Source organism: Pseudomonas sp. TWR3-1-1 (assembly GCF_049896545.1).
In the GTDB taxonomy this organism is placed as follows: Bacteria; Pseudomonadota; Gammaproteobacteria; order Pseudomonadales; family Pseudomonadaceae; genus Aquipseudomonas; species Aquipseudomonas weihenstephanensis.
The window spans coordinates 228,873-284,009 of record NZ_JAFCUO010000005.1; the positions used below are offsets into that span (position 1 = coordinate 228,873).

The 55,137-nt window shown below is 56.6% G+C and carries 56 protein-coding genes and 5 tRNA genes (2 of these 61 running past the window's edge); 27 read left to right on the plus strand and 34 right to left on the minus strand.

The window, feature by feature from the left end:
* On the minus strand, positions 1-1,469 hold the start of the coding sequence (treS, locus tag ACP7A4_RS13685) for a maltose alpha-D-glucosyltransferase (protein ID WP_426247395.1). It extends 1,882 nt beyond the left edge of the window; only the first 1,469 of its 3,351 coding nucleotides appear in the window; its start codon is at positions 1,467-1,469; its stop codon lies beyond the left edge, outside the window.
* A gap of 57 nt (positions 1,470-1,526) precedes the next feature.
* A complete protein-coding gene (locus ACP7A4_RS13690) occupies positions 1,527-3,521 on the minus strand; it encodes a maltotransferase domain-containing protein (RefSeq protein WP_426247397.1) in 1,995 nt (664 codons plus the stop codon).
* A gap of 228 nt (positions 3,522-3,749) precedes the next feature.
* Between ACP7A4_RS13690 and ACP7A4_RS13695 the strand changes: the two genes are divergently transcribed.
* Both ACP7A4_RS13695 and ACP7A4_RS13700 read left to right on the plus strand, forming a co-directional pair.
* A complete protein-coding gene (locus tag ACP7A4_RS13695; RefSeq protein ID WP_203302534.1) occupies positions 3,750-3,920 on the plus strand; it encodes a hypothetical protein in 171 nt (56 codons plus the stop codon).
* Between the two features lie 48 nt (positions 3,921-3,968).
* Entirely contained in the window at positions 3,969-4,208 is a 240-nt protein-coding gene (locus ACP7A4_RS13700) for a DUF3203 family protein (protein WP_059763342.1), read from the plus strand.
* Positions 4,209-4,263: 55 nt separating this feature from the next.
* Here ACP7A4_RS13700 and ACP7A4_RS13705 read toward each other — a convergent pair whose 3' ends face one another.
* The gene (locus tag ACP7A4_RS13705; RefSeq protein WP_426247536.1) at positions 4,264-4,806 is read right to left on the minus strand and encodes a maltotransferase domain-containing protein; all 543 of its coding nucleotides are present in this window, start codon (positions 4,804-4,806) and stop codon (positions 4,264-4,266) included.
* 366 nt (positions 4,807-5,172) lie between these two features.
* Here ACP7A4_RS13705 and ccoG point away from each other — a divergent pair, with 366 nt between their 5' ends.
* Together ccoG and mapR are read left to right on the plus strand one after the other, a co-directional pair.
* A complete protein-coding gene (gene ccoG, locus ACP7A4_RS13710) occupies positions 5,173-6,594 on the plus strand; it encodes a cytochrome c oxidase accessory protein CcoG (RefSeq protein ID WP_059763344.1) in 1,422 nt (473 codons plus the stop codon).
* 125 nt (positions 6,595-6,719) lie between these two features.
* Positions 6,720-8,129, plus strand: a complete 1,410-nt coding sequence (mapR, locus tag ACP7A4_RS13715; protein WP_059763345.1) for a GntR family transcriptional regulator MpaR — start codon at positions 6,720-6,722, stop codon at positions 8,127-8,129.
* A gap of 38 nt (positions 8,130-8,167) precedes the next feature.
* On the opposite strand, the gene ACP7A4_RS13720 is transcribed toward mapR, so the two are convergent.
* Positions 8,168-8,578, minus strand: a complete 411-nt coding sequence (locus ACP7A4_RS13720) for a hypothetical protein (RefSeq protein WP_203302533.1) — start codon at positions 8,576-8,578, stop codon at positions 8,168-8,170.
* Between the two features lie 225 nt (positions 8,579-8,803).
* On the opposite strand from ACP7A4_RS13720, the gene ACP7A4_RS13725 reads away from it, so the two are divergent.
* The 3 genes from ACP7A4_RS13725 to ACP7A4_RS13735 are packed head-to-tail and all read left to right on the plus strand — an operon-like array spanning position 8,804 to position 14,577.
* The gene (locus tag ACP7A4_RS13725; RefSeq protein WP_426247400.1) at positions 8,804-12,022 is read left to right on the plus strand and encodes an efflux RND transporter permease subunit; all 3,219 of its coding nucleotides are present in this window, start codon (positions 8,804-8,806) and stop codon (positions 12,020-12,022) included.
* A complete protein-coding gene (locus ACP7A4_RS13730; RefSeq protein ID WP_203302531.1) occupies positions 12,015-13,178 on the plus strand; it encodes an efflux RND transporter periplasmic adaptor subunit in 1,164 nt (387 codons plus the stop codon). Before ACP7A4_RS13725 ends, ACP7A4_RS13730 begins: the two co-directional genes overlap by 8 nt.
* Entirely contained in the window at positions 13,162-14,577 is a 1,416-nt protein-coding gene (locus ACP7A4_RS13735) for an efflux transporter outer membrane subunit (RefSeq protein WP_203302530.1), read from the plus strand. The genes ACP7A4_RS13730 and ACP7A4_RS13735 overlap by 17 nt, the downstream gene beginning before the upstream one ends.
* A 104-nt stretch (positions 14,578-14,681) precedes the next feature.
* Here ACP7A4_RS13735 and ACP7A4_RS13740 read toward each other — a convergent pair whose 3' ends face one another.
* On the minus strand, positions 14,682-15,041 hold the full coding sequence (locus ACP7A4_RS13740) for a hypothetical protein (protein WP_048365040.1): 360 nt from the start codon (positions 15,039-15,041) through the stop codon (positions 14,682-14,684).
* 252 nt (positions 15,042-15,293) lie between these two features.
* Here ACP7A4_RS13740 and csrA point away from each other — a divergent pair, with 252 nt between their 5' ends.
* Both csrA and ACP7A4_RS13750 read left to right on the plus strand, forming a co-directional pair.
* Positions 15,294-15,485, plus strand: coding sequence for a carbon storage regulator CsrA (csrA, locus tag ACP7A4_RS13745; protein ID WP_048365041.1), 192 nt, complete (start codon positions 15,294-15,296; stop codon positions 15,483-15,485).
* 300 nt (positions 15,486-15,785) lie between these two features.
* A complete protein-coding gene (locus tag ACP7A4_RS13750; protein WP_059763350.1) occupies positions 15,786-16,319 on the plus strand; it encodes a DUF1269 domain-containing protein in 534 nt (177 codons plus the stop codon).
* A gap of 74 nt (positions 16,320-16,393) precedes the next feature.
* Here the strand turns inward: ACP7A4_RS13750 and ACP7A4_RS13755 are convergent, their stop codons facing one another.
* Together ACP7A4_RS13755 and ACP7A4_RS13760 are read right to left on the minus strand one after the other, a co-directional pair.
* Entirely contained in the window at positions 16,394-16,810 is a 417-nt protein-coding gene (locus ACP7A4_RS13755; RefSeq protein ID WP_059763351.1) for an Ivy family c-type lysozyme inhibitor, read from the minus strand.
* A gap of 62 nt (positions 16,811-16,872) precedes the next feature.
* The gene (locus tag ACP7A4_RS13760) at positions 16,873-17,193 is read right to left on the minus strand and encodes a YbjQ family protein (protein WP_059763352.1); all 321 of its coding nucleotides are present in this window, start codon (positions 17,191-17,193) and stop codon (positions 16,873-16,875) included.
* Positions 17,194-17,479: 286 nt separating this feature from the next.
* Between ACP7A4_RS13760 and ppnN the strand changes: the two genes are divergently transcribed.
* Positions 17,480-18,853, plus strand: a complete 1,374-nt coding sequence (gene ppnN / locus ACP7A4_RS13765) for a nucleotide 5'-monophosphate nucleosidase PpnN (RefSeq protein ID WP_048365044.1) — start codon at positions 17,480-17,482, stop codon at positions 18,851-18,853.
* A gap of 73 nt (positions 18,854-18,926) precedes the next feature.
* Here the strand turns inward: ppnN and ACP7A4_RS13770 are convergent, their stop codons facing one another.
* Together ACP7A4_RS13770 and ACP7A4_RS13775 are read right to left on the minus strand one after the other, a co-directional pair.
* Positions 18,927-19,460, minus strand: coding sequence for a DUF3087 family protein (locus tag ACP7A4_RS13770; RefSeq protein ID WP_426247405.1), 534 nt, complete (start codon positions 19,458-19,460; stop codon positions 18,927-18,929).
* A gap of 133 nt (positions 19,461-19,593) precedes the next feature.
* Complete coding sequence (locus ACP7A4_RS13775; protein WP_426247407.1) at positions 19,594-20,277, minus strand: glycoside hydrolase family 19 protein; 684 nt, start codon at positions 20,275-20,277, stop codon at positions 19,594-19,596.
* 236 nt (positions 20,278-20,513) lie between these two features.
* On the opposite strand from ACP7A4_RS13775, the gene ACP7A4_RS13780 reads away from it, so the two are divergent.
* Entirely contained in the window at positions 20,514-20,966 is a 453-nt protein-coding gene (locus ACP7A4_RS13780) for a hypothetical protein (protein WP_059763355.1), read from the plus strand.
* A 12-nt stretch (positions 20,967-20,978) separates the two neighbouring features.
* Here the strand turns inward: ACP7A4_RS13780 and ACP7A4_RS13785 are convergent, their stop codons facing one another.
* A complete protein-coding gene (locus ACP7A4_RS13785) occupies positions 20,979-21,449 on the minus strand; it encodes an Lrp/AsnC family transcriptional regulator (protein ID WP_059763356.1) in 471 nt (156 codons plus the stop codon).
* Between the two features lie 124 nt (positions 21,450-21,573).
* Between ACP7A4_RS13785 and ACP7A4_RS13790 the strand changes: the two genes are divergently transcribed.
* Entirely contained in the window at positions 21,574-22,773 is a 1,200-nt protein-coding gene (locus ACP7A4_RS13790; RefSeq protein WP_426247409.1) for a methionine gamma-lyase, read from the plus strand.
* Positions 22,774-23,104: 331 nt separating this feature from the next.
* Here the strand turns inward: ACP7A4_RS13790 and ACP7A4_RS13795 are convergent, their stop codons facing one another.
* Entirely contained in the window at positions 23,105-24,031 is a 927-nt protein-coding gene (locus ACP7A4_RS13795) for a LysR family transcriptional regulator (protein ID WP_059763358.1), read from the minus strand.
* Between the two features lie 309 nt (positions 24,032-24,340).
* Here ACP7A4_RS13795 and ACP7A4_RS13800 point away from each other — a divergent pair, with 309 nt between their 5' ends.
* From ACP7A4_RS13800 to pcp, 3 genes are read left to right on the plus strand one after another with little or no spacing between them, the layout of a single operon-like run.
* The gene (locus ACP7A4_RS13800; protein ID WP_426247411.1) at positions 24,341-25,072 is read left to right on the plus strand and encodes a DUF969 domain-containing protein; all 732 of its coding nucleotides are present in this window, start codon (positions 24,341-24,343) and stop codon (positions 25,070-25,072) included.
* Positions 25,069-26,019 carry a DUF979 domain-containing protein gene (locus tag ACP7A4_RS13805; protein ID WP_059763359.1) on the plus strand — a complete coding sequence of 317 codons (951 nt, stop codon included), beginning with the start codon at positions 25,069-25,071 and terminating at the stop codon, positions 26,017-26,019. The genes ACP7A4_RS13800 and ACP7A4_RS13805 overlap by 4 nt, the downstream gene beginning before the upstream one ends.
* Before the next feature lie 7 nt (positions 26,020-26,026).
* The gene (pcp, locus tag ACP7A4_RS13810) at positions 26,027-26,674 is read left to right on the plus strand and encodes a pyroglutamyl-peptidase I (protein ID WP_059763360.1); all 648 of its coding nucleotides are present in this window, start codon (positions 26,027-26,029) and stop codon (positions 26,672-26,674) included.
* Positions 26,675-26,708: 34 nt separating this feature from the next.
* Here the strand turns inward: pcp and ACP7A4_RS13815 are convergent, their stop codons facing one another.
* Entirely contained in the window at positions 26,709-27,794 is a 1,086-nt protein-coding gene (locus ACP7A4_RS13815; RefSeq protein WP_059763361.1) for a linear amide C-N hydrolase, read from the minus strand.
* A gap of 450 nt (positions 27,795-28,244) precedes the next feature.
* Between ACP7A4_RS13815 and ACP7A4_RS13820 the strand changes: the two genes are divergently transcribed.
* On the plus strand, positions 28,245-29,171 hold the full coding sequence (locus tag ACP7A4_RS13820) for a hypothetical protein (RefSeq protein ID WP_426247414.1): 927 nt from the start codon (positions 28,245-28,247) through the stop codon (positions 29,169-29,171).
* Between the two features lie 128 nt (positions 29,172-29,299).
* Here the strand turns inward: ACP7A4_RS13820 and ACP7A4_RS13825 are convergent, their stop codons facing one another.
* Together ACP7A4_RS13825 and ACP7A4_RS13830 are read right to left on the minus strand one after the other, a co-directional pair.
* Positions 29,300-29,575 carry a hypothetical protein gene (locus tag ACP7A4_RS13825; protein ID WP_426247416.1) on the minus strand — a complete coding sequence of 92 codons (276 nt, stop codon included), beginning with the start codon at positions 29,573-29,575 and terminating at the stop codon, positions 29,300-29,302.
* 450 nt (positions 29,576-30,025) lie between these two features.
* Positions 30,026-30,102 (minus strand) — tRNA-Val (locus ACP7A4_RS13830).
* Positions 30,103-30,286: 184 nt separating this feature from the next.
* Here ACP7A4_RS13830 and ACP7A4_RS13835 point away from each other — a divergent pair.
* Positions 30,287-31,570 carry an NAD(P)/FAD-dependent oxidoreductase gene (locus ACP7A4_RS13835; protein ID WP_059763370.1) on the plus strand — a complete coding sequence of 428 codons (1,284 nt, stop codon included), beginning with the start codon at positions 30,287-30,289 and terminating at the stop codon, positions 31,568-31,570.
* Positions 31,571-31,620: 50 nt separating this feature from the next.
* On the opposite strand, the gene ACP7A4_RS13840 is transcribed toward ACP7A4_RS13835, so the two are convergent.
* Positions 31,621-32,298, minus strand: a complete 678-nt coding sequence (locus ACP7A4_RS13840) for a peptidase C39 family protein (protein ID WP_426247418.1) — start codon at positions 32,296-32,298, stop codon at positions 31,621-31,623.
* A 221-nt stretch (positions 32,299-32,519) separates the two neighbouring features.
* Here ACP7A4_RS13840 and ACP7A4_RS13845 point away from each other — a divergent pair, with 221 nt between their 5' ends.
* Complete coding sequence (locus tag ACP7A4_RS13845) at positions 32,520-32,687, plus strand: hypothetical protein (protein ID WP_165599932.1); 168 nt, start codon at positions 32,520-32,522, stop codon at positions 32,685-32,687.
* 56 nt (positions 32,688-32,743) lie between these two features.
* Here ACP7A4_RS13845 and ACP7A4_RS13850 read toward each other — a convergent pair whose 3' ends face one another.
* Positions 32,744-33,499 carry a TerC family protein gene (locus ACP7A4_RS13850; RefSeq protein WP_048401689.1) on the minus strand — a complete coding sequence of 252 codons (756 nt, stop codon included), beginning with the start codon at positions 33,497-33,499 and terminating at the stop codon, positions 32,744-32,746.
* Positions 33,500-33,529: 30 nt separating this feature from the next.
* The gene (locus tag ACP7A4_RS13855; protein ID WP_203302515.1) at positions 33,530-33,772 is read right to left on the minus strand and encodes a hypothetical protein; all 243 of its coding nucleotides are present in this window, start codon (positions 33,770-33,772) and stop codon (positions 33,530-33,532) included.
* Between the two features lie 133 nt (positions 33,773-33,905).
* Here ACP7A4_RS13855 and nhaR point away from each other — a divergent pair, with 133 nt between their 5' ends.
* Positions 33,906-34,811, plus strand: a complete 906-nt coding sequence (nhaR, locus tag ACP7A4_RS13860) for a transcriptional activator NhaR (protein ID WP_426247421.1) — start codon at positions 33,906-33,908, stop codon at positions 34,809-34,811.
* Here the strand turns inward: nhaR and ACP7A4_RS13865 are convergent.
* The gene (locus ACP7A4_RS13865; RefSeq protein ID WP_426247423.1) at positions 34,808-35,962 is read right to left on the minus strand and encodes an MFS transporter; all 1,155 of its coding nucleotides are present in this window, start codon (positions 35,960-35,962) and stop codon (positions 34,808-34,810) included. The two genes, nhaR and ACP7A4_RS13865, sit on opposite strands and share 4 nt — an antisense overlap.
* 344 nt (positions 35,963-36,306) lie before the next feature.
* On the opposite strand from ACP7A4_RS13865, the gene sstT reads away from it, so the two are divergent.
* A complete protein-coding gene (gene sstT, locus ACP7A4_RS13870) occupies positions 36,307-37,533 on the plus strand; it encodes a serine/threonine transporter SstT (protein WP_059763375.1) in 1,227 nt (408 codons plus the stop codon).
* Between the two features lie 79 nt (positions 37,534-37,612).
* Here the strand turns inward: sstT and ACP7A4_RS13875 are convergent, their stop codons facing one another.
* Positions 37,613-38,122 carry a DUF1993 domain-containing protein gene (locus ACP7A4_RS13875; RefSeq protein WP_059763376.1) on the minus strand — a complete coding sequence of 170 codons (510 nt, stop codon included), beginning with the start codon at positions 38,120-38,122 and terminating at the stop codon, positions 37,613-37,615.
* Between the two features lie 132 nt (positions 38,123-38,254).
* Here ACP7A4_RS13875 and ACP7A4_RS13880 point away from each other — a divergent pair, with 132 nt between their 5' ends.
* Positions 38,255-38,899: a YceH family protein gene (locus tag ACP7A4_RS13880; RefSeq protein WP_426247426.1), complete on the plus strand. Its 645-nt coding sequence runs from the start codon at positions 38,255-38,257 to the stop codon at positions 38,897-38,899.
* Between the two features lie 38 nt (positions 38,900-38,937).
* On the opposite strand, the gene ACP7A4_RS13885 is transcribed toward ACP7A4_RS13880, so the two are convergent.
* Positions 38,938-39,756, minus strand: a complete 819-nt coding sequence (locus ACP7A4_RS13885; protein WP_059763378.1) for a shikimate 5-dehydrogenase — start codon at positions 39,754-39,756, stop codon at positions 38,938-38,940.
* Positions 39,757-39,989: 233 nt separating this feature from the next.
* Between ACP7A4_RS13885 and ACP7A4_RS13890 the strand changes: the two genes are divergently transcribed.
* The 3 genes from ACP7A4_RS13890 (at position 39,990) to ACP7A4_RS13900 (ending at position 40,999) form a co-directional block, all read left to right on the plus strand.
* Positions 39,990-40,340, plus strand: coding sequence for a hypothetical protein (locus ACP7A4_RS13890; RefSeq protein WP_426247428.1), 351 nt, complete (start codon positions 39,990-39,992; stop codon positions 40,338-40,340).
* Between the two features lie 159 nt (positions 40,341-40,499).
* On the plus strand, positions 40,500-40,694 hold the full coding sequence (locus ACP7A4_RS13895) for a hypothetical protein (RefSeq protein WP_048366083.1): 195 nt from the start codon (positions 40,500-40,502) through the stop codon (positions 40,692-40,694).
* Positions 40,695-40,804: 110 nt separating this feature from the next.
* Positions 40,805-40,999 carry a hypothetical protein gene (locus tag ACP7A4_RS13900; protein ID WP_426247430.1) on the plus strand — a complete coding sequence of 65 codons (195 nt, stop codon included), beginning with the start codon at positions 40,805-40,807 and terminating at the stop codon, positions 40,997-40,999.
* Here ACP7A4_RS13900 and ACP7A4_RS13905 read toward each other — a convergent pair.
* Positions 40,947-41,258 (minus strand): AzlD domain-containing protein, encoded by a 312-nt coding sequence (locus ACP7A4_RS13905; protein ID WP_426247432.1) that lies wholly within the window; start codon positions 41,256-41,258, stop codon positions 40,947-40,949. The two genes, ACP7A4_RS13900 and ACP7A4_RS13905, sit on opposite strands and share 53 nt — an antisense overlap.
* Positions 41,255-41,950, minus strand: a complete 696-nt coding sequence (locus ACP7A4_RS13910; protein ID WP_059763381.1) for an AzlC family ABC transporter permease — start codon at positions 41,948-41,950, stop codon at positions 41,255-41,257. The genes ACP7A4_RS13905 and ACP7A4_RS13910 overlap by 4 nt, the downstream gene beginning before the upstream one ends.
* A 205-nt stretch (positions 41,951-42,155) precedes the next feature.
* Here ACP7A4_RS13910 and ACP7A4_RS13915 point away from each other — a divergent pair, with 205 nt between their 5' ends.
* A complete protein-coding gene (locus tag ACP7A4_RS13915; RefSeq protein ID WP_426247435.1) occupies positions 42,156-42,674 on the plus strand; it encodes a Dps family protein in 519 nt (172 codons plus the stop codon).
* Between the two features lie 146 nt (positions 42,675-42,820).
* Here the strand turns inward: ACP7A4_RS13915 and ACP7A4_RS13920 are convergent, their stop codons facing one another.
* Positions 42,821-43,762 (minus strand): class I SAM-dependent methyltransferase, encoded by a 942-nt coding sequence (locus tag ACP7A4_RS13920; protein ID WP_059763383.1) that lies wholly within the window; start codon positions 43,760-43,762, stop codon positions 42,821-42,823.
* Positions 43,763-44,080: 318 nt separating this feature from the next.
* Between ACP7A4_RS13920 and pbpG the strand changes: the two genes are divergently transcribed.
* Entirely contained in the window at positions 44,081-45,019 is a 939-nt protein-coding gene (gene pbpG / locus ACP7A4_RS13925; protein WP_203302512.1) for a D-alanyl-D-alanine endopeptidase, read from the plus strand.
* A gap of 275 nt (positions 45,020-45,294) precedes the next feature.
* On the opposite strand, the gene ACP7A4_RS13930 is transcribed toward pbpG, so the two are convergent.
* From ACP7A4_RS13930 to gltX, 9 genes are all read right to left on the minus strand, one after another.
* The gene (locus ACP7A4_RS13930) at positions 45,295-45,423 is read right to left on the minus strand and encodes a hypothetical protein (protein WP_426247437.1); all 129 of its coding nucleotides are present in this window, start codon (positions 45,421-45,423) and stop codon (positions 45,295-45,297) included.
* A gap of 185 nt (positions 45,424-45,608) precedes the next feature.
* On the minus strand, positions 45,609-46,058 hold the full coding sequence (locus ACP7A4_RS13935; protein ID WP_426247439.1) for an Hsp20 family protein: 450 nt from the start codon (positions 46,056-46,058) through the stop codon (positions 45,609-45,611).
* 122 nt (positions 46,059-46,180) lie between these two features.
* Entirely contained in the window at positions 46,181-47,140 is a 960-nt protein-coding gene (locus tag ACP7A4_RS13940; RefSeq protein WP_059763385.1) for a tRNA dihydrouridine synthase, read from the minus strand.
* A gap of 74 nt (positions 47,141-47,214) precedes the next feature.
* Positions 47,215-47,649, minus strand: a complete 435-nt coding sequence (locus tag ACP7A4_RS13945; RefSeq protein WP_059763386.1) for an acyl-CoA thioesterase — start codon at positions 47,647-47,649, stop codon at positions 47,215-47,217.
* Positions 47,650-47,789: 140 nt separating this feature from the next.
* Positions 47,790-47,865, minus strand: a tRNA-Glu gene (locus ACP7A4_RS13950).
* Between the two features lie 76 nt (positions 47,866-47,941).
* Positions 47,942-48,017, minus strand: a tRNA-Ala gene (locus ACP7A4_RS13955).
* A gap of 50 nt (positions 48,018-48,067) precedes the next feature.
* Positions 48,068-48,143, minus strand: a tRNA-Glu gene (locus tag ACP7A4_RS13960).
* Between the two features lie 75 nt (positions 48,144-48,218).
* Positions 48,219-48,294, minus strand: a tRNA-Ala gene (locus tag ACP7A4_RS13965).
* Between the two features lie 219 nt (positions 48,295-48,513).
* A complete protein-coding gene (gene gltX / locus ACP7A4_RS13970; RefSeq protein ID WP_059762914.1) occupies positions 48,514-49,995 on the minus strand; it encodes a glutamate--tRNA ligase in 1,482 nt (493 codons plus the stop codon).
* A gap of 241 nt (positions 49,996-50,236) precedes the next feature.
* Here gltX and ACP7A4_RS13975 point away from each other — a divergent pair, with 241 nt between their 5' ends.
* Positions 50,237-51,562, plus strand: coding sequence for an Nramp family divalent metal transporter (locus ACP7A4_RS13975; RefSeq protein WP_426247442.1), 1,326 nt, complete (start codon positions 50,237-50,239; stop codon positions 51,560-51,562).
* A 69-nt stretch (positions 51,563-51,631) separates the two neighbouring features.
* On the opposite strand, the gene ACP7A4_RS13980 is transcribed toward ACP7A4_RS13975, so the two are convergent.
* Entirely contained in the window at positions 51,632-52,591 is a 960-nt protein-coding gene (locus ACP7A4_RS13980) for an alpha/beta hydrolase fold domain-containing protein (RefSeq protein WP_059762916.1), read from the minus strand.
* A 104-nt stretch (positions 52,592-52,695) separates the two neighbouring features.
* Positions 52,696-55,137, minus strand: partial view of an amino acid adenylation domain-containing protein gene (locus ACP7A4_RS13985; RefSeq protein WP_426247444.1) — the 3' portion only. It continues 9,294 nt past the right edge of the window; only the last 2,442 of its 11,736 coding nucleotides appear in the window; its start codon lies beyond the right edge, outside the window; its stop codon occupies positions 52,696-52,698.

The following is a 55,137-nucleotide window of genomic DNA, read 5'->3' on the forward strand; positions in this document are numbered from 1 at the left end:
GCCAGAACCCGGCGGTTGCGGGGCGAGAGCATGTTCAGGCTGCCGCGACCAAAGGCCTTTTGCTGCTTGCGCACGGCCAACAAGCGCCGCGTCCAGTTGAGCAAGGAGTGCGGGTCCAGGGCTTGCGCCTCAACGTTTACTGCCTGATAGCCATACAGCGGGTCCGTGATCGGCGCCAGCACCAGGCTGGCCGGGTTCGCGCGCGAGAACCCGCCATTGAGGTCCATCGACCATTGCATGGGCGTGCGCACACCATCGCGGTCATTCAGGTAGATGTTGTCGCCCATGCCTATTTCGTCGCCGTAATACAAGGTCGGCGTGCCGGGCATCGACAGCAGCACACTGTTGAGCAATTCAATGCGCCGACGGTCGCGCTCCATCAACGGCGCCAGACGCCGACGAATCCCCAAATTGATGCGCGCGCGCCGGTCGGGCGCGTAGTGATTCCACAGCGCATCACGCTCCTTGTCGGTGACCATTTCCAGGGTCAGCTCATCGTGGTTACGCAAAAAAATCGCCCACTGGCAATGGGCAGGTATGGGCGGGGTTTGCCGCAAAATGTCGGTGATGGGGAAGCGATCTTCCTGCGCCAGCGCCATGTACAGACGAGGCATCAAGGGGAAGTGGAAGGCCATGTGGCATTCGTCGCCCTTGATACCGTCGCTGTCGCCAAAATATTGCCGGGTGTCTTCGGGCCATTGATTGGCTTCGGCGAGCAACATGCGATCGGGGTAGTGCGCGTCAATTTCGGCACGGATCTGTTTCAGAATCTGGTGGGTTTCGGGCAAATTTTCATTGTTGGTGCCATCGCGCTGAATCAAATAGGGAATGGCATCCAGTCGCAGGCCATCAATGCCCATGTCCAGCCAGAAGCGCATGACCGACAGCACTTCTTTTATCACCTGAGGGTTGTCGAAGTTCAGGTCGGGCTGATGGGCGTAAAAACGGTGCCAAAAGTATTGGCCCGCCACCGGGTCCCACGTCCAGTTCGAGGTTTCGGTATCAAGGAAAATGATGCGCGTGCCTGCGTATTTCTGATCGCTGTCGGACCACACGTAATAGTCGCGCGCCTTTGAGCCTGCCTTGGCGTGGCGGGCCTTTTGAAACCAGGGGTGCTGGTCTGAGGTGTGGTTGATGACCAGCTCGGTGATCACCCGCAGGCCGCGTTGATGGGCCTCATTGATAAAGCGTTTGACGTCAGCCAGGGTGCCGTAATCGGGGTGCACACCGCGGTAATCAGCGATGTCATAACCGTCGTCACGGCGCGGCGACGGGTAGAACGGCAACAGCCACACGGTGTTGACACCCAAATCGGCAATGTAATCGAGTTTGCTGATCAGGCCGGGAAAGTCGCCAATACCGTCGTTGTTGGCGTCGAAAAACGATTTGATGTGCACCTGGTAAATCACCGCATCCTTGTACCAGAGCGGGTCATTGATCAGGTTCGACGATGCACGTTTCTTTGCCATTGGAACTACCTGTTGATTCACACGCCTGTGGCCACGGGAGCGGCATTGAAGGCCGGGTTAAAGAGGTTTGATGCGCCAGATACCGAACGGCTGCTGCGAGGGATCAAGCCGCGTCCACTGATGTTTGCCGTACCAGGTCCAGCGATGCCCCGTCATCAGGTCTTCGCCAGCGGTGGCGGCGTCATCGGCCAGGCCCATCTCCCACAGGGGTAATTCAAAATGCGCCTCTTGGGCGTTATGCGGATCGAGATTGATCACAACCAACACAAAATTGCTGCCATCGGCAGTGCGTTTGCCGAAATACAGCAGGTGATCATTCCAGGCGTTGTACAGCCTGAGGCCCAAGTGGCTATGCAAGGCCGGGTTTTGCCGACGAATCCGGTTGAGCTGGGCAATTTCAGCCACGATGTCGCCCGGCGCGCTGAGGTCGCAAGACTCGATTGGGGACATGCCGCAGTCCGGACACTCGTTATTGCCCGGCAAGGCTTGGGCCTCGCACCGTTCAAACCCCGAGTACATGCCCCACAGGCCAGACCCCATCGTTGCGAGCGCGGCCCGAATAAGGAACCCCGCGCGGCGAGATGCCAGAGAACACTGCGCACTGATGTGCGGGGTATCGACGAAAAAATGCGGGCGAAAGCATTCTCGCCACGGGCTTTGGTTGAGTTCGGTGAAGTACTCGCACAGCTCGGCCTTGGTATGACGCCAGCACAAATAGGTGTAGCTCTGCGAATAGCCGACCTTGCCCAGCCGCGCCATCATCGCGGGGGTGGTGCACGCCTGCGCTAAAAAGATCACATCGGGGTGCAGCCCTCTGACCTCGGCGATCAACCACTGCCAGAACGGCAGGGGCTGGGTGTGCGGGTTGGTTACCCGAAACAGCGTGACCCCCTCATCGACCCAGTCCAGCACCGTTGCGCGCAGTTCAAGCCAAAGACCGGGGATCGCGTGCGGGGCATAGAAATCAACGTTGACGCTGTCCGGATACTTTCGGGACGGGTTCTGGGCACGACGGATCGTGCCGTCGGGGGGCCAGTTGAACCCCTCAGGGTGCTGCGCGAGCCAGGGGTGGTCTTGGGAGCATTGCACGGCGAAGTCCAGAGCAACTTCAAGCCCCTGTGCCGCAGCGGCCGCGACCAACCGGCGAAAATCATCCCGCGTACCCCATTGCGGGTGAATCACCGCCTGCCCGCTCTCCTCGCGGCCATTGGCAGACGGTTTGCCCGGTTCATCAGGGCCTGCTTGCAGTGAATGGTCCGGTCCTGCGCGGTGGTGCTGGTCGATGGGATGAATGGCCGGCAAAGCCACCACGTCAAAGCCCATGTCGTGAATCATTGGCAAGCGGGCATGCACATCATTGAACGTGCCGTAACCGGCCGGGTCATCGGTGACTGAGCGCGGGAACAGTTCGTACCAGCTGGCAAACGCAGCCAAGTGCCGTTCCACCTCTACCGGGTACTCAGGGCTGAGGCTGACATAGGCGTGATATTGCGCCTGCGCCATCAACTGAGCGCTGCCTTCATGAAGGAACAAGGCCACTTGTTCGGTCTCAAGCAACCCTGAGAGTTCGCGCAGCAATGCCTGCAACTGTTGCTGAAGCTCGCCCGTGCTGCGCTCGATTGCATGCTGCACCCGCACCCGACCTTGTTGAAGCTCAAGACTCACCGGCACGCCCGCTTGATGCTTGTTATCCAGCTCATGGCAAAAACTGGCGAAGTGATCGACCCAGGCTTCAATACAAAACACATAGCGGCCAGGCTCGGGCACCTCGAAATGCCCGGCCCACCTGTCGTTGCCCAGATACTGCATGGGCGTGGTCCGCCATGCGTCGTGATCGGCTTTGCGCCAGTGCAGCCTCACGGCCAGTTGATCGTAACCATCGACAAACACGGTACTGCTGACGTTGACCTGCTGGCCGACGGTCGCCTTGACCGCAAACTGACCGCCCTCCAACACCGGGGATGTGCTCTCAATAGCGATGCGCGGCAGTAACAGCGCATGGGTCAACGGCAAAACAGCCGTGGAATCAGAATCCGGGAAATCAGCAGTCATCGAGCATCACTCCTCACGCCCTTGGACGCTCACGTGTGTCGTTTCACAGCACATTCCGGCAGTGGCGCCGGTCACGTAGGTTGGGAGGCAACGACGGTTTAAAAGTTCAGACTGATTTGCACTCCTCCGTTGGTCGCGACGCGGGATTTTTTTGGCCGGTGTGAAGGTCAACCTCAAGAAGCCCGGCGCTTATTGCGCCTTGTTCATAACAACTACGAGGTCTTGGCGATGAGCATCCCTATCCCAGCCGAAACTCCCGACCCGAACATTGACGACCCGGTTTTACCACCCGGTGAGCCGCAGCCGGTCCCCGAAGAAGACCCGCCACTCAAAGACCCGGTCCCTCAGGGTGATCCGCCCAGCGAAACGCCGCCAATCAAAGCAAATCAGTCAATTTAGCCCGCAGCGGCTCCACGACGCCGTGGGCCTCACATAAGGAAACCGCTCATGAGCATTGAAATCGACGTGCTACATCACACCTGTACGTTTGCCTCTGCTGAAGACGCGCAACAGGTGCCACTGAGTCGCATTGAAGTGTTTAACGATGACCCGTCGCACCTGTCCCAAGCGTTAGTAGCAGGCAGGCGCATAGCCATAACCGAAGAAGAGGCGCAAGCGCTGGTGGCGGCGGGCGCCCACGATCGAAGAGTCATGTTGCATGCCACCACGGACGGCTCACCGATTTGAATCAGACCTTTGCGTGAGTCCATGAGCACCCGGCCATGGGTGCTCATGGCGGTGCTCAGTGGGTAACGTACAACGGGTATTCGGGGCTTAACACCAGGCACGTTCGTTGCTGAACGTCACGCATCTGCACCTGGGTGCTTTCATCCATCAACAGCGCGATTTGCTCATGCCCCACCAGAATAGCCAGCTGCTGATAAAGCTCGATCAAAGGCTGCTGGCGCTCAACATCACAAAACTCAAGCGTCTGCAAAATCTGCGACAACGCGTCCTCGATCAGGCCCTCTGGTGATTCCCCCCTTTGCATGGCCCTTTCCAGGGCCAGGCACAAGCCTGCATATCGATCAATCCAGGCATCAATGCAAAACACATGCAAACCCGGTTTTTCTATACGGATTTGCCCATTCCAGACCCGGTCTCCCAGCGTATGCATGTAGAGGCTTTCACCGTCACTGCTGTCCACATGCCGCCAACGAACAATCACTGCCAAGGGCCCGCTAGTCAGGCAAAAAACGCGACTGCTGATATTGAGCAACTGTCCTGCAACCACTTTGGCCGGCTTATGGCCCTGGCCAATCACCGGCATCGTGCCTTCGATCACAATCAAAGGCAGCTCATGACTTGAAGCTGGCCCTCCTGCATCTGAATCTGGCTCAAACCTCGCTCCAGCAGCCATTAAACGTATCTCCCAACCAACTTATTTGAATGCGTGCCCACCGGGTTAAAACTGGAGCTCCATTCTCAAGTGAGTCGCTTATTTCCTTGATCCCGATCAGGATCTTCCAAGCCTTGATGAGTTACAAGCCAATCCCCAATAAATCCTTGAACATCATGGGGTGCAGCAAGTTGTCGCAGGTTCCTCACAAAAGCATCTGATACGGTTTTTAATCGGATAGCTGAGTCTGTTATGCAAACAGTTCGCTGGTCATAGTGCACAGGCCTGATGGAGGCTGATGAGCGAAAGACCATGAGCGAACAAATACCCGTCCAGATACTTGAATCCTTTGAGGCTTCTCGACCTAGAGCCGCAAAACATAAAAACAAGTCCAGCGACAACCTGATCCATACCCGCAGTTTTACCGGGCTGTTCCGCACGCTTCGATTAGCCGGCGCAGGCTTTCTGTTCTTGCTGTTCTTCGGCACTGTCTGGCTTAACTGGGACGGTCGCCAAGCCGTTTTGTGGGACTTGTCTGAAAGTAAGTTCCATATTTTTGGTGCCACATTCTGGCCTCAGGATTTCATCCTGCTTTCGGCCCTGTTGATCATCGCAGCCTTCGGTCTGTTCGCGATCACGGTGTTTGCGGGGCGGGTGTGGTGCGGTTATACGTGCCCACAAAGCACCTGGACCTGGCTGTTTATGTGGTGCGAGAAGATAACAGAAGGCGACAGAAATCAGCGAATCAAGCTGCAAGCAGCCCCGTGGCGCTTGAACAAAATTGCGCGCCGCACCGCTAAACACGCGCTATGGATGGCCATCAGTGTCATGACGGCGCTGACTTTTGTCGGCTACTTTACCCCGATCCGGCCCCTGGCAACCGAGCTGCTGACCCTGGAGATGGCTGGCGTCAGTTTGTTCTGGGTGCTGTTTTTCACCGGCGCCACGTACATCAATGCCGGGTGGCTGCGCGAAGCCGTGTGCATGCACATGTGCCCTTATGCGCGGTTCCAGAGCGTGATGTTCGATAAAGACACCCTCGCCATCTCCTATGATGTGGCGCGTGGCGAAAGCCGTGGGCCGCGTAAACGCGGGGTTGAGCCAAAACAGGCAGGGCTGGGTGACTGCATCGATTGCCATATGTGCGTGCAAGTGTGCCCGACCGGCATCGACATCCGCGACGGCTTGCAGATGGAGTGCATCGGCTGCGCGGCGTGTATCGACGCCTGTGATTCGGTGATGGACAAAATGGGCTATGCCCGTGGGCTGGTGCGCTATACCTCCGAGCATGAATTGCAAGGCGGCAAGACGCATCTACTGCGTCCACGCCTGATCGGCTACGCCATCGTCCTGCTGGTGATGATCGGCGCACTGGTCTTTGCACTGAATCAGCGCAGCATGGTCTCAATGGATGTGATCAAGGACCGGGGCCTGTTCCGCGAAAACAGCCAAGGCCAGATCGAAAACATCTACAGCCTCAAAATCATCAACAAAACTCAGCAGGCGCAGCACTATCGGGTGTCACTCAAAGACGGCGAAGGTTATCAGTTACAAGGTAAAACCGAGCTGACGCTGGCCCCCGGTGAAATGACTGACGTACCCGTGTCCGTCGCCCTGCTGGCAGATCGCCCGACCAGCAGTTCGCAAACCATCACGTTTGTGATCACCGATACGGACGAACCTGGCATCCGCGCGGTAGCCGATAGCCGCTTTGTGGCGCCGCTCAATCGTTGACCCGAGTGCCGAGGGTGTGTCCGCTAGCGCAAGGTTGCGCAATCGGACGCAGCCTTCGCCAGCCGCTACGGGTACAGTGCCCCTTCTGAATTTCCCTGAATAACGCCGGACCGAGCATTGCCTACATGAAACGCTACGAAAAATTTGCCGACGATATTGCTGAGCTGATCCGCTGCGGGGTGCTCGGCCCCGGACAACGTGTCCCCTCAGTGCGCTATGCCAGCCAAACCTACGGCGTCAGCCCTTCGACGGTTTTTCAAGCCTATTACCTGCTCGAACGCCGAGGCCTGATCCGTGCCAAACCGCGTTCGGGGTATTTCGTCAACGCGCACACGCCCAGCCCGTTCAGCGAACCGGTCTTTAGCAGCCACGTCACCGAGTCCACCGAGGTCGATGTCAGCGCGCTGGTGTTCTCCGTGCTGGACTCGATCAAAGACCCGCACACGGTGCCCTTCGGCTCAGCGTTCCCCAGCCCGACACTCTTCCCGTTGCAACGTCTGGCCCGCTCGATGGCCACCGCCAGCCGCGAAATGGACCCCCGCATGGTGGTGACCGACATGTCGCCGGGCAACCCGCAACTGCGGCGCCAAATAGCCCTGCGCTACATGGTCGGCGGGCTGATGCTGCCAATGGAAGAACTGCTGATCACCAATGGCGCGCTGGAAGCCTTGAACCTGTGCTTGCAAGCTGTCACAGAGCCAGGGGACCTGGTGGCCATTGAAGCCCCGGCGTTTTATGCCTGTTTGCAAGTGCTGGAGCGGCTCAAACTCAAAGCGGTGGAAATCCCTGTGCACCCGCGTGATGGCATTGATCTGGGGGTGCTGGCGCAAACCCTTGAGCGTCACCCGATCAAAGCCGTGTGGTGCATGACCAACTTCCAGAACCCGATTGGCGCCAGCATGCCCGAAGCTAAAAAGCAGGCATTGGTCGAACTGCTGCGCACCCATCAAGTGCCGCTGATTGAAGACGACGTGTACGCCGAACTGTATTACGGCCAACACGCGCCGAAACCGGCCAAAGCCTTTGATACCGAAGGTCTGGTGATGCACTGCGGCTCATTTGCCAAAAGCCTGGCCCCGGGTTATCGCGTGGGTTGGGTGGCGGCGGGCCGGTACGCGCAAAAAGTGGAGCGCCTCAAACTGATGACGTCGCTGTGCGCCTCGATGCCCGCGCAAGCCGCCATCGCCGATTACCTGCAACACGGCGGTTACGACCGTCATTTGCGCAAATTGCGCGATGCACTGGAAGGCCAGCAAAACGCCATGCTGGCCGCGATTGCACGCTACTTTCCGGCCCAAACCCGGGTCAGCCATCCCAGCGGCGGCTACTTTCTGTGGCTGGAGCTGCCTGAGCAAATGGACTCGCTCAAGCTGTTTCAAATGGCCTTGGCGCAAGGTATCAGCATTGCGCCAGGGCCGATTTTCTCGGCCACCCAGCGCTTTCGAAACTGCATCCGCCTCAATTACGGCAGCCCGTGGGATGAGGCGAGCGAGAAAGCGATGGAAACCCTGGGCAAAATCGTGCGCTCGTTTTAATCCCATACGCCAGACACGCCGTCGCCGAGGGCTGTGTATTACCCCGGCATGCAGGTGAAGTCGGCCGTATGGGCGACTTCCTTGCCGGATGAGTCCACCAGCGCCGCACTGATTTCAGGCCCCAGGCTCGACTCGATCAGTTGGTAATGCTCCCCCGCCTTGAACGCCTTGTATTGCACATCGCCTTGGCAATCCACCTGATTCTGGTCGCCGGTCGCGCCCTCGTACAGGGTCACGTCCAGCCGATGGGCACCTGGCGTCACTTCAAAATAACGGCCGTCACGGGTGTTTTTCCCGTCCACCCGTTCGGCCATCAGGTCGCTGGTGCCTTCTTCTTTCAGGCCGATCCAGGCTTGAGCCGGGTCTTGCTTGGGCATCGGCCCCGCGCAGGCCGATAGCAACAGAACCAGACTCAGGGAGGGAATCAAAAGCAGCGGTTTAACAGTCATCGCAGACGAGCCTCGCAAAGAGCATTCAAAAAGTGCGACAGGCTCAACCCCGACCCGTCGAATAGGTCGTAAGCTTGGCGGCCATCGCGTACCGCGCCAAATGAATGAAAGTGAAGGGATTTTCAGCCCTTACCTAAAGGATCCTTCACGTTACTGAAAGCTGATCGTTAGGTGCCAACAGCAAGACTGCCGGGGTTTGCAATTCCACTCCTCGGAGGTTCAGGCATGCTCGGGCTGGTAAAGACCGCACTGCACAAGCCCTACACGTTTATCGTGTTGGCGATTTTCATCTGCATCATTGGGCCGTTGGCCGCCGTGCGTACGCCCACGGATGTGTTCCCGGACATTGGCATTCCCGTGGTCGCTGTGGTGTGGCAGTACACCGGCCTGGCGCCCGCCGACATGGCGGGCCGGGTGATTTACACCTATGAGCGCTCGCTCAGCACCACGGTCAATGACATCGAGCACATCGAGTCGCAGTCATTGCCCGGCATGGGCATCGTGAAAATTTTCTTTCAGCCTGGGGTCGATATTCGTACCGCCAACGCGCAAGTGACAGCCGTGTCACAAACCGTACTCAAACAAATGCCGCCCGGCATTACGCCCCCGCTGATTCTCAATTACAGCGCCTCCACCGTCCCGATATTACAGTTGGCCTTCTCCAGCCCTACGCTCTCCGAAGCGCACATTCGCGATTTGGTGCAGAACAACATCCGCTTGCCCCTGAGCGCCCTGCCCGGCCTCGCCATGCCGACGCCGATGGGGGGCAAGCAGCGCCAGATCACCCTTGACCTTGATCCGCAAGCGCTGGCAGCCAAAGGGCTGTCGGCACAAGACGTGGGCAATGCGCTGGCGGCGCAAAACCAGATCATCCCGGTAGGGACCGTCAAGCTCGGCACCTATGAATACACGGTGATGCTCAACAACAGCCCCAAAGCCATCGACGAACTCAACGCGTTGCCGATCAAAACCGTAAATGGCGCACTGATCACCATTGGCCAAGTGGCGCATGTGCGTGATGGTTCGCCGCCACAAACCAATATCGTGCGCGTGGATGGTCATCGCGCCGTGCTGATGCCGGCCTTGAAAAACGGCAACATTTCGACACTTTCAATTGTCGACGGCATTCGCGCGATGTTGCCGCGCATCAATGAAACCCTGCCGCCCTCCCTCAAGACCACGCTGTTGGGCGACGCTTCGGTGTTCGTTAAACAGTCGGTGGGCAGCGTGGCGCAAGAAGGCATCATTGCCGCGTTATTGACCAGCGCGATGATTCTGCTGTTTCTCGGCAGTTGGCGTTCGACGCTGATTATTGCGGTGTCGATCCCGCTGGCGGTGCTCTCGGCGATTGCCCTGCTGGCCCTCAGTGGCCAGACCCTGAACGTCATGACCCTCGGCGGTCTGGCGTTGGCGGTGGGGATATTGGTCGATGATGCGACGGTGACTATCGAGAACATCAACTGGCATCTGGAGCAAGGCAAGTCGGTGCGCGATGCGATTCTCGATGGGGCTGCGCAGATTGTCGGCCCGGCGTTTGTGTCGCTGCTGTGTATCTGCATCGTGTTTGTGCCGATGTTCATGTTGCAGGGGATTGCCGGGTATCTGTTCCGGCCGATGGCCTTGGCAGTGATTTTCGCGATGGGCAGCTCGTTCATCCTGTCGCGCACGCTGGTGCCGACCCTGGCGATGTTTCTGCTCAAACCCCACGTGCCGGAACAAGGCGCTGGGCAGCATCCGGAAGATGGCTACATCAACCATCACGAGGGCGATCAGCACAGCAAAAAGCATTCGGCACCGGTGCAGGCGCTGTTGAATTTCCAGCAAGGTTTCGAGCGCCGTTTTTCGGCGGTGCGTGATGCTTATTACGCTGTGCTGGAGCTGACACTGGCCCATCGCAAACGCTTTTTGCTGGGGTTCATGGCTTGTGTGCTGGCCTCGTTTGCGCTGCTGCCAAGCTTGGGTCAGGACTTTTTCCCCGCCACCGATGCGGGGGCGCTGGCGCTGCACGTGCGCTTGCCGCTGGGTACGCGCATTGAAGAAAGCGCTGCCGCCTTCGACCGGATCGAATCGCGGATTCGCGAAATCATCCCGGCTGATCAACTGGACAGCATCATCGATAACATCGGGATTCCGTTGAGCGGTATCGACATGGCCTACAGCAGCAGCGGCACCATCGGCCCGCAGGATGGCGATATTCAAATCACGCTCAACGCCAAACACGCTCCGACTGCCGATTACGTCAAGCAATTGCGTGAAGCCCTGCCCGAAAGCTTCCCCGGCAGCCAGTTCGCCTTTATGCCTGCGGATATCAGTAGCCAGATTCTTAACTTTGGCTCACCCGCCCCGCTTGACGTGAAAATCTGCGGGCGCGATGACGTCGCCAACCGGGCGTATGCGCTGGAGTTGCAGCGCCGCTTGCAACATGTGCCGGGAATTGCCGACCTGCGTATCCAACAGTCGGTGGGTTACCCGTCGTTGCAGGTCAATGTGGATCGTCAGCGCGCCAATGGCCTGGGCATTACCGAGCGTGATGTAACCAATAGCATGGTCGCGTCGCTGGCCGGCAGCTCTCAAGTTGCGCCAACCTTCTGGCTCAACCCGCAAAACGGCGTGTCTTACGGCGTAGTGGCAGCCACGCCGCAATATCGTCTGGACAGCATGCCTGCCCTGGAAGCGCTGCCGGTGACGGGCAGTAACGGCCAGTCACAAATTCTCGGCGGGCTGGCCACGATCAGCCGCGTGCAAAGCCCGGCGGTCATCACCCACTACAACATTCAGCCGACGCTGGACCTGTACGCCAACATTCAGGGCCGCGACCTGGGATCAGTGGCCGCTGATGTGCAAAAGGTCATTGATGGCGCCGCCGACCTGCGCCCCAAAGGCGCGATCATCAGTTTGCATGGACAAATCGATGCCTTGCACGAGGCGTTCAGCGGCCTGAGCTTTGGTTTGCTTGGCGCCGTGGTGCTGATTTACCTGCTGATCGTGGTCAACTTCCAGTCCTGGGTCGACCCGTTTGTGATCATCACTGCGCTGCCTGCGGCTCTGGCCGGGATCGTGTGGATGCTGTTCTTGAGCGCCACCTCGCTGTCGGTCCCGGCCTTGACCGGTGCCATCTTGTGCATGGGGGTGGCCACGGCCAACTCGATTCTGGTGGTGAGCTTCTGTCGCGAACGTCTGGCCGAGCATGGCGACGCGCTCAAGGCCGCGCTTGAAGCGGGCTACACACGCTTTCGGCCGGTGTGCATGACCGCATTGGCAATGATGATCGGGATGTTGCCGCTGGCCCTTTCAGAAGAACAGAACGCCCCGCTCGGACGCGCCGTGATTGGCGGTCTGATGCTGGCCACCGTCGCCACCCTGCTGTTCGTGCCCGTGGTGTTCAGCCTGGTGCACGGGCGCAAAGAAATCCGCGCTGCTGCTGGAGAAACAACCCATGTCTAATCAAACACCGTCACGCAAGCGCTTAATGGTACTGGGTATCGGCGGCCTCTCGCTGGCCGCCTTACTGGTGGCTAACGGGCTGGCGGCCCGCAGCCGCCATGAACAGGCGGTGGCCCACTGGACTGACGCGGCCGCGTTGCCCGTGGTGAGTGTGTTTCAGCCGCTGCAAAACGCGCACGGCGACACGCTGCGTTTGCCCGCTCATTTGGAGGCGTGGAGCAAGGCGCCGATTCATGCACGGGTGAGCGGCTATCTGCACAGCTGGCAAACCGACATTGGCAGCAAGGTGCAAGCCGGTCAGGTGTTGGCCCTGATCGACAGCCCTGATCTGGACCAGCAACTGGCGCAGGCCCGCGCCCATAAGGCGCAGGAGCAAGCCAACGCTTCACTGGCGGCCACCACCGCCACACGCTGGCAAAACCTGTTGGCTTCGCACTCGGTGTCGCGTCAGGAGGCCGACGAGAAACAATCGAATGCCGCCGCGGCCAAAGCCAATGCGCAGGCAGCCCAAGCCGATTACGCACGTCTTTTGACACTTGAAGCCTACAAAACCATCCGTGCGCCTTTCGCAGGCACCATCACCGCGCGCCATACCGACATTGGCCAATTGATCAAAGCTGACACCGACAGCGACACGCAGCTGTTTGACATCGCCGACACCCACCAACTGCGCCTTTACGTGCCGGTGCCGCAAAACTACGCCAGTGTGATCCGCCCGGGCATGCATGTGCAGCTCAGTGTGCCGGAGCACCCGGGCCAAACCTTTAGCGCCAGGTTGATCGGTAACTCAACCTCGATTGACCGGCGTTCGGGCACGCTGATGGCACAGTTTGTCGCGCTCAATCCTGATGATGCGCTGATGCCCGGCGATTACGCCGAAGCCGTGTTAGCGATCCCGGCCGATACCCACGGCGTCAGTATTGCGGCCAGCGCCCTGATCTTTCGCGCCCAGGGCACTCAGGTCGCCCTCCTCGACAGCGCCCACCATGTGCATTTGCAAAACATCCACATTGGCCTGGATTTAGGCGACCGGTTGGTCATTGACCAAGGGCTCAAACCTGCGGACACCGTCATCGACAACCCGCCTGACGCCCTGCGCGAGGGTGATGCGGTGAAACTCGCGGACACAGGAGCCTCCCATGCAGCCAAGGCTTAAATGCGCGTTATTGCTGCTGGTTACGGCGCTACAGGGCTGCTCGTTGGCACCGGCTTATACCGCCCCCTCAATCGACCTGCCCGCGCATTACCGCGAACAAAACAGCGACGGCCCGTGGCACAGCGCGCAGCCCGCCGATCATGTGCCCGAGCAATGGTGGCAGGCGTACCAGGACCCGCGGTTGAACACACTGCAACAACAATTACTCACAGCCAACCCGGACCTTGCAGCGGCGCTGGCGCATGTGGATGCCTCACAGGCTTACGCCAGCCAGTTGCATGCCGGGTTGTTCCCGCAATTAACCGCCAGCGCTCAACCCCTTCGTCAGCGTCAATCAGACAACCGCCCACTACGCGGGACGACTCAACCCTCGGTGTACAACAGCTTGACGGCCGGGTTTGCACTCAATTTTGATCTCGATCTGTGGGGCAAAATCCGCAACCAAGTGGCAGCAGGCGATGCTCAGGCGCAGGCCTCGGCTGATGATCTGGCTGTGGCGCGCCTGAGTCTCCAGCGCCAATTGGCCATCCTCTACGTCCAGCTCGACGGGCTGGATGCGCAACAGCAGATTCTGACCCGTTCTCTGGAAGATTACCGCCAGGCCTTGCAGCTGACCCGCGACCGTTATCAGGGCCAGATAGCGTCAGAACTTGATCTGACGCGCGCCCAAAGCCAACTGGCGCAGGCGCGGGCGCAACTGGACGATGTCCGTGGGCAGCGTAATCTGGCCGAACATGCGATCGGCGAGCTGGTGGGCCAACCCGCAAGCGACTTTCACCTGGCCGCCAGCGAAGGCAGCCTCACTGTGCCCACGCAACCTGCCACTCTGCCCAGTACGTTGTTACAGCGCCGACCTGATATTGCGGCAGCTGAGCGCCGAGTGTTTGCGGCCAATGCCGCGATTGGGGTGGCGAAAGCGGCCTGGTACCCGGATTTCAGCTTGAGCGGGCTGATCGGCGGGCAAACCCAAGGCAGCGGCAATGTGTTGGCGGCGAGCAATCGCTTTTGGGCGTTGGGGCCTTTGATGAATCTGCCCATTTTTGACGGCGGCCGACTGGATGCACAGGAACGCCAGGCCAAAGCTGAATTTGAGGAGGCCAGCGCTCATTACCGCAGCCAGGTGTTGCGCGCCGTGCGTGAAGTCGAAGACAGTCTGGCCCAGTTGCGCGACTTGCATCTGCAAAGCCTTGACGAGCAAGCCGCTGCCCATGCCGCTCAACAGACTCAAAGCTTGGCCACCCACAGTTACGAGGCTGGCGCCGTGAATTATCTGGATGTGGTGAGCGCACAAACGGCTGCATTGCAGGCACAACGCCAGGTACAAACACTGCGTACCCGGCAATTGCAGGCCAGCGTGCAGTTGCTGACATCGCTGGGCGGTGGGTGGGGAACCCTGTGACAGTGGATGCTGCTGCCAGCGCTTGCACGCAAAAAAAATGCTCCAAACCCCTCCAATAGCGCCGGTTGGCGCTACGCTTAGGCAGCTAACGCCGCTTTGACTGCTTAATGGGCCGGTTTGCCAGGGGGCAGTTCAATCACTGCGGCTTCAAGATTGTCGAGCTTGGTGGTTAGCCGCGTCAGCTTCTCCTGGGCCTGTTCTTGCGTGTTGAACGGGCCCAACAGCACATGCTGAACACCTTCATCCACATAAATATAAGAGCTGAAACCATGCTCAAGCAGTCTTGCCGTCAGATCACTGAGTGCCTGAGTTTTACCCAATTTCACTTCAACCGCCCATTGGGCAATGGGCGCTTGAACCGTCGATGTTTCAGAAGCAGCTTTAGCCCGTTGAATTTTATCGTTAGACTCCTGACCGCAAGCCGTCAAGGCCAATATTGCTGTCATCACGATGACTTTACGCACTGCGTTTCCCCTATCTGTTTGAGTGGGTCGATTTTATCACTGGGGCAGCGGCCTTTGCTCTCCTTGAACAAATCCAATCCGCCCTTATCTAAGGCTCATACGCGAGAGTTTCCCTCGCACAGGGAATTAACCCTGTGGCTATGACGTCTGTAATGAGCGGCGCATTTATATGCACTTAGCAGTATTCTGTAGCCATGACCGAAGCCGCACCGTCTCAGAGACGTGCCTTACAAAGCCATCAAGGAGAAAAAAATGCTGATACTCACCCGCAAAGTTGGTGAAAGCATAAACATCGGTGACGATATTACGATCACTATTTTAGGTGTCAGCGGCCAACAGGTCCGGATCGGCATCAATGCACCGAAAGATGTCGCCGTCCACCGTGAAGAAATCTACCAGCGCATTCAGGCCGGTTTGACAGCATCAGACAAGAACGACCAGTAATAAAACTCCGAGGTATCAGCCCTTGGAGTGAGCGTCAGGGCTGCTCAGCCAGCCCTCCTCTTATTGATTGTGCTTGCTGGCAAACACCCTACCCCCCGCAGTTCCCCCTCCCCTGCGACAAACTGAACCGCCGATCGACTTGACGGTTTCAATGTCTGCGACCACGCTCATTGCTCGCAGCGTCTGTGCTCAACCTGACTCGCTGTGTAACAAGGTGTTAATTATGCAGTCACGCCTTGAGGCCAACTTTTGTGTTCAGCCCTTTGCGGGCTTGAACTGTACAGTCAAGGAATGAAAGACATGTCTGATTTGATCGTAGTGGGATTTGACGATACCGAGAAAGCTGACCGCGCCTTGACCAAGATGGTGTCACTGAGTAAAGAGCATTTGGTCGAACTGGAAGACGCCGTCATTGTTGTACGCAACGAAGAAGGCAAGGTTCATATCAAGCAAAGCGTCAATTTGACCGCACTGGGCGCAACCTCGGGTCTGGTTACAGGGGGGCTTTGGGGGGCGCTGGTGGGACTGTTGTTTCTCAACCCGCTGGCAGGCTTTGCCATCGGCGGCGCCTTGGGTGCTGGCACCGGCGCACTGTCAGGATCGTTGAGCGATTACGGGATTGACGACGACTTCATCAAGTCGCTGAGCGAAACCATCCCGAACAACTCCTCGGCGTTGTTCGTGTTATTGCGTAAATTTCAGCCAGAAAAAGTCTTGAAAGAACTTGAAGACTCAAACTTCAAAGGCAAAGTATTGCGCACCTCCCTGTCGCCCGAGCAAGAACAAAAGCTTCAGGATGCACTGTCCAAAACTGACCTGAACAAATCGGCTTAAGCCTGCCCTGTAAGGGCTTGCAGAGCACACAACAGTCGACCGCCTCCAGGGCGGTCGAGCTTTTTAGCAACACCTCAATCCGTTGGATTGTTGTCTGCAAAAGATTTTTTCAGCAGCTTTTTGATCGTTTCATCCGGCATGCCAAGGTATTGCTGGTCAAACTCCTCGGCATTCTCTGCGCGAACTGACAATAGCCCCCACGCGTGTTTTGCATCAGGGCTGAACACCACATTGAGTTGGTTGTCTGCGCAGTCATGAGGTTTGCACATCTGGCCAACCGTGTAAGTTTTACCGTCCACCACCACCTTTTCAACCGGTGCCGCCGTACCCTGCCCCGTGCTCACCCAATCGGGATAAGCCAACATGGCTGCATAGGCTTTTTTGTACGGCGCCTGGGTCGTCAAGTCCGGCAACCGGTTTTCAGCAGACACGCCAACCGCGAAACCCGCCAGCGCCAAACCCAATACCACGCGGCTTAATAATTGACTCATCGAGAACGCTCCTTTTGATAAAAACACCACTTCTTGATGATTGCGATCGGCTCAGTCGAGCCTCAGTTCAATCGCACGGCAGTACCCGTTGCAAATACCACCAACATGCCACCACGCCCTGACGGCATGCTGATTTCAAAATTCACCCCAACGACGGCATCCGCGCGCAACGCACCCGCCCGCTCACGAATTTCAGCCGTCACCTCGGCGCGTGCCTCTTTAAGCGCGCGCTCCAGCGTTTGCGAGCGCCCACCAAAAAAGTCGCGCATGCCGGTGAAAAAATCCCGCACAAAATTAATGCCGTGAACCGACTCGGCACTGACCACACCCAGATATTCAGTAATCTGGCGACCTTCAATACGGTTGGTCGTGGTAATAATCATTAAAACTTCCTTATGACACTCGAGGTCAAACACCTGCCCTCACTGAGCGGCAGGTTACCTCAGACACAGCCGCGGCGATTGAGTTCACCTGTGTCCAATTGCACCGCTCTGCTCTTATGAGTCTGCGGTGTTACTGTAGTGCCCGGCCGGTGATTAGCGACCTTTAAGTCAGGATCTCCACCCATCGCCGCAAGAATTCGAACCTCTTGCACTTAAGATGCACCCGGCTGATATGAATGTTCGCGCTGCATCAGGCAATTTTTCGACCCGCTCAAGGAAGTCATCCATGGTCCAAAGACACGTCATCAATGCTTCGGTCAGCCCCAAAGGCAGCCTGGAGACTTTATCGCAACGTGAAGTGCAACAACTGAGTGAAGTCGGCTCAGGCAGCAGTTACACACTGTTCCGTCAATGCGTGCTGGCCATCCTCAATACCGGGGCCCACGTCGACAATGCCAAAACCATCCTTGAGGCCTACAAAGACTTCGACGTACGCATCCATCAACAAGACCGGGGGGTACGTCTTGAGTTGCTCAATGCGCCCGCCGATGCGTTTGTTGATGGTGAAATGATCGCCAGCACACGTGAAATGCTGTTCAGCGCCTTGCGCGACATTGTTTACACCCAAAGTGGGCTGGACAGCCCGCGCATGGACCTGAGCCACTCAGCCGGTATCACCGACTACGTGTTCCACCTGCTGCGCAATGCGCGCACCTTGCGCCCAGGGGTCGAGCCCAAAATCGTGGTGTGCTGGGGTGGCCACTCGATCAACACCGAAGAGTACAAGTACACCAAAAAGGTCGGACACGAGCTGGGGTTGCGCCTTCTCGACATCTGCACCGGTTGCGGGCCAGGCGTCATGAAGGGGCCGATGAAAGGCGCAACGATTTCCCACGCCAAGCAACGCTTAACTGGCGGGCGCTACTTGGGGCTGACCGAGCCTGGCATCATTGCCGCTGAAGCCCCCAACCCTATCGTCAACGAGCTGGTGATTTTGCCTGACATCGAAAAACGCCTTGAAGCGTTTGTACGGGTGGGCCACGGCATCATCATTTTTCCTGGCGGCGCAGGTACGGCCGAAGAGTTTCTGTATTTGCTCGGAATCTTGATGCACCCGGACAACCGCGACATACCGTTCCCGGTGATTTTGACCGGCCCTAAAGAAGCCGAGCCGTACCTGCAACAACTGCATGAATTTGTCGGCGCTACGCTGGGTGCAACCGCACAGACGCATTACCAGATCATCATCGACAATCCGGCCGAAGTGGCCCGCCATATGACCACAGGGCTCAAGGCCGTCAAACAGTTCCGTCGCGAACGCAATGACGCCTTCCACTTCAATTGGCTGTTGAAAATTGACGAAGGTTTTCAGCGCCCGTTCGATCCCACGCACGCCAACATGGCCAGCCTGCAATTGCGCCGCGACTTGCCACCCCACGAACTGGCGATTAATTTGCGTCAGGCGTTCTCCGGGATTGTGGCCGGTAACGTAAAAGAAAAAGGCATTCATCTGATCGAGCAGCACGGTCCCTACGAGATCCATGGCGACGCCGCCGTGATGAAACCGCTGGATAAACTGCTACAAGCGTTTGTCGAACAACACCGCATGAAGCTGCCAGGCGGCGCAGCGTATGTGCCGTGTTATCGGGTGGTGAGCTAACCCTCAGCCCCTGCGGGCTTGCCAGGTAAGGGGCGCATTACAGCGCCTCCACTGCCTGGCTGGCCATTCACACTCACTTCATGGGGGTGAACTTTTTTACCGCCTCAAGCCAGGCAGGGTCCAGACGAGTCTGTTCGGTTTCAATGCCCAACGCTTGCAACCGCGTTTTATGCAAATCGATCTCCTTTACCATCTGGCTCAACGCACTGGAATTAGCGTCCAGTTGGTACATTTGGGTAATTCCCAAGTGATAAAACCGCAACAGCTTCAGGGCGCTGACATCTCCTGCCATTACGCCGGCCGTCACGTAATGCATGACATTGGTTACCCGCATCAAGCTGCGCTTGAGCTGCCAGCCGTACACCGCCTGCGCCATCCACGGCTGTGACCAAAACACATAGCGCACCAGCACGATGGTCACGATCAATGCCGCAATCACGCCCGCCAGGTTCAAGCGAAAATTATCGCCTCCAGGCTCACCCGCCACCATCACCGCCACTCCGGACACCAACAGCGCCAGCAACGCAAAAATCAGCGCGATATACAGCGTACTGCGTCGGGTTTGCTGACGATAAACGTCCGGGTTCATCGGTTTTATTTCAAACATCACGGCTATATGGCTCCTGCAAAGTGAGTGAGATGCCCGGCATTATGGCCTGATAAAGGCACTTTGCCTTCAACCTCTCGCACGTATCCGCGCCAGTGCCTCAATTTGCTCCGTCTTGGCCCGATAACGCCTGCTAAACAGTGCCTAACAAGCCCTGCGCCTGCTGATACAACGCGACGCGCTGCGCGTGACCATTGAGCCCACCATTAACCGCTTTGGTCACCTGCTCGAAATCATCACCGTCTGCCAGAACGTTTATATTGCGCGAATGCCAATACCACCCCGCCGACTCAACGGCCCAGCGCCATTGCTCCAATAAGTGTGGCGTTGCGATGAGTCGCTCATCGCAAAACAAACCCAGGCTGCACTGTCGATAATTGAGTTTGCCGGTCATTTGAATCAGCCCCCTGCCGCGATACAGCCAGCCCTCTCCTGAGTCTTCGGTGCCATTACCCAGGCGGTCGCTGTAGACCCTGTTGGCAATGGCTTCAGGTCTGCGGTGCAGCTTTTGCGCTTCACTGTTGGGGACTCGACGTGCACGACCACCCTCCATGACAGTGATGTACTGACCGGCTGAATTCTTTTCAGCGAATCGCGAGCCCCATGTAGCGGCGAGACCTGCCGCACTGTAGTTCAGACTCTCTAAAAGCAGTGTGAAACCGGCACTTTCATGACCCACCTGCGCTAGAAAAGCCGCTAAACGACGAGGAGTATCGATCAAGCGCTGAGCCGTCACCTCTTGTACAGCGGGGAAATAATCATCTATGAACGGCCTACTTTTCGGGAACAACTGCAACATGACTTCACGGGTCAACATAAGACCACCTCTTAATTATTTAAATTAAAAGTGAAGCACTCTATGCCTTTTAGCAGGCGCACATAAACCCTTATTAGACATCCCCTACTTACTTCTTGGACATTACCGACAATCGCCCCTAACGCCCCTGGACTAAGTTCCTTACAGACGCATAAAAACTTAAGCCTTAACATGCCTCGCGCGCCCACGCAGCGTGGGTAAATTGAACGCTGCCATCCCCAAGAAGGAACTTGATAATGGCCAATCCACAGCTTGATACGATGTATATCGACATGCGCTTCATTAATACGTCAGGCCAGTCCCTTGACTTTATTTCAGCTACACACAATGCGTTTGCAGGTTCATTTCCACCCAGGCTGAGTGACAGTGATCTTGAAGTTCGCGTAGATGCCGTCCAATTCCAGGCAGCCCCGCACTTGCGAGGCGACATATTAATCGACTATGACGTCAAGAAATCAATTTTCGAAGCGCGCTTTTCTTACGCGCTGAATGAACACATCATCCATTTCGAAACGTGCTTTTCTTACGCCTATGAAAAACGGCTGTACTACCAATCACCCAAAATAAATTATTACTGGGACCACAGCATTAAATGCACCCCTTCATCGAACAGGCGATGCAGTTCAAGCATCACCCGGCGCACCCCGAACTACCCATACAGTTACAAGGTCGACTTCTTGATCGAGTAAATGGCGCTGGCCTCAGCGGGCAACAGGTATTACACGCTGGGGCTTTACAGACTTGAATGAAAAGCTCGAATAAATCTCTTTGACTGCGGGTAATGCCTGCAACACTTCCCGAGTAAACTCCCCGAATGACTCAAGGTCCTTGGCCACTACTTCCAATAAAAAATCATAACGGCCCGAGACGTTGTGACACGCAATAATTTCAGGAATATCCAGTAAGCACTGTTCAAAATGTCTGGCCATGTCCTGCGAATGCGAAGCCATCATCACACTGACAAACGCCGTGACACCGTAGCCCAATTGCTTGGGTGAAAGAATCGCTTGATAACCCGTAATCAGGCCTTGCTCTTCAAGATGCTTCACGCGTCTCCAGCAAGGTGATGTCGTCAGTGAAACCCTCTCTGCCAGCTCCGCCACGGTTAAGCGTGCATTACTTTGCAGGGCGGCGAGTAAGGCCTTGTCGGTTCTATCCAGGGCGCTGGGCATGCTTTGCCTCTAAACATCATCGTGGCTGGCTTTTGTTCCAAGAATGCTCAAATCGTTACGTCAATTTGGAATTTATACCGTTGAATTTGAGCATAGCATTGTAGGAAATATCGGAGAGTCCAGCATGAACGACAAAAAAAATGAGTTCGGCTTTTCTACAAGAGCGATCCATCACGGTTACAACGCGCTTGAGAATAACGGTGCCCTGATACCTCCCATTTATCTCACTTCCACGTTCGCCTTTGCGTCCACCGAATATGGTGCTGCCTGTTTTGCCGGGCAAGAAAGCGGGCATTTTTATACGCGCATCTCCAACCCTACGCTGGCCTTGCTCGAATCGCGGTTGGCCACACTTGAAAATGGTGAGGCAGGCGTAGCGTTCAGCTCAGGCATGGGCGCTATTGCCACTACGTTCTGGACATTACTGAGGCCCGGTGACGAACTGATCGTGAGCCGAACACTCTATGGCTGCACATTTGCCCTGTTGCATCACGGCATTGGTGAGTTCGGGATCAACGTCAAACACGTCGACATGGCAAACCTGGCAGAACTTGAAGCTGCAATCACCTCGTCAACCCGCATGATCTATTTTGAAACACCCGCCAATCCGAATATGCAGCTGGTGGATATCGCTGCGGTATCAAGCCTTGCACACAGCCATCCCGACATCACCGTCGTCATCGACAATACATACTGCACGCCGTACTTGCAGCGCCCACTGGAAATGGGGGCCGATATCGTCGTGCACTCGGCCACCAAATACCTGAGTGGGCACAGCGACATCACCGCCGGCATTGTCGTCGCACGCCAAGAGCTGGCTAATCGCATTCGTCTGCAAGGGTTAAAGGACCTGACCGGTGCGGTGCTGTCACCCCACGATGCTTATCTACTGATGCGCGGACTCAAGACCCTGGCATTGCGCATGGATCGCCATTGCAGCAGTGCTCAACTGATTGCGCAGTATCTGGAAAACCACCCGGCTGTCGAGTCAGTGTTTTACCCCGGTCTACCTTCATTCGCGCAAAATGCATTGGCCTCGCGCCAAATGAAAAAACCCGGCGGGATGATTGCTATCGAACTCAAGGGAGGGTTAGAGGCTGGCCGCCGCTTCATGAATGCGCTACAGCTGATCAGCCGCGCTGTCAGTTTGGGTGGTGCCGAATCGCTGGCGCAGCACCCCGCGAGCATGACGCATTCGGCTTACACGCAAGAAGAACGCGCCCGGCACGACATTTCTGAAGGCTTGGTGCGATTGGCAATCGGTCTGGAGGATGTTGAGGACTTACTGGCCGATATTGATCAGGCCATGGAGCGTTGTAGATAAAGCGGCTCAGGTCTTAAAACAGAAAAGGCCGCTGTATAAACAGCTGGCCTCTTGCCTTCTGGTCATCAACCCGGGGGAATGGTCGCGAGAATACCGATACCAATGGTTAACACCAGAAAACCGCCCAAAAACCAACCCATCTTAGCCATATCAGTGCCTACCGTAAGTGTGTCGTAAACCAGAAACCGAGCCAGAACTGACGACCTGCCTGCATCGTTCAAGGTCCAAAGCTCATTTGACCTATCAGGACTGGGTGTAATTTTCTGCCGATTGTGAGCTGCAATACAGGCGCAGGTAAGCCATAAAAATACGGATCAGATGGATCTCTGTACTACCCGGGCGCGTCTGGGAGCACAAAATGGCCCGGTGAGGCCGTACGTTGATACTCCGCCACCACGCTTCTGGCCAAGTTCACCACTGCCTCGTTTAACTCCAGGCCAGCCCCCGCGCGCCAACTGACATACACCGCAAAGCCGGGCGCCGGCTTTATCGGTAACGCGATCATAGCTGCGCTTTGCAGTTCCCGACTCACCAGCACAGGGGGCAACACGCCTATCCCGAAGCCATCGGCAACCAGCTTGATGATGGCAGCCACCGAGTTGATGCAACTGATACGTGGTGTCGAGATGCCCTGCTGATGCAAATAATTGAGCACATCCTGATGCGGCCGTGACAGCCGGGAAAAAGTCAACAACCGCTCTTGGCACAGATCTTCCAACCCATCATAAGGACGGTCCAACGCAGCGCCCTTTGCCACTACCCAGCTCAAGGGGTAGCTGGCAAGTTGCACATTACGCACGCCATCAGCGCGTAATAAGTCTGTCTGGAAAATCAGATCCAACTGTCCTTTGAGCAGTTGCTCACTCAAATTCAGAGCCGTATCAGCGGTTAACTCCACTTCAACGAGCGGATAGTCCTGGCTCAGAGCATTGATCAGTTCACTCAACCAACTGTGAATTACCGTGTCCATCACACCTATGCGTAATCGCCCCGAGTACGTATCCGCTTTACCCAATGACTGAAGCAGGCGCTGTTGGGTCGCGAGCATTTCTTCGGCATAACCCAGCACGTTATGTCCCTCGCGGGTCAGGCTTACGCCCCGCGAATCACGCTGGAACAACTGCACCCCCAGTTCGCTTTCGAGCACTGATATCCGGCTGGAGATAGCCGCCTGAGTGCTTGAAAGCTTCTCCGCTGTCAGTCGAAAACTGCCGAGCCGCGCCACCCACACAAATGTCAGAAGAAATCGCATATTCATGCAGGTTTATCCGTTCACTCTAAACAAGGCTGCCACTGTAAACCCTTGTAACAAGCTCAAGCCAGCGTGAAGAAGTGAGTGTTTCAGCAAACTTTATTGTTCAGCGGTGACAACTTTTTTTGACTGGACGCCGTATTTAAAGCAACCAAAGATATCGCCCAATGACGTTCTGATGCCGAGCGTCAACAATAAAAAAAACGCTGAGTCCGGCAGCGTATCAATGTTGCGAAAGTGAGCCAGACCGCTTTCGCCTTGCTCGCGTCCAGCCTGACCTGGCGCTGCGGCAACCAGTCAAGGGATTCACCCCCCATGCAAACCGTCGTCAATCTATGGCCCTTATTGGGCGTGCTTGTCATCGTCGTAGGCTTCGTACTGCGCTTCAATCCATTATTAGTCGTAAGCTTGGCGGCGATAGTGACCGGCCTGGCTGCAAACTTCCCACTTGAAAAAATCATCTCCCTGATGGGCGAAGGGTTTCTTGAGACCCGCGCCCTGCAATTGATTCTGCTACTCCCCCTGGCTGTGATTGGCTTGCTGGAGCGTCATGGACTGCGCTTGCACGCACAAAACTGGATCGCCAAATTTCAACGGGCCACCGTTGGCCGCTTGCTGATCATGTACCTGTTCGTACGCGAGACGACTGCAGCCGTGGGCCTCACCAGCCTGGGCGGCCACCCGCAAATGGTGCGCCCGCTGTTGGCGCCTATGGCAGAAGGCGCTGCAGAAAACACATTCGGCAAACTGCCAGAAGCGTTACGCCATAAAGTGCTGGCGATGTGTGCTGCCACCGATAACGTGGGTCTGTTCTTTGGCGAAGATGTATTTGTAGCGTTCGGCGCAATTGCGTTGATGCACACCTTCCTACTGGGTGCAGGGCTGGACGTAGAACCCTTGCACATCGCCTTCTGGGGAATCCCCACTGCCATTTGCGCGTTTATCGTGCATGCCCTGCGCCTTTATCGCTTCGATTTAATGCTGACACGCAAGATGACTGACCTCCAAACGCACCCCGCGCCTATGTCGCAGGAGGCCGCGCAATGATTATTTCCATTGAGTATTTCTACTGGCTGGCAGGCGTACTGCTGTTGATTACTGCTGGCATGATTGCCTCTGACCGAACCCACCCAAAACGCTGGACCAGCAGTCTTTTTTGGTTGCTATTTAGCATCGTTTTTTTGATGGGTGATCGCTTGCCGCCGTTTGTGATCGGGGTTGGCGTACTGGTCATGGCGGTCATCGCGGGCATTGGCGGCGTAGGTCGCGGCACCCATACTGAACTGCACGTCAAGGCAGCCCGGGCGAGTGCAGGCCGCTTAGGCCACAAATTGTTCATCCCGGCATTGTCGATTCCATTGGTCACCGTAATCGGCTCAGTACTGCTCAAAAACATACAAATTGCGGGCGTTCCGCTGCTGGACCCAAAAAATACGACGTTCGTTTCCTTGGGCCTCGGCTGCATCGTCGCGCTGATTCTGGCTTGCCTCCTGACCCGCGATACGCCCCTGCAAAGCCTGCGCGAATCCCGTCGTCTGACCGAAGCGCTCGGCTGGACCATGGTGTTGCCGCAAATGTTGGCCATGCTGGGTCTGTTATTTAACGACGCGGGTGTGGGGACGGCCGTCGCACACGTCGCAACTTCCTACATCAATATGGATTACCGTCTGATTGCTGTGATGGTGTATGTCCTGGGCATGGCGCTGTTCACTGTCATCATGGGTAATGGTTTTGCAGCATTCCCCGTGATGACCGGCGGCGTCGGCGTACCGGTATTAGTCGGCATCTACGATGCCAACCCCGCTGTCATGGCTGCGATCGGTATGTTCTCCGGCTACTGCGGCACACTGATGACGCCAATGGCGGCCAACTTCAATGTCGTGCCGGTGGCCCTGCTTGAACTGCCGGACAAATACGCCGTGATCAAGGCGCAAATGCCTACAGCTTTGCTGATGCTGGTGGTTAATATCGTCCTGCTTTATCTGCTGATGTGAGGCGTCTATGCGTACCGTGCTGCTGACAGGTTTTGAACCGTTCGATCAAGACACCCTCAATCCATCCTGGGAAGCCGTACGCCTGCTGGATGAGACGCTGATAAACGACGACGTCCGTATTGTTGCCCGCCAGTTGCCCTGCGTGTTTTCGCAGGCCCCTGCACACTTGCACGCATTGATTGAGAGGTTTACTCCGCAAATGGTCATTGCCGTGGGTCTAGGGCCGGGCCGCTCTGATATTGCTCTGGAGCGGGTGGCCATTAACCTGATCGACGCCAGAATCCCCGACAACCAGGGTGAGCAGCCAATCGATGTCCCCGTCGCGGCTGAAGGTCCCACAGCCTACTTCAGCACACTGCCGATCAAAGCGATGGTCGCTGCACTCAGGGCAGCCGGCATTCCAGCCACGGTTTCGCATACAGCCGGTACATTCGTCTGCAATCAGGTGTTTTACAGCCTGCAACATACGCTGGCAGGTTCAACGGTGCGAAGTGGTTTCATGCATGTCCCGCTGCTCACTGAACAAGTAGCCTTGGCGGCATCAGCGCAACCTTCAATGAGCCAGGAAACCTTGGTAAAGGGCCTGCGCGTGGCGGTATCGGCCGCACTGAATACTCTGCACGATGTGCGAGAAACAGGCGGCCAACTGTGCTGACTGAAAGCCCACGCGAATAGCAGACCAAGACTCATCAACGAATCAAGGCAACCCGTCGTGATTCTTCGCCTGAAAATATGAAAGGCGCCGCCGGCTCAAAGTGGCTGGACACTTCACCGGAATAAACCGTGCTCTGATTAGGCCCAAGATCAAGCTTTTTCACTTTGCCTGTTGCCTGGCTCAAATCCAGCTTTTTAAGGTCTACCCAGAATGTATTCGGCGTGATAGCAGACTCAAAAAAATACAGGCTCTGCTTATGGTCAATGACAGACCGCCAGCGTGTGGACGAAATGTTGGGCTCGCCGGGCGTTGTCAGGCCATAGGGTACCGATACGTTGCGTATCACGCTAAATACACTGGCCAGTGATAATTGCGGGGTTTGGGATTTAGGCACGGCATTGACATAAAAAGAGGCACGCGCGAAACGATCAGGCGAGCGATTCGTGCCAGGGAGCATTTCTGTCCCATTAATCCCCTGCCAATAAGCATTCATCTCCAATTGTTTTTCAAACGCAGGCGAGTTGGTCATGACCTGATAAGCACGGTCATGGTGGATCACTTGCTTACCCTCTATGTATTCGATAATCGCACTGTCGCCTGAGGCATCAGACATTGAAAGATGCAAGGTTGCCAAACGCTCCTCGTTAGGCACATTGATAGGCATCACATTGAAGGGTTCACTTTTGAGTGCCGTTACCGCTTCTGCAACCGTTTTAAAATTATCCAACACGTATTGAGCCCACGCAGAGACACTTAGCCTGGCTTTACTCTTATCGAAAGCGGGATATTGCGATTCGACCAACCATAACAGGTTGGCCGACAGGCCCGCTTCATTGACCCCGTCCGTCGTAGAAATGTCATAGCCCGATGCTATAACGCTGCCGTATTTGGACGTCCATGTGACTGAGTTAGCCCCTGCTGCCCCATGACGCTGCATGCCCTTGGGGAAGACCCACAGATTTGTTTCCACATCATTTGCCCAGTCCATCGAGCGTGCGGTTATTACCTGTTGGTTGTCCCCCAGGTACACCAAACGTGTGCAAGCATGGGCAACCGGCAGTGCTGAGCAGAAACCGGCCAACATCAAAACAAGTCCTTGAGTCGTGCGCAATAGTTTCATTCCGTTGAATCCCTTAGCCATACAAATATCGATTTGTCAGCGCCACAACCGAACCCGGCTTGGCCCACACCGTGATCAAAATGCGAACTGACCCTGAATGACGACACTCTAAAAACAAGGGCGTCGCAAAAGTAATACTATTTGTTTCAATCATTAAACACATCGGTTATTTCGACCTGCGAAATAACTAAAACCTCCCCTCTCGGTTCGATTAATGCGCAAAGCGCCTCGCAAGCTACTTAGGCCTCATTATCAACCTGCGAACAAGCATGGATTCTAGCCAGCCCCCTTTAAAAATCAATACCGCCTATCGAATCTTAACTATTTCCAAAAAAAGACATATCACCTTTACAGGCTAAAAAAACGAGCTACGTTATTGTTTGCCAAGGAATGGCGTGCGGCTCGCCATGGGGCCTTGGCACTCAAACCTACTAACAAGGATGCTATGACATGGGAATGAACAACAGTGTTAAAAAGCTCTTGGAACAGAGCAAGCAGAATGAAAAACGTCTGGAAGAAATAAAAAAAGAACTTGAAACTCAACAAGCTGAAGCCGGAAAGACTCTAAGAGAAGAGCAAAAAAACTTTTACGTAAACAACCAGAGAGAATGGAAGTTTTCAGACTATGTGTACGGTGCAAACTCTGACTTTCAAACGTCAGCCACGTGGAGCCTTGATAATCTCAACGCTATCATCCAACAGATTACCAGTGCCGTCGTAGGCATCCTGGGTCCTGTGGGTAAGCTGCCAGAAGGTGTCGAAACATCCCCTGATGTGGAAAGTATCAACAAGGAGGCTGGCATCACGGATGATATGCGCTTATTGGTTGCATCCAATTGCCTGAACCTGCTGACAGGCATCGTTAACTCGTTCGGGAAATCAAGTAAAGTACAAGTCAGCACAGCCACTAATTCGATACCGATTGGTCAAGGATTAAGAATATTTGCATCAGTGTCATGTAACGTTACCCAAGAACGAGGTTTTTTCAATAACCAGGTCATGAGCAGTTATCGTTACGGCTACGTAGTGAGCTATTCACTGGATGAATTTCTTCAGCAAGCTGAACAAACGTTGGTTGCACAGTACGAAATGACGCTCAACGCACTTAATATTGCAGCCAAGGACAACTACAACAGCTTTGCAAAAAAAGAAATCGACCTGCGCCAATACAAGGAGACGGCGGATTTCATTGAGGAAATGACAATCGAAATCATTGAAAAAATAAAAGTGCTCAATCAAAGAGAACGCACCCTAGACAGAACGGAAAGGGTCTATGAAGATCAGATCAAGTTCCTCAAGCACTGCCTGATTGAATACGGGTTTGAGGCTGAGGTTTCAACACACATTACTGCGCAAATCAAAAAGCTGTCTCACTAATCTGCGGCTTAAATTACACATACCTGAAGCAGTGCTGTATACAGCCCTGACTGCATAGTGCAGTCAGGGTATCTAGCCTGGCGACGTTATTTAAATGCAGCTTGCAAAAAAACAATCACACATGGCGGCTAGCCTTTTTTAATCCAGTCATAAACGCGCTTCGCAAACGACAAGAAATCCCATGCCAACGCAGCACCCACCACAACCCCGGCAAGGCCTATTTTGAATGCCGTTTGCTGCCAATGAATAGATCGGTCGAAAATCAAATAGGCGAGCCTGTAAAAACTCACGTCATGAAATGATTCATAAGTGACAACAAATGCGACTAAACAGAGCGCCGAAGAAAAACAAAAAACGACAAAACCTAATCTGCTTGCAGGACTTTCAAAATTTTTAACGCTCATGCGCGGCGTATCCGTGGCGGGTAGGCGCGCATTCAACCAATCCCGGCCTGCAAAAAGCAAGCACAAGTGCGCTGCGCGCCGCCAAGTAAACACCCTCCGACAACCCTCTCTGCCCACGTCCTAAACCTGTAAAGCAGCCTATCACCTGATGATTACGGCCATGATTTCCAGAGTATTTGGTTCAGACAGACAACCTACTTAGAACATCATCAACTCAAAGCCACTCACAACGGGCGAACGGAGCAGCAGGATTTACCACAAAAATACTTCTAGACGCTGATGATCCTCGCGGCCATGAAAATGACGAAGCACTGTCGAAAAAGGGAGTGGACACATTGAGGTGGGAGCTGACTTGGCGTTTTAAGGTGGGGCTTGCCAAATCACAGACAACAAAAAAGGGCTCACCTTTCGGTGAGCCCTTCTAGACCGCCCAGCAGAGCGGATTTTGTTTGGTAGGCGCGATTGGACTCGAACCAACGACCCCCACCATGTCAAGGTGGTGCTCTAACCAACTGAGCTACGTGCCTGCTGTGGGGTCGCATTCTATAGATTTGCAGAGGTGTGTCAACACCTTTTTTGCAGGTAACCCTATGAATTGTCGAATTATTTATTTGAAGCGCAAAAATAGCCGGCTGTGAGCCGCTGGCGGGCAGATTTCAACTCAGGTAGCATCGGCCGCACTCGTAAAAAATATAAAACAGAGGTTGCAGAATGGCGAACACTCCTTACCCCCAGTCTTACTATGCGGCTTCAGCAAATCCGACACCTGAGCGCCCTGCCCTGCAAGGTGAGGTTGAGACGGATGTGTGTGTGATTGGCGCCGGGTATACGGGGCTATCGAGTGCGCTATTTCTGCTTGAGCACGGCTTCAAGGTCACGGTGCTTGAGGCGGCCAAGGTGGGGTTTGGCGCTTCGGGGCGTAACGGTGGCCAGATCGTTAACAGTTACAGTCGCGATATTGATGTGATTGAACGCACGGTCGGTGCAAAGCAAGCCCAACTGTTAGGCCAAATGGCATTCGAAGGCGGCCAGATCATCCGTGACCGCGTCGCTAAATATCAAATCCAGTGCGACTTGAAAGACGGCGGCGTCTTCGCAGCAATCACCAGCAAACAAATGGGTCACCTTGAGGCGCAGAAAAGGCTCTGGGAGCGCTATGGCAACACGCAACTGGAGTTGCTGGACCAGCGCCGAATCCGTGAAGTGGTGGCCTGCGACCAATACCAGGGAGGATTGCTGGACATGAGCGGCGGCCATATTCACCCGCTCAATTTAGCGCTGGGTGAAGCGGCTGCGGTTGAGTCATTGGGCGGCACTGTTTATGAACAGTCGCCCGCCGTGCGCATCGAGCGCGGTGCCAGCCCGGTAGTGCACACGCCACAGGGCAAGGTCAGGGCCAAGTTCATCATCGTGGCGGGCAATGCGTACTTGGGCAACCTTGTCCCTGAGCTGGCGTCCAAATCAATGCCGTGCGGCACCCAAGTCATCACCACCGAACCGTTGAGTGATGAGCTGGCGAAGACGCTGTTGCCACAGGATTACTGTGTTGAGGATTGTAACTACCTGCTTGACTACTATCGTTTGTCCGGCGATAAGCGCCTGATCTTCGGCGGTGGCGTGGTCTATGGCGCACGCGATCCGGCCAATATTGAAGCGATTATTCGGCCCAAAATGCTCAAGGCTTTTCCGCAACTCAAGGACGTGAAGATTGACTACGCGTGGACCGGTAATTTTCTGCTGACGTTGTCACGCCTGCCGCAGGTGGGACGTATCGGTGACAACATCTATTACTCCCAAGGGTGCAGCGGCCACGGTGTGACGTACACCCACCTGGCGGGCAAGGTTCTGGCCGAAGCGCTACGAGGCCAGGCTGAGCGTTTTGACGCCTTTGCCGATCTGCCACACTACCCGTTTCCCGGCGGCCAACTGCTGCGCACACCACTGACAGCGTTAGGTGCCTGGTACTACAGCCTGCGAGACAAATACGGATTCTGACAAACTGCACCTTCAAACGGCGCCAACAGCGCCGTTTTGGAGGCGTTTGGCTACTTGTGCAACTCTAACGTTTGAATCGCCTTGGCACTTGCCTGCTCCTGCCCGGCGCGAGAAAGGTCATTAGCGGCTTTCAGCCAGCGTGCCCGATCGACATCGGCCGGTAATTGCCCCGGCGACACCACCAGCACCGCCCAGCCTGCGGCATCCTTCCAGGCCGACTCAAACTTATCAAAGTCCATTAACCTGCGCCGTTCCATACCTGCGCGCAATAAAACGGTCTGCTTGGTGCGGTTGTAGCCCACCAACATCGCGTAACGCGGCGTAGACCAAACAGTGCCGTCAGTGAATCGCAGCATCACCGGATAACCTGCGGCCACTTGTGCCAGCAGCGCCGAGAGCGATTTATCCAGGGGATAAACCACCAATCCATATTCGGATGCCAGTTTTTCCATATTGCTTTGCAACGCGTCTTCAGCGCCCGGCAACTTTAATGGCTTGGTCAACAGTCCGGGTGTAGTACGAATCCGTTGCTCGCTGAACATACTCGCCAGCACTTGTGGGCCACCCTGGTTGGCATTGCCACGAAAGAACGGCACCCCATTGAGTTCAACCCGCTCAGGCAACTGGCGCAGGTCGGGCCGTTCAACACTGGCACAACCCGCCATAAGCAACACCAGAACACCCGCCCACCACACTCGTGTCAATTTCAAGCCCATCACTGCACGCATGCTCCCTCGCCTTGAATAGAGGCTGGATGTTCAATACCCAGCATGGTCGCCGATCATAGGGCGCCCGCCTGTCGAGGTATAGCCTTAAGCCGCAGTTTGCCACGCCATATAGAGCGAATCAGTCGATGACTCTCGACCTTTGGTCAATAGCTTGAAACACACCAGCGGCTAGACTGTCACTTGTTATGTGTGCATGCCCATTTAGGGCAAAGGAGGCACTGATGAGCCCGGCCTTAACCATTTTCCTACTGTTCAGCGGCTGGCTGGCCGTTGCGGCTGCCATGCTCTGGGGCGTGATGCGCATCAGTCGGCGCCATCATCCGCAAACGTTGCCCGCTCAAAAAAAACCCGCTGACACACCCAAGATCAACACCGCTAATGCTCATTAAACAAAAAAGCCGCCCCACCCCTTAAGGGAGGAACGGCCTGCTGCATCACTGCGACGTTACTTCACCAAAGCAGCCTGGCGTTTTTCACGAACCCGTCGCGCCAAAATGTTGAGTGTTTCAACCGTCGCCGAGAACGCCATCGCCGCATACACGTAGCCTTTAGGCACGTGAGCACCAAAACCTTCGGCAATCAAGGTCATGCCAATCATGATCAGGAAGGCCAGCGCCAACATCACCACGGTCGGGTTTTCATTGATGAACTTGGCCAATGGCTCCGATGCCAGCAGCATCACCAACACCGCCACCACAACTGCAATCACCATAATCGGCAAGTGCTCAGTCATACCGACTGCGGTAATGATGCTGTCGATGGAAAACACCAGGTCCAGCATCAGAATCTGCCCAATCGCGGCCGCAAAGCCTAAAGAAATTGCAGACGACTGACCTTCACTCTCACCTTCTGCCTGCGGACTCATGCTGTGGTGAATTTCACTGGTAGCCTTCCATACCAGGAACAAACCACCGGCAATCAGGATCATGTCCTTCCATGAGAAAGCTTGCCCCAGCACTTCAAACACCGGCGTGGTCAACTGCACGATATAAGCGATGGTGCTGAGCAAACCCAGGCGCAAAATCAGCGCCATGCCGATACCAATGCGGCGCGCCTGGGTACGAAATTTTTCCGGCAACTTGTTAGTCAGGATCGAGATGAAGATCAGGTTATCGATCCCCAGCACAATCTCCATCACGATCAATGTGGCCAACGCCACCCAGGCTGTAGGGCTGGCGGCCAGTTGTAAAAGGTATTCCATAGGTGCGATCTGACTCAGTAGTAAGAGGTGTTAAATGGTGTGCGACGACTCTTTGCGCGCTTGCTCGGGTGCCTCTTTGTCATCGGGTGTAGCCCCGGTGACATCATTGAGCGCCTGCTCGGCAGCTTTATGCGTGTCATCAATTGCCTGCTTGGCGCTTTCTGCGGTTTTACTGAGCATCTGCTGCGCGGCTTTTTCCGCTTGATCGCACCCGCCCATCATCAATAGCGCTGCCGCCAACAAGGTCGCCACGCCCGCATTCTTGATTGTCATCGTGTTTTTCCTCTGTCATCGGGGTCGCGGCCTGCACACGCGAATAACGCGGGATTCTAAAGAGGCAAACAGTTCAGGAAAATTCGTATTTTTAAGCGCTATACTTCGTTTTTTACGAAGTGTTACCCATCAAATGCTCAACTACCGTCAGCTCCACTACTTCTGGGTTGTTGCCAAAACCGGCAGCATCGTCCGCGCCTGTGAACAATTGAACCTCACGCCCCAGACCATCAGTGGGCAAATCAGCCTGTTTGAGCAGACCTACGGCCTGCCACTGTTTCAACGCGTGGGCCGGCAACTGGAACTCACCGAGACCGGACGCCAGGTGCTGCCCTACGCTGAACAAATTTTTCAAGTGGGCAGCGAACTCCAGAGCATGTTGCGCATGTCGCCCAAGGAGCAGCAGATCTTATTCCGGGTCGGGGTGGCCGATGTGGTCCCCAAATCAATCGTGTATCGCTTGATTGCGCCGACGATGGAGCTGGATGAGCCGATTCGCATCACCTGCCGCGAGGACAAGCTCGATCGCCTGCTCGCGGATCTGGCCATTCAACGCCTGGATTTGGTGATTTCCGACAGCCCGATGCCCTCTCACCTGGACATAAAAGGTCTGAGCCAAAAACTGGGGGAATGCGGGATCAGTTTTTTTGCCACTCATGCGTTGGCTAAACACTACTCAGAAAACTTTCCGCAGTGCTTGCAAGGCGCTCCGTTGCTCATACCCGGCCCGGAAACAGTGTTGCGCAGCCGCTTGTTGCGCTGGCTGGCCGAGCTGCAAATTCAGCCACGCATCGTCGGTGAGTTCGATGACAGCGCCCTCATGCAGGCTTTCGGGCAGTCGGGCATTGGCGTTTTTATTGCGCCCAGCGTGATCGCCAAAGAAGTCATGTGCCAGTTTGACGTTGAGCTGATAGGCCACACCGAGGCGGTCACCGAATCGTTTTACGCCATCACCGTGGAGCGCAAGATCAAGCACCCCGGCATCGTTGCGATTACCGAAGGTGCGCGGCGCGAACTGTTTACCGACCTGGAAACTTAAGCACAGACCGCGCGGCTTTTAGATGTCATCAGCAACAAAGCCAGCAAGATCGACAGCACAATGAACCCGGCAGCCGCAAAACCCAGGCTGCCCAGGCCGTAATGATCAATCACCCGGCCACCCACCATCGCCCCCAGACCGATACCCAAATTAGCCCCGGCAATGTTGAGTGATGCTGCAAATGCGGGCGCGTGAGGCGCCACTTTCATCAAGCGCACATGGCTCACCAGGAACAGCGCCGCCTGCGTCACGCCCCAAACTCCCATCGCCGCCGCCAGCCCGAGCGTTGAGTGAATGCTGGGCACCAAGGCGACCATCCCGCCGATCATAAAGGCGCAAAACACCATCGAGGCAATCAGCGGATGACGATCCACCATCCGCCCACCCAACGAGTTACCGATCAGACCAACAGCCCCGAACCCCATCAGGCACCAACCGACCAGCGTGCCGTTAAAGCCTGCCAACCTCTCCAAAATGTCTGCCAGATAGGTGTAAGCCGTAAACATGCCGCTGAACACCAGCACGGACAGCACAATATGGCCGATCAACAGCGGATTGCGCAGCATGCCGAATTGCGAGCGTAGCGTGACGGTCTCTTTGGCCACGCGAGTGGCGGGCAGGTAGATCAACAGCAGTAAGGCCTTGGCCAAAGCCACGACCGCCAAAATGGCGAACGCACTGCGCCAGCCCCACGCATCCGATATCAGTGTGCCCACTGGAATACCGAATACCGTCGCGCAGACAATCCCGAAGCCGATCTTGGCAATGGCTCGCCCAGCAAAATCAGGACCCACGATATCCACTGCGGTTTCACTGGCCAATGCCCAGAACACCGGCAATCCAAGGGCCGGTAATAACCGGGCAAATGCCATCACCCAAATGTTGGGCGCCAGTGCCGCCACCGTGTTGGCGAAGGCAAACATCAGCAAGATGCCTATGAACAGGCGCTTACGCTCAAATCGTGCGAAATAAGCAGTCAAAAAAGGGCCCAGCGCCGCAACGGTAAAGGCAAACAAGGTCACCAATAAGCCGGCCTGAGGCACGCTCACCTCAAGGTCGCGCGCGATTGATGGCAACAGGCCAACAATGATGAACTCAGTCGTGAGCACAGTAAAACCGGCCGCGGACAGCAGCAAGATAGGCAACAGCATGAAAAACTCCAGAGACAGCAACGCCAGCGAAGCAACGAGTCCGCTGATTTGAAAAAATGTGGGGAGCGCAATATTAACAGAATGTTTCGAGCGTGGCCTGCGTTGAATCCATGCGGGCCAAGCCCTGCGCGTGTGACAGATTGCCCTTGGGCGGGAAAGTTCCTACACCGCTATGATAAAGTCCGCCCCTGCGCCATGGTTTTAGTCACACAGACGTGTTTAACACGCCCGGCTATCATCTGCCGCGCAGGTCCCGTCCTGCGATTTTTGCTGAGCAGCCTGCCCGTTTGCTGTTCGGCGCAAGATCACTGAATGCAATGCCCACAACAACTAGAGAGTCCCCTATGACTGACGCTTCACCTTCCCTGTTGCACCGGCTCAAACGCACCGGCCTGGTGACCCAGATTGTGATCGGATTGATTGCCGGGATTCTGCTGGCCTGGCTCGCGCCCTCAGCTGCACTCTCGGTGGCTTTTATTGGCAAGCTGTTTGTCAGTGCATTGAAAGCCGTCGCACCGATTCTGGTGTTCGTACTGGTCATGGCCTCGATTGCCAACCATAAGCACGGGCAGGAAACCCACATCCGCCCCATCCTGGTCCTCTACCTGTTCGGCACCTTTGCCGCCGCCGTTGTGGCTGTTGTTGCAAGCATGCTCTTTCCTTCGAACCTGGTGCTTTCCACGCAAGACATTGCCGTGTCGGCCCCCGGTGGTATCGGTGAAGTGTTGCAAAGCCTGCTGCTGAGCGTGGTCGACAACCCGGTGAACGCTCTGATGAACGCCAATTTCATTGGCATTCTGGCGTGGGCTATCGGTATGGGCATTGCGATTCGCCATGCCGGAGAGACCACACGCACCGTGCTCAATGACTTGTCGAACGGCGTGACCTTGATCGTGCGCGTCGTAATCCGCTTTGCACCTCTGGGTATTTTCGGGCTGGTGGCTTCGACCCTCGCCTCTTCGGGTTTCAACGCACTGCTGGGCTACTTGCACCTGCTCGCCGTACTGATCGGCTGCATGCTGTTTGTGGCGTTAGTGGTCAACCCGCTGATCGTATTCTGGAAGCTGCGTCGCAATCCGTTCCCGCTGGTCTTTATGTGCTTGCGTGAAAGTGGCATCACCGCGTTTTTCACTCGCAGCTCCGCCGCCAACATCCCGGTGAACATGGCATTGAGTGAACGTTTAGGGCTGCATGAAGACACCTACTCTGTGTCGATCCCGCTGGGCGCCACCATCAACATGGCAGGTGCGGCGATTACCATTACCGTGCTGAGCCTGGCAGCGGTGCACACGCTGGGTATTGAAGTTGATGTGCCGACAGCCATCTTGCTCAGTGTGGTGGCGGCTGTTTGCGCCTGTGGCGCATCGGGCGTGGCGGGTGGTTCGTTACTGCTGATCCCGCTGGCGTGCAGCCTGTTTGGTATCCCGAGCGAGATTGCGATGCAAGTCGTGGCGGTAGGTTTCATCATCGGCATTCTGCAGGATTCGGCAGAAACCGCGCTCAACTCCTCCACCGACGTGTTGTTTACAGCGGCAGCCTGCATGGCTGAAGACAAAGCCGTACAACGCTAAACCTCCCGATATTCAAGCGCAGCCCAGGGCTGCGCTTGAATGCCGACCATGCGCTACTCAGCGCAACGCCCTCTCACACTCAGAACGCACCCATGTAATCGCGCTTGCCGACTTCAACGCCATTGTGGCGAAGGATCGCGTAAGTGGTGGTCACGTGGAAGAAGAACTGGGGCAGACCATAGGTCAACAAGTAAGCCTGACCCGTGAAGCGCTTTTCTTTGGGCGTGCCCTGACGGGTGATGATTTCAATCCCTTCCTTGCCATCAATCTGCTCGGGCTTGATGGTGTCTACAAAGGCCAGCACTTTGCTGATCAATGCTTGCAGCTCTGCAAAAGTTGTTTCGGTGTCGTCGTATTTTGGCAGTTCGATTTGCGCCAGACGTGCCGAAACACCCTTGGCGAAATCGACCGCAATTTGCACCTGACGCACCAGTGCGAACATGTCCGGGGCCAGACGTGCTTGCAGCAACACACTCGGGTCGATGTTCTTGGCCGTCGCGTGCGCCTCAGCTTTGCTCAGCACACCGCTCATGGCGTTAAGCATTTGTTTGAACACGGGAATGGAAGCGTCATACAGAGAGATAGTCATGTAAGTCTCGACAGTCTGTGGGCGGGAATTAATGTGCGGCGAATTATAGCCCTGAAGCCGCGCGCAAGCGGCTTGTCTTTTAGCCAGCATTGGTTCTAGGCTAGCCGCCTTCCAACGCACAAGGAAAGCGTGATGAGCACAGAACACGATACCGACGTCGAACCCCGGCTCAATAGCACGGAAATTCGCATCCTCGGCTCCTTGATCGAGAAACAGGCCACCCACCCCGATACCTACCCGCTGACCCTCAACGCACTGGTGCTGGCCTGCAATCAAAAAACCAGCCGCGAACCGGTGATGAATCTAAGTCAGGGCCAAGTCGGACAAAGTTTGCGCGCCCTTGAAGGTCGAGGCTTCACTCGTTTGGTGATGGGCAGCCGTGCAGACCGCTGGGAGCACCGGGTGGATAAGGTACTGGAGCTTGTGCCCGCCCAGATGGTGTTGATCGGGCTGCTCTTTCTGCGCGGCCCGCAAACCCTGAATGAGCTGCTGACCCGCAGCGCACGCTTGCACGACTTTGAAGACACTGAGCAAGTACAGCACCCCTTGGAACGATTGATTGCGCGCGATCTGGCCCTGCTGCTACCTCGCCAGAATGGTCAGCGTGAAGACCGCTACATGCACGCGCTAGGCGATCCGGCTGACATCGAAACGATCATGGCCGCTCGCCAGCAGCCGGCCGAGCGCGGCGCAAGCGCTGGCATCTCGCTGGAGCGTTTCGAAGCGCTGGAGGCTCGGATCACCGCGCTCGAAGCTCGCCTGGCCGAACTTGAGTAAACAGTTGGCCGGATGAGCTGGCTCATCCGGCCACCCCCTCAACGGCGCGCGAACTCGACAGCCGCCTGAAATTGCTCAGGGGTCGGGCGCACGCCGGTGTACAGCACAAATTGCTCTACGGCCTGAATCGCAATGACCTCAAGCCCGGTAATTACCTGCTTACCTTGAGCGCGACCACGAACGATCAAAGGGGTTTCAGAAGGAATCGCCACCACATCGAAGATGATTGACGCCTGATCGATCGCCCCGGCCTCGAACGCCAATTGATCGGCCTCTGCCCCGCCACTCATACCCACTGGCGTGACATTGATCAACATCTGCGGGCGCTGTGCACCCAGCTCAGGTTGCCATTGATAGCCACAGTTGGCGGCCAATGCCGTGCCACTCGCTTCATTTCGCGCCACGATCAAACCATTGCGATAGCCCCCGTCCCGCAGCGCCGAGGCAACTGCTTTGGCCATGCCGCCACTGCCACGCAAGGCAAACGTGGTGTCTTTCGCCACTTGATGGGTTTCAAGCAACTGCGCAATGGCGATGTAGTCGGTGTTGTACGCTTTGAGGTGACCGTCGGTATTGACGATGGTGTTGATCGAATCAATGGCCTTGGCCGACATATCCAGCTCGTCGACCAAAGCAATGCAAGCTTCCTTGAAGGGCATGGACACACCGCAACCACGAATACCCAACGCCCGAATACCGGTGATTGCGCCTGCCAGATCCTGGCTGCTGAACGCCTTGTAGTAGTAGTTGAGATCCAGTTGGCCATACAGATGGTTATGAAAACGCAACCCGAAATTCCCCGGCCGGCCCGACAGCGATATGCACAGTCGAGTGTCTTTGTTCGGATTCATTTGCATGCTCATCTCCAGGCAGAACGCTTTCAGATAAACGGCCAGAGCCGTTTCGAGTGTTTTGGTTAATCATGGACGGGCAGATCACGCTGAAACGTGTCAGCTGGCGCAGACCTTACACAACATTTACCGATGCGCGCCGCCGTTTTTTCAAGAAATGCGGTCTGAGTGTTATCCCCGCACTCATTTTGTGGCCTGGTACAGGCCAAATTGCCGGGGCTGGAATTCGAGGATTCGTCATGTTGCGCAGTATCTCAAAAGTCGCTTTGCTGATTGGCGCATTGGCTGTCGCCGGCCAAGCCTCTGCCCACGGTGGCTGGGGCCCTGGCCCGGCCCTGTTTGGTGCAGTGGTGGGCGGTGCGATCATCGGCTCGGTCATTTCGAGCCACGATCAACGCCCGGTCTACGTGCAACAACCAGTCTATGCTCAGCCCCAGCCGGTATATGTACAGGCGCCACCGGTGTATTACCAGCCACAACCGGTGTATGTGCCACCCCCCCAACCCGTTTATTACCAGGGTTACTATGGCCGGCCACAACCGGTGTATTACGGCCCACCACGCGGTTACTTCGGCCCGCCGCGCTGGTAACGGCAGCTGGTCTGGATAGATGATGTGAATGTCGCAGGTAAGACACAAAATGTAACTTATCTGCGGCATGATTAATGCCGTGCGTACCCGCTGGCTTGCCACTGATGGCTGAACCACCTGCTTACACACCTTAATACCTATAAAAACAAGGAAGGCTCCATGCCAACACAGAACCCTCACCACACCGCTGGCTTGTGCACCTCCAGCAAGGTTTACAACGCACTCACCGAACTCAAACAACTCGAAGGGCATCGCTCTGCCAAGCTGGTCTCACTGCTGGCGCAGCATTTGGTCAACAAAGGGTTGATCAGCGATCACGAAGTCATGCACATGCTGGACCTGGTGGTGGATTAACCTGCCACACGCACTACCCTCATCACTGTCGATGGCGACTATCAAGCGCAATGATTTTTTGTACCGCGGCGCACGCCTTAAGGTGCTCTCATTGATTGATGGAGGTGTGTATGTCCAAGATTCATGTCATGTCCGTGGTGGGCAGTGCAGTACCCGCCCCGCTTCGCGCCGATGGGCTGTTAGCGTGCTGGTACGTAGTGATCGACGGAGTGCCTGTCAGCGGCCCGTTTACGTCTCGCGCCGCCGCCCAGGTCAAAGCCAGCTGCGAAACAGATAAAACAGCGCCACACTGCACACGACACTGAGCAACACGTTGCGGCGCCAGAGCATCAGGCCAATGGCACACAACCCGGCCAGCAGGTATGGGTTGTCGGGGCTTAGATCCAGCGTCTGTTCCTTGACGAAAATAATCGGCCCGCAAATTGCGGTCAGCATGCCCGGCACCGCAAAGCCCAAAAATTCCTTGACCCCGCGGTTCAAACGGATCGGCAAGCGCGGCTCTAGAAACAGATAACGGTTGAAAAAAAGAATCAACGCCATCCCGACAATAATGACCCACATCATTCGAAAAACACTCCCGCCCGTTTGCTCAAATACCCTGCGGCCATCCCGGCCAACCCCGCCAGCACAATGGCCGACTCCCACTGCCAGTAACTGAACAGCACCACGCTGAGCAGTGAAACCGCCACACACATGATGGTCGGCACATTGCGCACCACAGGCGTGATCAAGGCGATAAAAGTCGCGGCAATTGAAAACTCCAGCCCAAGCTGATCCAGCCCCGGAATACTCTTGCCCAGCACCACGCCGAGCAGCGTGAACAGGTTCCAGCCGATGTACATGCACAAGCCCACGCCCAGTGCGTACCAGCGGTTAAACGTCTGGCGGTCATGGCTGCTCACCAACGCAAAAAATTCATCCGTCAGTAAAAAACCCAGACCAAACCGCCACTTGGCAGGCAAAGGCGAAACCACAGGGCGCAGGTGCATGGCATACAACAGATGCTGTGAAGTCAGGAGCAAGGTCGTTAACAGGATAGACAGCGCACTGGCGCCACCCTTGATCATGCCAATTGCCACCAACTGAGCCGCACCGGCAAACACCAGCACCGACAAACCCTGGCTTTGAGCGGGGGTCAATTGCGCATCAATGGCCGTCGACCCGGCCAGAAGCCCCCAGGGCGCACACGCCAGCGTCAAGGGAAGACAAGCAATCACGCCACGCATGAACGCGACGCGGGGAATCGAATCAGGCATTTAAAACTTCCGGGCAGTGGGCAGCGTCAAAGCGTCGCAACAAACGCGGGCAAAGTCTTGAACAATCTTGCTCAGCGGGCCTTCAAACCCTTGAAATACCGCACTGGCGCGGCTTGGCTCGTTTGACGAAAGACCAATCCTGGTCTTAAGTCAGCCCGAATCAATATCTGTTAACTCCCATCCACAGCTTCCACGAGGAACCATCATGAAAGACCTGAAATCCGCCAAGGAAACCAGAAAGGCCGATCTGCGGACACCTTCGGCGCTGAGCGATGAAGCCTGCATCAACATTGCAGGCGAAGTGAATGCGCTGCTGGCTGATACGTTCGCCATTTACATGAAGACCAAAAACTTTCACTGGCACATGTCCGGCCCGCACTTTCGCGACTTCCATCTGCTGCTGGACGAGCAATCCGATCAAATTTTCGCCACCACAGACGCCATCGCCGAACGCGTGCGCAAGCTGGGGCGCACCACCATCCGCTCTATAGGTCACATCAAAAAGCTGCAACGCCTGCTGGATAACGATGCCGATTTCGTGACCCCGGAAGACATGCTGGCCGAACTGCGCGAAGACAACATTCAACTGGCGGCCTACATGCGCGAAACCCACGACATGTGTTCCGAGCTGGGCGACGTGGCCACCACCAGCCTGCTGGAAAACTGGATTGATGAAGCTGAGCGCCGCGTCTGGTTCCTGTTTGAATCGTCGCGTACCAAATAAACCAAAACGGCGGATTGATCGTGATCAATCCGCCGTTTTAGATGAATTTTGTTTCACCCAGCCAGTGAATGTCAGGCGGTATATTGCCCCTGCTCATTCAATGAACCCTTCGCCCGCACCCTCCCCCGCGGGCTTTTTTTTGCCCGTCAAATACCTTGTTTGAACACCAGCGCTTTCAAGCCGCATTCGGCGTCTGCGTCCGGGAACTCCGGGGGATTGTCAAGGCGCTGCTCAAAACGCAAACCCGGCGCATGCTCGGTCACGCCTTCGATCAAAAAGTCTGACCCCAGCGAAGGATCATTCATGCACGCCAAAACCAGACCGTTTTCACTCAACAGTTCCGGCAGGCGTCGTACTACCCGCTGGTAATCCTTGGTCAACAGAAAGCTGCCTTTCTGAAAGGACGGCGGGTCGATGATGACAAGATCATAGGGACCGGTACTTTTTACCTTGCCCCATGACTTGAACAGCTCGTGCCCCAGAAACGTCACCTTACTCATGTCATGGCCATTGAGACGATGGTTGTCGCGGCCACGGCTCAAGGCCGCGCGGGACATGTCGAGGTTAACCACATGCTGTGCACCACCGGCAATCGCAGCCACCGAGAACCCGCAGGTGTAGGCAAACAGATTCAACACCCGCTTGCCTTCGGCCTGCGCTTTGACCCAATCACGGCCATAACGCATGTCGAGAAACAGCCCATTGTTCTGCTTGCGCCCCAGGTCCACCCGATAGCGCAACCCGCCTTCGGTCAGCGTGCATTCATCAATGGCCTCACCCACCAGCCATTCACTGTCGCTTTGCAACGTGTAGCGATGCTGCACGACCAATGTGTGCGCACCACACGCTTGCCACACCGGGGTATGCGCAAGGTCCAGCAGCAGCGCTTTCAGCGCAACCAGTGATGGCGCTTCAGGCTCTTTGAACAGCGAAACCAGCACCACGCCTTGCAGCCAGTCCACCGTTAGCTGCTCCAATCCCGGCCAGCAACGACCGCGCCCGTGAAACAGACGTCGGGTTTCGTCGGGCACGTTTTCAAGCGCAGACAGAAGATGCAGATGGAGGGTGGACAGCGCTTGAGGGGTCATCGTGTGAGCCGGTCATTTCAAAGGGCGGGCATTTTACACAATTGCCACGCGATACGATGGCTTGGCGCAGACGATGAAGTGTCTGTTCAGCGTGCGCTCAGCGTTGTACTGCTACCCTCTTGGCAGGCAGGCGATCTTGCTGACTGCCAGTGCACATCAGGCAAACACGAAACGTATGATTTACGCGAAAAAGGTGCTCTAAAGGCCCGTTTATTCACGCATTTGCGCGATTATTGATACATACTCTCTAAGTGTAACGTGATGTGTATAACAGCACTGACAGCCAGGCACTTCCTAACCCTTATTGAGTCAATCTGCGTGAAAATTCATCTTTCGATTCTTGGCCTATTTTTAGTTCTTACAGGCACCGCTGCTTGCTCAGTCGCCGCAGCGAATGAGAGCACCTCAGCCCCGCGCGACACATCACAACTGCACATCGCTTCAGGCAGCGCGATGTTGGTTGATCTGCAAACCAACAAGATCATCTACGCCAGCAACCCCGACGTGGTGGTGCCGATTGCTTCGGTCTCCAAGCTGATGACCGCTATGGTGGTGCTCGATGCCAAACTGCCAATGGATGAGTACATCGCGGTCAACATCAATGACACGCCGGAAATGAAAGGCGTGTTTTCACGGGTCAAGCTTGGCAGTGAGCTGACCCGCCACGACATGATGCTGATTACATTGATGTCCTCTGAAAACCGTGCCGCTGCCACCCTCGCGCACCATTACCCTGGCGGCTACGTGGCGTTTATTGCCGCCATGAACGCCAAGGCCAAAAGCCTGGGCATGATGCACACCCATTACGTTGAGCCGACCGGCCTGTCGATTCACAACGTGTCCACCGCCCGCGACCTGAGCAAGCTACTGGCCGCCGCGCGTAAATACCCGATGCTGAGCCAGTTGAGCACCACCAAAGAAAAAACCGTGGCGTTCAGAAAACCGAATTACACCCTGGGTTTTCACAACACCGATCACCTGGTGAACAAGGACAAGTGGAACATCAAAATCACCAAGACCGGGTTCACCAATCAGGCCGGGCACTGCCTGGTGCTGGTGACTGAAATGGGCAACCGGCCGGTATCGCTGGTGATTCTGGATGCGTTCGGCAAATACACGCATTTTGCCGACGCCAGCCGTATCCGCAACTGGATAGAAACCGGCAAAAGCGGCAGCGTGCCGGATGTAGCCCTGCGCTACAAAGCGGACAAAAACCTTAAAGCACGTCCAACCGCCCAGCCTCACAACCCAAAGTAAAACCCGTTACCCAGGCCCGCAATGCCGGGCCTGGATCAACGTCGCTTAATTGCTTGCTGACGGGTATGCAGGGCGCATTCGTTGTCGAGCAACAGGCTTGCGAGCGCGCCGAACTGTTCAGGGTCATATTCAACCTGCCCGGTGCAAAGACGCTTCTCACAGCCCCATAGAGGGCGCGCATTTGACGCTTGTGCGCTCTCGTGCAAGCGCGCCAGGTAAAAGTGCAGGCACTTGCCTCGGGGAGAGGTCGAAGACAAATGCCTGCGTACTGCTCATCAGCTTTTTGCGTCCGGCTTTTTGGGTTTTTTGATGGTTTCGAGGGTGGTCTCCCGCGGTCGACGCTTGGCCTCTTCCAAAGGAATGAATAGCCCGGTGACTGCATCGCGCGCGCGTTTGTTCTTCATCTACTTCACCTGCGGGTTGTGCCAAACACCGTATGTGTTCGGCCAGTGCTCTACAGGCTAGTTGAACAAAAAACGCTTTATCGCCCACAGAAACAAACGCTTGCAGATCTGTGCGCGCGGCTCCCCCCCTAAAACAAAGAACCCCGCCTGAGGAGACGGGGTTCATGGCTAGCACCTGCTGTGGATCAGTGTTGCAGCGCTGGCTGCTCCCCATTGATAGGGATGCGTTTGGCTTTCGCTTCTTCAGGCACCACCCGTTGCAGATCAATACTTAGCAGGCCATTGCTCAAGTTGGCGCCTTTGATCTCGATATGGTCGTCGAGACGGAAGGACAATTTGAATGCCCGTTGCGCAATACCCTGATGCAAATAGGTCAAGCCTTCATCATTGCTGGTTTCACGTTTGCTACCGCTGACGCTGAGCACACCTTTTTCAACTTGCAGGTCCAGGTCATCTTGTTGGAAGCCTGCCGCAGCGACGACGATGCGGTAGCTGTCTTCGCCACGTTTTTCTACGTTGTAAGGTGGGTAGCCGCCACTGGTGTCATTACGCAGCGCTGTTTCGAACAAATCACTAAAACGGTCAAAGCCGACAGAATTACGGAACAGTGGCGCCAGAGAAAATGCAGTGCTCATAATTTATGCCTCCTGATTTCAGCGAGTTTTTTATTCGCGACCCGGTTTCGGCATCGCGTACCCACTAAATAAGGACCGGCAAAATCATTTCAAGGGGCTTTTTCAAATTTTTTTTGGGCCGATCAAATCGCGCCCTCAGGCGGGTTATTCACCAGATACCGCACCTTTTCACAGTCGGTTTCGCGGCGCATGGCGTTGAACAGCACCATCGCCTCAGGGTAATTACGCGTCAACATGGCCAGCCATTGCTTGAGCCGGCCCGGCGCTGAACGCGGGGTCAACTGGGCCTGCGCCTGCGCCCAGAAATCGCGAATCATGGGCTGCAAATCGGCCCAGGTCATTTCTACGATCTCTTCGCCCGCACGGGCGGCGGCGATCTGGCGTGCCAGGTCGGGGCGCGAGACCAGGCCGCGCCCCAGCATGATGTCTTCAGCACCGCTGATTTCCCGGCAACGCCGCCAGTCATCGACCGACCAAATATCACCATTGGCAAAGACCGGCACGTTGACGGCCTCTTGCACTTGCGCGATGTACTCCCAATGCGCAGGTGGTTTATAGCCGTCCATCTTGGTTCGGGCGTGCACCACGATCTGACTCGCACCGCCCTCAGCCAGCGCGATGGCGCATTCATTGGCGCTGTCGGGAGTATCGAAACCCAGACGCATTTTGGCCGTGACCGGGATATGCGCGGGCACGGTGCGCCGCACCTGCAACAAGATCGCGTGCAGCAACTCAGGCTCTTTGAGCAGTACGGCGCCGCCGCGTGACTTGTTCACCGTCTTGGCCGGGCAACCGAAATTCAGGTCGATGACCTCAGAACCCAGCTGGCAAGCCAGTGCCGCGTTATCCGCCAGGCATGCCGGGTCCGAACCCAGCAACTGCACACGCAGCGGCACCCCGGCACGGGTTTTGGCGCCGTGCTGGAGTTCAGGGGCAAACTTGTGGAAGTAGGCTTCTGGTAGCAGGCGCTCAGTAACCCGAATAAATTCGGTCACGCACCAATCAATACCGCCGGTGCGGGTCAGGACATCACGCAGGATGTTGTCGACCAACCCCTCCATCGGCGCCAAAGCAATTTGCATGGGTGACTCTCATAAAAAACGTGCCGCAGTTTACGGTGTTCCGTGGGGAATCGGTATCAAGCCGTGAGCCTTTGTCATCCGCTAACGACCGCCGGGCCATAGCCTTCCAGGAACTCAGGCGGCAAGCGCTTGGCTTTGCCACTGGACAGCTCGATACACACAAAGGTGGTGTGCGCGCGCAGCAAGGTCTTGCCATCGCAGGGCCTTACCAGTTGGAAGCGGCGGGTCATGCGCAGGCGCTGGTCACAGTCAACAATCCAGGTGGCCAGCTGTAATTCGTCGCCTTCATAGGCGCTGGCCAGATAGTCGATTTCATGCCGGGCCACCGCCATGGCACGGTCCAGGCGCCGGTATTCGGTCAGGTCCAGGCCCAGGCGCTGTGAGTGGCGCCAGGCGCACCGCTCAAGCCACACGACATAGGCTGCGTTGTTGGCATGCCCAAACCCGTCAATGTCTTCAGCCTGCACCTGTAGGTCAATGATGAATGGCGTTGCCAAATCCCACGTCATGCCCAGCTCCACGCTCCAATAAAGGGCGCAGTGTAACGCAGGGTTAGAAGGAGGTGCAGCGACAGGCTTAAAACGCAGACAAACAAAAGGGCCATTCAATAATTGAATGACCCTTAAAAATCCCGCAGAGCGGGTAATCGTGGCGTCCCCTAGGGGACTCGAACCCCTGTTACCGCCGTGAAAGGGCGGTGTCCTAGGCCACTAGACGAAGGGGACACAAACCCTTCTAACAGTGATCAAGCTTAAGCTTGATCGATTCAACGCCAGTGTGGCCCGACGTTGAACTGTAAATTGGTGGAGCTAAACGGGATCGAACCGTTGACCTCCTGCATGCCATGCAGGCGCTCTCCCAGCTGAGCTATAGCCCCGATTTATCGCCTGGCGGCGGAGCAACACCGAAGTGCTGCTTCTGTAAAACTGGCGTCCCCTAGGGGACTCGAACCCCTGTTACCGCCGTGAAAGGGCGGTGTCCTAGGCCACTAGACGAAGGGGACACAAACCTTCTAACTGATCAGCGCTGAGTGCTGATCGATTCAATGCCGGTGTGGCCAGGCATTGAACTGTAAATTTGGTGGAGCTAAACGGGATCGAACCGTTGACCTCCTGCATGCCATGCAGGCGCTCTCCCAGCTGAGCTATAGCCCCAAACAGTCAGTGTTGCTTGTTGCTGTGTGGACGGGGCGCATATTAAGACTGGATCGGGAGGCTGTCAAACTTATTTTCAAAGTTTTTTAAAAAAAATGGTCGAGAGAACAACCACTTACCCTTCCCGGCCCGTAAATACAGGCTAAACCTTCAGTACAACCGCATAGCAACTACCGCCAGACGCCGCCTTCGGCAGCTGCTACACGCCTTACATTCTGATCAACCGATTGCGTTGAACAGTTTTTCCCACTCTTTGTTTTCTTTCTTCGACACGCCGCCCAGCAAGTCCAGCGCCTGACGCAGACGGAAACGGGTCAGGTCCGGCCCCAGAATTTCCATTGCATCGAGCACCGACACCGAGCTGGCTTGGCCGGTGATCGAAGCAAACATCAGCGGCATCGCATCGCGCAGCTTCAACTCAAGGGACTCGACCACTGTTTGAATGCAGCCGGTGATCGCCTCTTTTTCCCACTGACGCAGGCTTTCAAGCTTCCACAGAATCAGTTGCATCAGCTGACGCACTTGATCGCCGGACAACTTCTTGTGCTCAAACAGCTTGGCATCCAGCTGCAAGCCGCCCGAGAAGAAGAACCCGGCCAACGGCGCTATCTGGCTGAAGGTTTCAACCCGGCCCTGAACCAGCGGCGCGATTTTCATCATGTACTCAGGGTTCAACGCCCATTGCTGCACACGGCTGGCGAATTCTTCGAGTGGCAGGTCGCGCAGCCACTGGCCATTGAGCCAGGACAGCTTCTCAACGTCAAAGATCGGCCCGCCCAGCGACACACGGGACAGGTCAAAGTTGTCGACCATCTCTTGCAGCGAGAACTTCTCGCGCTCATCCGGCATCGACCAGCCCATGCGGCCCAAGTAGTTGAGCATCGCTTCAGGCATGAAACCCATGCGTTCGTAAAAGGTCACCGACGTCGGGTTTTTACGCTTGGACAGCTTGCTCTTGTCCGGGTTACGCAGCAGCGGCATGTAGCACAGCTGCGGCTGCTCCCAACCAAAGTATTCGTACAGCAGAATCAGTTTCGGCGCTGACGGCAGCCATTCTTCGCCACGCAGTACGTGGGTGATGCCCATCAAGTGGTCATCGACCACGTTGGCCAGGAAGTACGTCGGCAAGCCGTCGGTCTTCATCAACACTTGCATGTCCATGCGATCCCACGGGATCTCGACGTCGCCACGCAGCAGGTCCGGCACCACGCACACACCTTCGCTCGGTACTTTCATGCGGATCACGTGCGGTTCGCCAGCGGCCAGGCGCTGCGCCACTTCTTCTTTGGACAGCAACAGCGCGCGGCCGTCGTAGCGCGGGGTTTCACCCTTGGCCATTTGCTCGGCGCGCATCTGGTCGAGTTCTTCGGCCGTGCAGAAGCACGGGAAGGCGTGGCCCATGTCGACCAGTTGCTGGGTGTACTGCTTGTAAATGTCGCTGCGTTCGCTTTGACGATACGGACCGTGCGGGCCACCGACATCCGGGCCTTCGCTCCAGGTGATGCCCAACCAGCGCAAGGCATCGTAGATCTGCTGCTCAGACTCACGGGTCGAACGCAGTTGGTCAGTGTCTTCGATCCGCAGGATGAACTCGCCGCCATGCTGCTTGGCGAAGCAGTAGTTGAACAAAGCGATGTAGGCGGTGCCTACGTGAGGGTCGCCGGTAGGCGATGGCGCGATGCGCGTGCGAACGGTGGTCATGGGCGGTCTCGAAGTGGAGATGAAACAAAGGGGCGAATGGTAACAGGCCGACCCCGCTTGGCTCCAGCACAGGACTGACCGGTGGGCCAGATCCCCACCTAAACCCGTGCAAAAGCCGGAAATAGAGCCGGTGTATCAACCTGATCAGCGGCAAAAAAACCGACACAGGTGTAACCTCGCTCCACTCTCATGCCGGTGCGCCTGGCCAAACCCGCACCCCCTGGATACCCGGAGCCAGCGTTTGAAATTCAGCCTGCCGAAAATCGCCACAGCGCCGTTCTGCCCACCTGAAGTCAGTGGCAGCGTACCGGTGGACGCCCGCGCACCCTTCTGGAAACGCGCCCTGCGTTTTGCTGGCCCCGGCTTGCTGATCAGCATCGGTTACATGGACCCCGGCAACTGGGCCACCGCCATCGAAGCCGGTTCGCGTTATGGCTATAACCTGTTGTTCGTGGTGTTGCTGGCCAGCCTCGCGGGCATGGCCGTGCAATGCCTGTGTTCGCGCCTGGGCATCACCACCGGGCGTGATCTGGCGCAACTGTGCCGGGCACGCTACAGCAAGCGCTCAGCCCGCGTGCAGTGGCTGTTGGCTGAAGTCTCGATTATTGCCACGGATCTTGCCGAGGTACTGGGCTGTGCGCTGGCCTTCCACTTGCTGCTGGGTTGTTCGCTGACTTTCGGCATCGCCCTGACCGCCTTCGACACCTTGTTGATCCTCGCCTTGCAGGGCAAAGGCTTCCGCCGCCTCGAAGCCATCATGCTGGTGCTGGTGTTGACCATTGGCGCGTGTTTCTTCGTCGAACTGGTGCTGATCAAACCGTACTGGCCTGACGTGTTTGAAGGGTTCAAACCGTCCTTGTCTGCCATCAGCGAAGCGGCGCCGCTGTACCTGGCCATCGGCATCCTCGGCGCGACGGTGATGCCCCACAACCTGTACCTGCACAGCTCAGTGGTGCAAACCCGGCTAGTGGGCAAAGACTACGCCAGCAAACTCGACGCCGTGCGCCTGGCGCGCATTGATACCATCGGCTCCCTGGCCTTGGCGTTGCTGGTGAACGCCGCGATTCTGATCCTCGCCGCAGCGGCCTTTCATACCACGGGCCACACCGAGGTGGTAGAGATCCAGGACGCCTACCGCCTGCTCGACCCCTTGGTGGGCGGCGCGATGGCCAGCGTGTTGTTTGGCGTGGCGCTGCTGGCCTCCGGGCAAAGCTCGACATTCACCGGCACCATCGCGGGCCAGGTGATCATGGAAGGCTACCTGGACCTGCGCATCCCGTGCTGGCAACGGCGCTTGATTACCCGTGGCCTGGCCTTGATTCCAGCGTTTGTCGGGGTGTGGTTGATGGGCGACAACGCCGTCGGCAAATTATTGATCCTCAGCCAGGTGGTGCTGAGTTTGCAGTTGCCATTTGCGCTGTACCCGCTGATCCGCATGACCAACGACGAGACGTTGATGGGGCCTTTTGCCAACCGCTTGCCGACCCGGTTGCTGGCCTGGTTTCTGTTTGCCGTTATCAGCGCGGCCAACATTTGGCTGATTGCACAGATCACTTTTGGCGACTGACCCCTCACCTTGCCGCAGGCTGCGCGCCTTTGACCTTGAGCGCGCGCAGCCTGCGGTAGCGGCTACGAATCAATTCAAGTTTTTGTCCAGCCACTGCGCCACGCGCTGATGAATCCCTGCCACCTCCTCCAGCAAGCCGCTCATGCGCATGAAATCGTGGGTCATGCCCGACTCTTGCCACAGCGCCACCTCATTGCCCGCCCGCTGGAGCTTTTGGGCATAAGCCAGCCCTTCGTCATACAGCGGGTCGTAACCGGCCAGATAGACCAGTGTCGGCGCCAGGCCGCTAACATCTTGCGCCAGCAGCGGCGAAATCCGCCAATCCTGCACGTCATCTGCCGTGCGCGTGTAGTGCTGGTAAAACCAGTCCATCGTGGCGGCCTCAAGCAGATAACCTTGCGCGTAGCGCGTATGCGAATCACGCTTGCAACTGCCATCGGTGACGGGGTACAGCAGCACCTGCGCACGCGGCACAATGGCCACTTCTTGTGGGTCGCGAACCGCCAGAATCGACAACACGGTGCTCAAGGTGCCACCCGCGCTGTCACCGGTAAACGCCACACGCGTGGCGTCCAACCCGTGCCGCGCGCCCTCGCGCAGCAACCAGTTCACGGCGTCGCACGCGTCATGCACCGCCGTGGGGAATTTCCACTCGGGCGCCAACCGATAATCCACAGCCAGCACGGCGAAATGCCCGGCATCCGCCAGACGGCGGCACAAAGCATCATGGCTATCCAGGCTGCCGATCACATACCCCCCGCCATGAAAATACACCACCACCGGCAGCGGCCCCTCTGGCAACTGCGGGCAGCGATACAGCCGTGCGGGCAGGCTGAAACCGTCTCGGGCACTGATGCGCAGGTCATAGCAGTCGATGTCCGCTAGCGGCACATCAAACACCCCCGAACTCATTTCGAACTCCACCCGCGCATCGGCCGGTGTCATGTCATGCATCGCCTTGCTTTTGCCGGTCATGCGGCTGTATTCGGCCAATTCCAAAAACGCTTCCAGCTCAGGTACTACCGACATGCGTGTTTCCTTATCAATAAACAGGCTTCTTGGGGTGCGCGGGCGGTGCGCTTTTTAGGATTTAAAGATCGCCGCCTGCGACAGCTTCTACGCAATAAAAGTGCTCACGCCCGCTCAGGCTGCCCCGCCAGCAAGTGCTCCAGTCGGGTCAGTAACGCGGCCTGGCGCAGCAGTTCGTAGTGTCCACCCGCCAAAACTGCATGACTGGCCCCGGCACCGATTTGTGTCGCATGCTCGCGGCGCTCCTCGTCACGTCCCGCCACCCACCAGTGGTGCGCCTGAACCCGGGTTGCAGGCAACGCTGCCTGCGCCAGCGCCAATTGCTTGAGGCGCGCACCCACTGCAAAGATGTGGCTCAGCTCCGCCGCCCCGAGCAGCCCATGCTCACCCAGCCCGCTGCGCGGTTCGGCCATCGCGGCACCAATCACCCGCTCGGCACTTGGCCCTTGCTCCTCCAGCAACACGTTCGCCTCGGTCTCGGACACACCCAGCACAAAGCGCAAAAAGTCCTGCAAGTCTTCACGCCCGTCACTGGCCTCAGCCGTTCCCGCCACGTAGGTGTCGACCAAACCGGCAAACGCCACCTGCTGACCTTGCGCTTCAAGCGCTTGCGCCACCAGCAAGGCCAATGCCCCGCCCAACGACCAGCCAAGCAGGTGATACGGACCATTGGCCTGCTGCTGACGAATACGTTCGGCATAAGCGAGTGCCATGCTGTGTAACGATGCGTCCTGCCACTGGGGGTCGAGCAACATGCGGCACTGCACTCCATAGACGCTGCGGCGCCCGTCCAATTTACGGGCCAATGGCTCGTAGTCGAACACGGTGCCGAAACCTGCGTGCAAGCAGAACAGCGGCGGTACGTCCTTGACCCGGCTGTTGAGCGCCAGCAACGGGTCCGGCGCCTGATCCGCAACCACGGGTTCAAACCCGCTGAGTTCGGCAATACACGGTTTTTGCATCAAGTCGCGCAGTTTCAAACTCAAACCCAGCTCAGGCTGATTGCGCACCCGCGAAATCACTTTGAGCACTTGCAGCGAATCGCCACCCAGCTCGAAGAAGTTGTCGTCGATACCTACCGACTCCAGCCCCAGGACCTCTTGCCAGATCAACGCCAGCGCCTGTTCCAGCGCATTACGCGGCGCGCGGTAGGTGCCCTGGGTCAGTTGCGGTTCGGGCAATGCGCGCCGGTCCAGTTTGCCGTTGGCCGACAGCGGGAAACACGCCAACTGCACAATGTACGTCGGCACCATGTAATCCGGCAGTTGCGCTTGCAGTTGCTCCTTGAGTTCACGCTCCAGAGTGGCGCGGGCGCCAGCCACCACGTAGCCCACCAATTGTTTGCCACTCGCGCCTTCGATCACCTTGACGGCCGCGTCTTGCACACCGTCGCACTGACGCAGGCGCGCTTCGATTTCACCCAATTCAATACGGAACCCGCGAATTTTTACCTGCTGGTCCAGACGCCCCAGATAGTCGATCAGGCCGCACTCGCGCTGGCGTACCAAGTCGCCGGTGCGGTACATGCGCCCGCCTGTGGCCTCGAACGGGTCCGGCACAAAGCGTTCGGCGCTCAACCCCGGCTGACGGTGATAACCCCGCGCCAGACATTCGCCACCCAAGTACAGTTCACCGCTGACACCCACCGGCAACGGGTTCATGTCTGCGTCCAGCACATACACCCCGCGGCCGGCCACACTGCGCCCAATCGGCGCATACGCCGCCTCACAGCGCTCGCTCACCTCGGCCCGCCACAGCAGCGGCGTGACCACGGTTTCGGTCGGGCCATAGCCGTTGACCAGTCGTTGTGGACGCAGCGCCTGTTTGACCCGTTCAAAACTGGCGTGCGGCACCGCATCACCGCCAAAGCAGTAGGTGTGAACGGGCGGTGGATTGCCCTGCGTCAACGCCACATCGGCCAGCTGTTGCAGGTACGCCGGCGGGAAGCACGCCACGCTCACGTTGTAGGCATGCAGCACGGCTAAGGTCTGCTCCGCAGTCCACAGCTGATCGTCGCGAATCACCAGGCTGCCACCCGCCAGCAACACACTGAGCCAACGCTCTTGCGCACCGTCAAAGGAGAAGGACATAAAGTGCAATTCGCGGCTGCGGGGGGTCAGTTCATACAGGTCGATGATGCCCTGACAGTGCCGTGCGATGGGTTGCCGCGCCACGGCCACGCCCTTGGGCTGGCCAGTGGAGCCCGAGGTGTAAATCAGGTACGCCAGGTGCCCGCCCAACGATTCAACCGCGCGCGGCAACAACGGCTGATCACTCAGTTGATCAAGCAGCAACCGCGGGGTGGCAGCCGTGAACGCCACGCGTTCGTCCACATCGCTGTGGCACAGCAACAGGCTGGCGGCAGAGTCAGCCAGCATGAACGCCAGCCGCTCGGCCGGGTAGTCGAGGTCCAGCGGCAAATACGCAGCACCAGCCTTGAGCACCGCCACAAACGCCACAATCGTCTGTTCTGAACGCGGCAACGCCACGGCCACCAACGATTCCGGGCCAATGCCCCGCGCTTGCAGCTGTGCGGCCAAGGCGTC

What these genes read in the sequence shown, in the direction of transcription:
- ACP7A4_RS13920 (WP_059763383.1), bottom strand. Translation starts at nt 43,762, where the DNA reads ATGACCCCTCAAGCGCTGTCCACCCTCCATCTGCATCTTCTGTCTGCG.
- ACP7A4_RS13880 (WP_426247426.1), top strand. Translation starts at nt 38,255, where the DNA reads ATGAGCACAGAACACGATACCGACGTCGAACCCCGGCTCAATAGCACG.
- pcp (WP_059763360.1), top strand. Translation starts at nt 26,027, where the DNA reads ATGCGTACCGTGCTGCTGACAGGTTTTGAACCGTTCGATCAAGACACC.
- ACP7A4_RS13725 (WP_426247400.1), top strand. Translation starts at nt 8,804, where the DNA reads ATGCTCGGGCTGGTAAAGACCGCACTGCACAAGCCCTACACGTTTATC.
- ACP7A4_RS13800 (WP_426247411.1), top strand. Translation starts at nt 24,341, where the DNA reads ATGCAAACCGTCGTCAATCTATGGCCCTTATTGGGCGTGCTTGTCATC.
- ACP7A4_RS13875 (WP_059763376.1), bottom strand. Translation starts at nt 38,122, where the DNA reads ATGACTATCTCTCTGTATGACGCTTCCATTCCCGTGTTCAAACAAATG.
- sstT (WP_059763375.1), top strand. Translation starts at nt 36,307, where the DNA reads ATGACTGACGCTTCACCTTCCCTGTTGCACCGGCTCAAACGCACCGGC.
- ACP7A4_RS13825 (WP_426247416.1), bottom strand. Translation starts at nt 29,575, where the DNA reads ATGAGCGTTAAAAATTTTGAAAGTCCTGCAAGCAGATTAGGTTTTGTC.
- ACP7A4_RS13770 (WP_426247405.1), bottom strand. Translation starts at nt 19,460, where the DNA reads ATGTTTGAAATAAAACCGATGAACCCGGACGTTTATCGTCAGCAAACC.
- ACP7A4_RS13780 (WP_059763355.1), top strand. Translation starts at nt 20,514, where the DNA reads ATGGCCAATCCACAGCTTGATACGATGTATATCGACATGCGCTTCATT.
- ACP7A4_RS13835 (WP_059763370.1), top strand. Translation starts at nt 30,287, where the DNA reads ATGGCGAACACTCCTTACCCCCAGTCTTACTATGCGGCTTCAGCAAAT.
- ACP7A4_RS13865 (WP_426247423.1), bottom strand. Translation starts at nt 35,962, where the DNA reads ATGCTGTTGCCTATCTTGCTGCTGTCCGCGGCCGGTTTTACTGTGCTC.
- ACP7A4_RS13850 (WP_048401689.1), bottom strand. Translation starts at nt 33,499, where the DNA reads ATGGAATACCTTTTACAACTGGCCGCCAGCCCTACAGCCTGGGTGGCG.
- csrA (WP_048365041.1), top strand. Translation starts at nt 15,294, where the DNA reads ATGCTGATACTCACCCGCAAAGTTGGTGAAAGCATAAACATCGGTGAC.
- ACP7A4_RS13900 (WP_426247430.1), top strand. Translation starts at nt 40,805, where the DNA reads ATGTCCAAGATTCATGTCATGTCCGTGGTGGGCAGTGCAGTACCCGCC.
- ACP7A4_RS13895 (WP_048366083.1), top strand. Translation starts at nt 40,500, where the DNA reads ATGCCAACACAGAACCCTCACCACACCGCTGGCTTGTGCACCTCCAGC.
- ACP7A4_RS13785 (WP_059763356.1), bottom strand. Translation starts at nt 21,449, where the DNA reads ATGCCCAGCGCCCTGGATAGAACCGACAAGGCCTTACTCGCCGCCCTG.
- ACP7A4_RS13935 (WP_426247439.1), bottom strand. Translation starts at nt 46,058, where the DNA reads ATGAGCACTGCATTTTCTCTGGCGCCACTGTTCCGTAATTCTGTCGGC.
- ACP7A4_RS13700 (WP_059763342.1), top strand. Translation starts at nt 3,969, where the DNA reads ATGAGCATTGAAATCGACGTGCTACATCACACCTGTACGTTTGCCTCT.
- ACP7A4_RS13775 (WP_426247407.1), bottom strand. Translation starts at nt 20,277, where the DNA reads ATGTTGACCCGTGAAGTCATGTTGCAGTTGTTCCCGAAAAGTAGGCCG.
- ccoG (WP_059763344.1), top strand. Translation starts at nt 5,173, where the DNA reads ATGAGCGAACAAATACCCGTCCAGATACTTGAATCCTTTGAGGCTTCT.
- ACP7A4_RS13695 (WP_203302534.1), top strand. Translation starts at nt 3,750, where the DNA reads ATGAGCATCCCTATCCCAGCCGAAACTCCCGACCCGAACATTGACGAC.
- ACP7A4_RS13750 (WP_059763350.1), top strand. Translation starts at nt 15,786, where the DNA reads ATGTCTGATTTGATCGTAGTGGGATTTGACGATACCGAGAAAGCTGAC.
- ACP7A4_RS13720 (WP_203302533.1), bottom strand. Translation starts at nt 8,578, where the DNA reads ATGACTGTTAAACCGCTGCTTTTGATTCCCTCCCTGAGTCTGGTTCTG.
- ACP7A4_RS13795 (WP_059763358.1), bottom strand. Translation starts at nt 24,031, where the DNA reads ATGAATATGCGATTTCTTCTGACATTTGTGTGGGTGGCGCGGCTCGGC.
- ACP7A4_RS13930 (WP_426247437.1), bottom strand. Translation starts at nt 45,423, where the DNA reads ATGAAGAACAAACGCGCGCGCGATGCAGTCACCGGGCTATTCATTCCT.
- ACP7A4_RS13855 (WP_203302515.1), bottom strand. Translation starts at nt 33,772, where the DNA reads ATGACAATCAAGAATGCGGGCGTGGCGACCTTGTTGGCGGCAGCGCTA.
- ACP7A4_RS13940 (WP_059763385.1), bottom strand. Translation starts at nt 47,140, where the DNA reads ATGCAAATTGCTTTGGCGCCGATGGAGGGGTTGGTCGACAACATCCTG.
- nhaR (WP_426247421.1), top strand. Translation starts at nt 33,906, where the DNA reads ATGCTCAACTACCGTCAGCTCCACTACTTCTGGGTTGTTGCCAAAACC.
- ACP7A4_RS13760 (WP_059763352.1), bottom strand. Translation starts at nt 17,193, where the DNA reads ATGATTATTACCACGACCAACCGTATTGAAGGTCGCCAGATTACTGAA.
- ACP7A4_RS13915 (WP_426247435.1), top strand. Translation starts at nt 42,156, where the DNA reads ATGAAAGACCTGAAATCCGCCAAGGAAACCAGAAAGGCCGATCTGCGG.
- ACP7A4_RS13905 (WP_426247432.1), bottom strand. Translation starts at nt 41,258, where the DNA reads ATGATGTGGGTCATTATTGTCGGGATGGCGTTGATTCTTTTTTTCAAC.
- ACP7A4_RS13845 (WP_165599932.1), top strand. Translation starts at nt 32,520, where the DNA reads ATGAGCCCGGCCTTAACCATTTTCCTACTGTTCAGCGGCTGGCTGGCC.
- ACP7A4_RS13890 (WP_426247428.1), top strand. Translation starts at nt 39,990, where the DNA reads ATGTTGCGCAGTATCTCAAAAGTCGCTTTGCTGATTGGCGCATTGGCT.
- ACP7A4_RS13885 (WP_059763378.1), bottom strand. Translation starts at nt 39,756, where the DNA reads ATGCAAATGAATCCGAACAAAGACACTCGACTGTGCATATCGCTGTCG.
- ACP7A4_RS13790 (WP_426247409.1), top strand. Translation starts at nt 21,574, where the DNA reads ATGAACGACAAAAAAAATGAGTTCGGCTTTTCTACAAGAGCGATCCAT.
- ACP7A4_RS13805 (WP_059763359.1), top strand. Translation starts at nt 25,069, where the DNA reads ATGATTATTTCCATTGAGTATTTCTACTGGCTGGCAGGCGTACTGCTG.
- mapR (WP_059763345.1), top strand. Translation starts at nt 6,720, where the DNA reads ATGAAACGCTACGAAAAATTTGCCGACGATATTGCTGAGCTGATCCGC.
- ACP7A4_RS13735 (WP_203302530.1), top strand. Translation starts at nt 13,162, where the DNA reads ATGCAGCCAAGGCTTAAATGCGCGTTATTGCTGCTGGTTACGGCGCTA.
- ACP7A4_RS13910 (WP_059763381.1), bottom strand. Translation starts at nt 41,950, where the DNA reads ATGCCTGATTCGATTCCCCGCGTCGCGTTCATGCGTGGCGTGATTGCT.
- gltX (WP_059762914.1), bottom strand. Translation starts at nt 49,995, where the DNA reads ATGACCACCGTTCGCACGCGCATCGCGCCATCGCCTACCGGCGACCCT.
- ACP7A4_RS13755 (WP_059763351.1), bottom strand. Translation starts at nt 16,810, where the DNA reads ATGAGTCAATTATTAAGCCGCGTGGTATTGGGTTTGGCGCTGGCGGGT.
- ACP7A4_RS13980 (WP_059762916.1), bottom strand. Translation starts at nt 52,591, where the DNA reads ATGTCGGTAGTACCTGAGCTGGAAGCGTTTTTGGAATTGGCCGAATAC.
- ppnN (WP_048365044.1), top strand. Translation starts at nt 17,480, where the DNA reads ATGGTCCAAAGACACGTCATCAATGCTTCGGTCAGCCCCAAAGGCAGC.
- ACP7A4_RS13820 (WP_426247414.1), top strand. Translation starts at nt 28,245, where the DNA reads ATGGGAATGAACAACAGTGTTAAAAAGCTCTTGGAACAGAGCAAGCAG.
- ACP7A4_RS13690 (WP_426247397.1), bottom strand. Translation starts at nt 3,521, where the DNA reads ATGACTGCTGATTTCCCGGATTCTGATTCCACGGCTGTTTTGCCGTTG.
- ACP7A4_RS13945 (WP_059763386.1), bottom strand. Translation starts at nt 47,649, where the DNA reads ATGACGTGGGATTTGGCAACGCCATTCATCATTGACCTACAGGTGCAG.
- ACP7A4_RS13730 (WP_203302531.1), top strand. Translation starts at nt 12,015, where the DNA reads ATGTCTAATCAAACACCGTCACGCAAGCGCTTAATGGTACTGGGTATC.
- ACP7A4_RS13840 (WP_426247418.1), bottom strand. Translation starts at nt 32,298, where the DNA reads ATGCGTGCAGTGATGGGCTTGAAATTGACACGAGTGTGGTGGGCGGGT.
- ACP7A4_RS13815 (WP_059763361.1), bottom strand. Translation starts at nt 27,794, where the DNA reads ATGAAACTATTGCGCACGACTCAAGGACTTGTTTTGATGTTGGCCGGT.